The sequence below is a fragment of the Mucilaginibacter limnophilus genome (assembly GCF_004005815.1).
GTDB lineage: Bacteria > Bacteroidota > Bacteroidia > Sphingobacteriales > Sphingobacteriaceae > Mucilaginibacter > Mucilaginibacter limnophilus.
This window is the reverse complement of record NZ_SACK01000012.1, coordinates 1-57,671: the sequence shown is the minus strand read 5'-3', so window position 1 is coordinate 57,671 and position 57,671 is coordinate 1. Positions and strand designations below refer to the sequence as shown.

At 42.8% G+C, this 57,671-nt stretch carries 54 protein-coding genes and 1 riboswitch (1 of these 55 running past the window's edge); of the genes, 28 read left to right on the top strand and 26 right to left on the bottom strand.

The window, feature by feature from the left end:
* Positions 1-25, bottom strand: the 5' end (the start) of a protein-coding gene (locus EOD41_RS19185; protein ID WP_205780599.1) for a glycosyltransferase family 4 protein. Its footprint begins 1,271 nt before the window's first position; only the first 25 of its 1,296 coding nucleotides appear in the window; it begins with the start codon at positions 23-25; its stop codon lies off the left edge, out of view.
* A 10-nt stretch (positions 26-35) separates the two neighbouring features.
* Positions 36-992, bottom strand: a complete 957-nt coding sequence (locus EOD41_RS19180; protein ID WP_127708007.1) for a glycosyltransferase — start codon at positions 990-992, stop codon at positions 36-38.
* A 536-nt stretch (positions 993-1,528) separates the two neighbouring features.
* Between EOD41_RS19180 and EOD41_RS19175 the strand changes: the two genes are divergently transcribed.
* The 3 genes from EOD41_RS19175 (at position 1,529) to EOD41_RS19165 (ending at position 4,258) form a co-directional block, all read left to right on the top strand.
* On the top strand, positions 1,529-3,013 hold the full coding sequence (locus EOD41_RS19175; protein ID WP_127708005.1) for an MFS transporter: 1,485 nt from the start codon (positions 1,529-1,531) through the stop codon (positions 3,011-3,013).
* Positions 3,014-3,094: 81 nt separating this feature from the next.
* Positions 3,095-3,331, top strand: a complete 237-nt coding sequence (locus EOD41_RS19170) for a hypothetical protein (protein ID WP_127708003.1) — start codon at positions 3,095-3,097, stop codon at positions 3,329-3,331.
* A 48-nt stretch (positions 3,332-3,379) separates the two neighbouring features.
* The gene (locus EOD41_RS19165; RefSeq protein ID WP_127708001.1) at positions 3,380-4,258 is read left to right on the top strand and encodes a glutamate--tRNA ligase family protein; all 879 of its coding nucleotides are present in this window, start codon (positions 3,380-3,382) and stop codon (positions 4,256-4,258) included.
* Between the two features lie 81 nt (positions 4,259-4,339).
* Here EOD41_RS19165 and EOD41_RS19160 read toward each other — a convergent pair whose 3' ends face one another.
* Positions 4,340-4,603 carry a SemiSWEET transporter gene (locus EOD41_RS19160; RefSeq protein WP_127707999.1) on the bottom strand — a complete coding sequence of 88 codons (264 nt, stop codon included), beginning with the start codon at positions 4,601-4,603 and terminating at the stop codon, positions 4,340-4,342.
* Between the two features lie 124 nt (positions 4,604-4,727).
* On the opposite strand from EOD41_RS19160, the gene EOD41_RS19155 reads away from it, so the two are divergent.
* The gene (locus tag EOD41_RS19155) at positions 4,728-4,937 is read left to right on the top strand and encodes a hypothetical protein (protein ID WP_127707997.1); all 210 of its coding nucleotides are present in this window, start codon (positions 4,728-4,730) and stop codon (positions 4,935-4,937) included.
* 34 nt (positions 4,938-4,971) lie between these two features.
* Here EOD41_RS19155 and EOD41_RS19150 read toward each other — a convergent pair whose 3' ends face one another.
* From EOD41_RS19150 to EOD41_RS19140, 3 genes are all read right to left on the bottom strand, one after another.
* Positions 4,972-6,546 carry a M20/M25/M40 family metallo-hydrolase gene (locus EOD41_RS19150; RefSeq protein ID WP_127707995.1) on the bottom strand — a complete coding sequence of 525 codons (1,575 nt, stop codon included), beginning with the start codon at positions 6,544-6,546 and terminating at the stop codon, positions 4,972-4,974.
* Between the two features lie 449 nt (positions 6,547-6,995).
* On the bottom strand, positions 6,996-9,746 hold the full coding sequence (locus EOD41_RS19145) for a hybrid sensor histidine kinase/response regulator (protein ID WP_164849995.1): 2,751 nt from the start codon (positions 9,744-9,746) through the stop codon (positions 6,996-6,998).
* Between the two features lie 124 nt (positions 9,747-9,870).
* Positions 9,871-10,611, bottom strand: coding sequence for a membrane or secreted protein (locus EOD41_RS19140; protein ID WP_127707991.1), 741 nt, complete (start codon positions 10,609-10,611; stop codon positions 9,871-9,873).
* 75 nt (positions 10,612-10,686) lie between these two features.
* Between EOD41_RS19140 and EOD41_RS19135 the strand changes: the two genes are divergently transcribed.
* Complete coding sequence (locus EOD41_RS19135) at positions 10,687-11,490, top strand: SDR family oxidoreductase (protein WP_127707989.1); 804 nt, start codon at positions 10,687-10,689, stop codon at positions 11,488-11,490.
* Between the two features lie 61 nt (positions 11,491-11,551).
* Here the strand turns inward: EOD41_RS19135 and EOD41_RS19130 are convergent, their stop codons facing one another.
* The 6 genes from EOD41_RS19130 to EOD41_RS19105 form a co-directional block, all read right to left on the bottom strand.
* On the bottom strand, positions 11,552-12,250 hold the full coding sequence (locus tag EOD41_RS19130; RefSeq protein WP_127707987.1) for a hypothetical protein: 699 nt from the start codon (positions 12,248-12,250) through the stop codon (positions 11,552-11,554).
* A gap of 99 nt (positions 12,251-12,349) precedes the next feature.
* Positions 12,350-15,175: an FAD-binding and (Fe-S)-binding domain-containing protein gene (locus EOD41_RS19125; protein WP_127707985.1), complete on the bottom strand. Its 2,826-nt coding sequence runs from the start codon at positions 15,173-15,175 to the stop codon at positions 12,350-12,352.
* A gap of 109 nt (positions 15,176-15,284) precedes the next feature.
* Complete coding sequence (locus EOD41_RS19120; RefSeq protein WP_127707983.1) at positions 15,285-16,145, bottom strand: fumarylacetoacetate hydrolase family protein; 861 nt, start codon at positions 16,143-16,145, stop codon at positions 15,285-15,287.
* Positions 16,146-16,153: 8 nt separating this feature from the next.
* Positions 16,154-16,927 carry an SDR family NAD(P)-dependent oxidoreductase gene (locus tag EOD41_RS19115; RefSeq protein ID WP_127707981.1) on the bottom strand — a complete coding sequence of 258 codons (774 nt, stop codon included), beginning with the start codon at positions 16,925-16,927 and terminating at the stop codon, positions 16,154-16,156.
* 34 nt (positions 16,928-16,961) lie between these two features.
* Entirely contained in the window at positions 16,962-17,732 is a 771-nt protein-coding gene (locus EOD41_RS19110; protein ID WP_127707979.1) for an SDR family NAD(P)-dependent oxidoreductase, read from the bottom strand.
* 6 nt (positions 17,733-17,738) lie between these two features.
* Complete coding sequence (locus EOD41_RS19105; RefSeq protein ID WP_127707977.1) at positions 17,739-19,454, bottom strand: IlvD/Edd family dehydratase; 1,716 nt, start codon at positions 19,452-19,454, stop codon at positions 17,739-17,741.
* A gap of 137 nt (positions 19,455-19,591) precedes the next feature.
* On the opposite strand from EOD41_RS19105, the gene EOD41_RS19100 reads away from it, so the two are divergent.
* From EOD41_RS19100 to EOD41_RS19080, 5 genes are all read left to right on the top strand, one after another.
* Entirely contained in the window at positions 19,592-20,449 is an 858-nt protein-coding gene (locus tag EOD41_RS19100) for an AraC family transcriptional regulator (RefSeq protein WP_127707975.1), read from the top strand.
* Between the two features lie 272 nt (positions 20,450-20,721).
* Positions 20,722-21,246 carry a DUF4142 domain-containing protein gene (locus tag EOD41_RS19095; RefSeq protein ID WP_127707973.1) on the top strand — a complete coding sequence of 175 codons (525 nt, stop codon included), beginning with the start codon at positions 20,722-20,724 and terminating at the stop codon, positions 21,244-21,246.
* Between the two features lie 198 nt (positions 21,247-21,444).
* Positions 21,445-22,719, top strand: coding sequence for an OmpA family protein (locus EOD41_RS19090; RefSeq protein WP_127707971.1), 1,275 nt, complete (start codon positions 21,445-21,447; stop codon positions 22,717-22,719).
* A 24-nt stretch (positions 22,720-22,743) separates the two neighbouring features.
* The gene (locus EOD41_RS19085; protein WP_127707969.1) at positions 22,744-23,889 is read left to right on the top strand and encodes a hypothetical protein; all 1,146 of its coding nucleotides are present in this window, start codon (positions 22,744-22,746) and stop codon (positions 23,887-23,889) included.
* Positions 23,861-24,589, top strand: coding sequence for a hypothetical protein (locus tag EOD41_RS19080; protein WP_127707967.1), 729 nt, complete (start codon positions 23,861-23,863; stop codon positions 24,587-24,589). The genes EOD41_RS19085 and EOD41_RS19080 overlap by 29 nt, the downstream gene beginning before the upstream one ends.
* Positions 24,590-24,624: 35 nt before the next feature.
* Here EOD41_RS19080 and EOD41_RS19075 read toward each other — a convergent pair whose 3' ends face one another.
* Positions 24,625-26,253 (bottom strand): RICIN domain-containing protein, encoded by a 1,629-nt coding sequence (locus EOD41_RS19075; RefSeq protein WP_127707965.1) that lies wholly within the window; start codon positions 26,251-26,253, stop codon positions 24,625-24,627.
* A gap of 100 nt (positions 26,254-26,353) precedes the next feature.
* On the opposite strand from EOD41_RS19075, the gene EOD41_RS19070 reads away from it, so the two are divergent.
* The 7 genes from EOD41_RS19070 to EOD41_RS19040 all read left to right on the top strand — a co-directional run bounded on the left by EOD41_RS19070 (position 26,354) and on the right by EOD41_RS19040 (position 33,416).
* The gene (locus EOD41_RS19070) at positions 26,354-26,737 is read left to right on the top strand and encodes an acyl-CoA thioesterase (protein ID WP_127707963.1); all 384 of its coding nucleotides are present in this window, start codon (positions 26,354-26,356) and stop codon (positions 26,735-26,737) included.
* Between the two features lie 10 nt (positions 26,738-26,747).
* Positions 26,748-27,578: an MOSC domain-containing protein gene (locus EOD41_RS19065; protein ID WP_127707961.1), complete on the top strand. Its 831-nt coding sequence runs from the start codon at positions 26,748-26,750 to the stop codon at positions 27,576-27,578.
* Positions 27,579-27,654: 76 nt separating this feature from the next.
* A complete protein-coding gene (locus tag EOD41_RS19060) occupies positions 27,655-28,101 on the top strand; it encodes an RrF2 family transcriptional regulator (RefSeq protein ID WP_127707959.1) in 447 nt (148 codons plus the stop codon).
* A gap of 223 nt (positions 28,102-28,324) precedes the next feature.
* Positions 28,325-30,418 carry a HEPN domain-containing protein gene (locus tag EOD41_RS19055; RefSeq protein ID WP_127707957.1) on the top strand — a complete coding sequence of 698 codons (2,094 nt, stop codon included), beginning with the start codon at positions 28,325-28,327 and terminating at the stop codon, positions 30,416-30,418.
* Positions 30,418-31,200: a uroporphyrinogen-III C-methyltransferase gene (cobA, locus tag EOD41_RS19050; RefSeq protein WP_127707955.1), complete on the top strand. Its 783-nt coding sequence runs from the start codon at positions 30,418-30,420 to the stop codon at positions 31,198-31,200. Before EOD41_RS19055 ends, cobA begins: the two co-directional genes overlap by 1 nt.
* Positions 31,184-32,704 carry a TSUP family transporter gene (locus tag EOD41_RS19045; protein ID WP_127707953.1) on the top strand — a complete coding sequence of 507 codons (1,521 nt, stop codon included), beginning with the start codon at positions 31,184-31,186 and terminating at the stop codon, positions 32,702-32,704. Before cobA ends, EOD41_RS19045 begins: the two co-directional genes overlap by 17 nt.
* A 1-nt stretch (position 32,705) precedes the next feature.
* Positions 32,706-33,416 carry a phosphoadenylyl-sulfate reductase gene (locus EOD41_RS19040; RefSeq protein WP_127707951.1) on the top strand — a complete coding sequence of 237 codons (711 nt, stop codon included), beginning with the start codon at positions 32,706-32,708 and terminating at the stop codon, positions 33,414-33,416.
* 79 nt (positions 33,417-33,495) lie between these two features.
* Here EOD41_RS19040 and EOD41_RS19035 read toward each other — a convergent pair whose 3' ends face one another.
* The 6 genes from EOD41_RS19035 to EOD41_RS19010 form a co-directional block, all read right to left on the bottom strand.
* Positions 33,496-33,960: a hypothetical protein gene (locus EOD41_RS19035; RefSeq protein WP_127707948.1), complete on the bottom strand. Its 465-nt coding sequence runs from the start codon at positions 33,958-33,960 to the stop codon at positions 33,496-33,498.
* Positions 33,961-34,221: 261 nt separating this feature from the next.
* The gene (locus EOD41_RS19030; protein ID WP_127707946.1) at positions 34,222-34,965 is read right to left on the bottom strand and encodes a menaquinone biosynthetic enzyme MqnA/MqnD family protein; all 744 of its coding nucleotides are present in this window, start codon (positions 34,963-34,965) and stop codon (positions 34,222-34,224) included.
* Positions 34,966-35,595 (bottom strand): histidine phosphatase family protein, encoded by a 630-nt coding sequence (locus EOD41_RS19025; RefSeq protein ID WP_205780598.1) that lies wholly within the window; start codon positions 35,593-35,595, stop codon positions 34,966-34,968.
* A 57-nt stretch (positions 35,596-35,652) separates the two neighbouring features.
* Positions 35,653-36,846 carry an aminofutalosine synthase MqnE gene (gene mqnE, locus EOD41_RS19020; RefSeq protein ID WP_127707944.1) on the bottom strand — a complete coding sequence of 398 codons (1,194 nt, stop codon included), beginning with the start codon at positions 36,844-36,846 and terminating at the stop codon, positions 35,653-35,655.
* 59 nt (positions 36,847-36,905) lie between these two features.
* Complete coding sequence (locus tag EOD41_RS19015) at positions 36,906-37,316, bottom strand: hypothetical protein (RefSeq protein ID WP_127707942.1); 411 nt, start codon at positions 37,314-37,316, stop codon at positions 36,906-36,908.
* A complete protein-coding gene (locus EOD41_RS19010; RefSeq protein WP_127707940.1) occupies positions 37,317-37,838 on the bottom strand; it encodes a hypothetical protein in 522 nt (173 codons plus the stop codon).
* A gap of 92 nt (positions 37,839-37,930) precedes the next feature.
* Here EOD41_RS19010 and EOD41_RS19005 point away from each other — a divergent pair, with 92 nt between their 5' ends.
* From EOD41_RS19005 to EOD41_RS18990, 4 genes are all read left to right on the top strand, one after another.
* On the top strand, positions 37,931-39,052 hold the full coding sequence (locus EOD41_RS19005; protein ID WP_127707938.1) for a trans-sulfuration enzyme family protein: 1,122 nt from the start codon (positions 37,931-37,933) through the stop codon (positions 39,050-39,052).
* A gap of 114 nt (positions 39,053-39,166) precedes the next feature.
* A riboswitch (SAM riboswitch) is annotated at positions 39,167-39,279 on the top strand.
* A gap of 230 nt (positions 39,280-39,509) precedes the next feature.
* Positions 39,510-40,832: an O-acetylhomoserine aminocarboxypropyltransferase/cysteine synthase family protein gene (locus EOD41_RS19000; protein ID WP_127707936.1), complete on the top strand. Its 1,323-nt coding sequence runs from the start codon at positions 39,510-39,512 to the stop codon at positions 40,830-40,832.
* A 63-nt stretch (positions 40,833-40,895) separates the two neighbouring features.
* Positions 40,896-41,951 carry a homoserine O-acetyltransferase family protein gene (locus EOD41_RS18995; RefSeq protein WP_127707934.1) on the top strand — a complete coding sequence of 352 codons (1,056 nt, stop codon included), beginning with the start codon at positions 40,896-40,898 and terminating at the stop codon, positions 41,949-41,951.
* Positions 41,948-43,186: a homoserine dehydrogenase gene (locus EOD41_RS18990; RefSeq protein WP_127707932.1), complete on the top strand. Its 1,239-nt coding sequence runs from the start codon at positions 41,948-41,950 to the stop codon at positions 43,184-43,186. The genes EOD41_RS18995 and EOD41_RS18990 overlap by 4 nt, the downstream gene beginning before the upstream one ends.
* 98 nt (positions 43,187-43,284) lie before the next feature.
* On the opposite strand, the gene EOD41_RS18985 is transcribed toward EOD41_RS18990, so the two are convergent.
* Genes EOD41_RS18985 through EOD41_RS18975 form a run of 3 tightly spaced genes read right to left on the bottom strand, consistent with a single transcriptional unit; the run spans position 43,285 to position 48,914 of the window.
* Positions 43,285-44,793 carry a dihydrolipoamide acetyltransferase family protein gene (locus tag EOD41_RS18985; RefSeq protein ID WP_127707930.1) on the bottom strand — a complete coding sequence of 503 codons (1,509 nt, stop codon included), beginning with the start codon at positions 44,791-44,793 and terminating at the stop codon, positions 43,285-43,287.
* Positions 44,794-44,851: 58 nt separating this feature from the next.
* The gene (locus EOD41_RS18980; RefSeq protein ID WP_127707928.1) at positions 44,852-46,090 is read right to left on the bottom strand and encodes a competence/damage-inducible protein A; all 1,239 of its coding nucleotides are present in this window, start codon (positions 46,088-46,090) and stop codon (positions 44,852-44,854) included.
* 1 nt (position 46,091) lies between these two features.
* Positions 46,092-48,914: a putative LPS assembly protein LptD gene (locus tag EOD41_RS18975; protein WP_127707926.1), complete on the bottom strand. Its 2,823-nt coding sequence runs from the start codon at positions 48,912-48,914 to the stop codon at positions 46,092-46,094.
* A 161-nt stretch (positions 48,915-49,075) separates the two neighbouring features.
* Between EOD41_RS18975 and EOD41_RS18970 the strand changes: the two genes are divergently transcribed.
* The 4 genes from EOD41_RS18970 to EOD41_RS20815 are packed head-to-tail and all read left to right on the top strand — an operon-like array spanning position 49,076 to position 51,153.
* Positions 49,076-49,825 carry an N-acetylmuramoyl-L-alanine amidase family protein gene (locus tag EOD41_RS18970; RefSeq protein WP_164849994.1) on the top strand — a complete coding sequence of 250 codons (750 nt, stop codon included), beginning with the start codon at positions 49,076-49,078 and terminating at the stop codon, positions 49,823-49,825.
* Positions 49,826-49,849: 24 nt separating this feature from the next.
* Positions 49,850-50,791, top strand: a complete 942-nt coding sequence (locus EOD41_RS18965) for an MlaD family protein (protein WP_127707922.1) — start codon at positions 49,850-49,852, stop codon at positions 50,789-50,791.
* Positions 50,792-50,806: 15 nt separating this feature from the next.
* Positions 50,807-51,043: a DUF6984 family protein gene (locus EOD41_RS21295; protein ID WP_394342478.1), complete on the top strand. Its 237-nt coding sequence runs from the start codon at positions 50,807-50,809 to the stop codon at positions 51,041-51,043.
* Positions 50,989-51,153 carry a DUF6984 family protein gene (locus EOD41_RS20815; protein WP_164849993.1) on the top strand — a complete coding sequence of 55 codons (165 nt, stop codon included), beginning with the start codon at positions 50,989-50,991 and terminating at the stop codon, positions 51,151-51,153. The genes EOD41_RS21295 and EOD41_RS20815 overlap by 55 nt, the downstream gene beginning before the upstream one ends.
* A 42-nt stretch (positions 51,154-51,195) precedes the next feature.
* On the opposite strand, the gene EOD41_RS18960 is transcribed toward EOD41_RS20815, so the two are convergent.
* The 4 genes from EOD41_RS18960 to EOD41_RS18945 form a co-directional block, all read right to left on the bottom strand.
* Complete coding sequence (locus tag EOD41_RS18960; protein ID WP_127707920.1) at positions 51,196-52,107, bottom strand: ribonuclease Z; 912 nt, start codon at positions 52,105-52,107, stop codon at positions 51,196-51,198.
* A 22-nt stretch (positions 52,108-52,129) separates the two neighbouring features.
* Positions 52,130-52,507 (bottom strand): STAS domain-containing protein, encoded by a 378-nt coding sequence (locus EOD41_RS18955; protein WP_127707918.1) that lies wholly within the window; start codon positions 52,505-52,507, stop codon positions 52,130-52,132.
* A gap of 47 nt (positions 52,508-52,554) precedes the next feature.
* A complete protein-coding gene (locus tag EOD41_RS18950) occupies positions 52,555-53,502 on the bottom strand; it encodes a phosphoribosylaminoimidazolesuccinocarboxamide synthase (RefSeq protein WP_127707916.1) in 948 nt (315 codons plus the stop codon).
* A gap of 164 nt (positions 53,503-53,666) precedes the next feature.
* Positions 53,667-54,626: a PhoH family protein gene (locus tag EOD41_RS18945; protein WP_127707914.1), complete on the bottom strand. Its 960-nt coding sequence runs from the start codon at positions 54,624-54,626 to the stop codon at positions 53,667-53,669.
* Between the two features lie 100 nt (positions 54,627-54,726).
* Between EOD41_RS18945 and EOD41_RS18940 the strand changes: the two genes are divergently transcribed.
* The 3 genes from EOD41_RS18940 (at position 54,727) to EOD41_RS18930 (ending at position 57,528) form a co-directional block, all read left to right on the top strand.
* Positions 54,727-55,503 (top strand): SAM hydrolase/SAM-dependent halogenase family protein, encoded by a 777-nt coding sequence (locus EOD41_RS18940; protein WP_127707912.1) that lies wholly within the window; start codon positions 54,727-54,729, stop codon positions 55,501-55,503.
* Positions 55,504-55,509: 6 nt separating this feature from the next.
* Complete coding sequence (locus EOD41_RS18935) at positions 55,510-56,037, top strand: hypothetical protein (RefSeq protein ID WP_127707910.1); 528 nt, start codon at positions 55,510-55,512, stop codon at positions 56,035-56,037.
* An 87-nt stretch (positions 56,038-56,124) separates the two neighbouring features.
* Entirely contained in the window at positions 56,125-57,528 is a 1,404-nt protein-coding gene (locus EOD41_RS18930; protein ID WP_127707908.1) for an MBL fold metallo-hydrolase, read from the top strand.
* Positions 57,529-57,671: the final 143 nt, after the last annotated feature.

Genomic DNA, 57,671 nt, shown 5'->3' with positions numbered 1-57,671 from the left:
CTATCCTGTTATTCTGCATCTTCATAATATCACTGTTAAGCTGAAATTGAAATTGATTGCTTTTTTCCGGTCACTTCAGCAAAAAGTTGTTCCCAGTCTTGAGTGAAACGCACTATGTTGAAGCGCTGAAGCGCTACTTCACGTCCGTTGTTGCCAATCTCTTTCGCCAGCTCAGGGTCATCAATCAGCATTTTCATCTTCTCAACAAGGTAATTGATATCGGTATGTATAAATCCGGAATAACCATTATCTATAACCGCCGAAAGTTCGGTGGTTGCAAGTCCTACAACTGGTATACCCATCATCATGGCTTCACAAATGGCTAAGCCAAGACTGGTGTATCTTATCGGGTTAAAAAAGAAACGGTAGCGGCTTTGAAACTCGGGTAGTTGCGGGTGCAGCACCTCACCCAAGCCCCATGAACCTGTACCCATGCCTACCAGATCAAGCGGTACGCGCTGGCGTACATCCTGAAAAATGTCAAACCCCAACAAACGACCGCGTGCAGGCAGGTTGTTTATTACAACGATGCCTTTGCTTAAATGTCCGGAGTATGATATACCCGGATCAGTCACGCCATGCTCGATAACCCTTGTAGGTGTACCGTTGCTGTTCCACATTAAGTTATTAAAGTGAGTTACGTGCACCAGTGTAATTTCTGGATCATCAACCACGTGTCTTGTATCTGTAGGGTGCTGGCGCGGTGGGTCGTGCTCAATATATATTTTCGGTAGTTCGCGCTGCTCTTCAGATAATATTTCGTACTGATCCTTCAGATAATTTTGATTGGTCTGAAACAGTATGCAATCAAATTGATGATTCTTTACCTCATCGGCCGGTATTTCTATAACATTATCGCCAAAAGGGAATGTTTCTCCCCTGCCATAATAGCCTTCTGTTTTTTCTTCTTTTGTTGGGATGTAAATTGTGTAGTTACCTTGTGATAAGTAATACAAATAGCTGCCATGGATGTGCCAGGTGAATATTTTCATATAGGGTTGATGTTGTGATGCGTTTCGCCCTTTAACATCAATTTTGGCACCACATTTTTCATATAAGTATGAAAAACAATATCTATAATTAAAAAATATTCCGAATTTGAGTGCTTCTCATAAATAATAACTGATTTACAGTACAATATTGTAGTTATAATTAATATATAAGCATTATTTAAATATTTAAGAAAGTAATTTCAGAAATAATTAGACAAGACAATAGAATCGTTTCGGCTTGTTTTGTGGACGGTGGTTGTACCAAATAGTGGTTAAAACGATTGTGGAGTGACATTTGAGAAGCGTTCCTCATTTTGCGGAAATTATTTCAGCATCGTTTCTACACTTCTGTCAATATTTTTAATTTAACTATAAATTAAACAATTGATTTCCAACACATTGAAACATTTGTGTTGCAACGGATACTATGGCAATAATTTTGCAGTTATTATGGCGCAGGCGAAAGCCTGTCCCTATTGATTTTAAATTATTATTGATTAAATGCAAAACGGCACCGGTTGTTTTGGTGCTTTACTATGAAGTTACGTCCGTTCGAAAAAATTTCCTCAAACCAGTTAAATTCAGGTTTAAACTTAGTTATTGCCGATGGGTTATCTGCCGAAGCGATGGTAGTGTTTACAAGCGGTACCTTTTTAACCGCTATGGCAATTCATATGGGTGCTACTAACCTGCAATTGGGCATTCTGGCAGCGCTGCCAACGTTTACTACTATGTTTCAATTATTGGCTATATGGCTAGTACAGCGGTTTAACAACCGTAAAGTGGTGACAACAGTGTTCAACTTTTTAGCGCGATTACCCCTTATTGCTATAGGTATAATACCATTTATATTTACCGGCGGCACCACTGTACAGGTACTTATTATATTATTGTTCTTCCAGCATATTTTTGGTGACATAGGCGGTGCAGCATGGAACTCGTGGATGAAAGACCTGATACCAGGTGAGCGACTGGGCTCATTCTTTTCGCACCGCAGCCGTATGGCGCAAACGCTTAACGTTATGCTTAGCCTGGCAACCGCCATAGGTATCGATTATGTAAAAAGCCACTACCCGCAAAACGAGATACTTACTTATAACATTCTGTTTATGCTGGGCGGCATATTGGGTATGGTTAGCGTAGGCTTGCTGCTTCGTACTCCTGAGCCTAAAGCCCAAGCCATTAATGATAAGCTGTTTACGCTGTTTGGCAAGCCATTAAAAAACAAAAACTTCCGCAGCCTGCTTATCTTTAATTCATTCTGGGCTTTCGCACTTAATCTGGCCACGCCGTTTTTCGCTGTATATATGATGAAAACGCTGGGCCTGCCTGTTGCATACATTATCGGCCTTGGTATTGCCGGTCAGCTAAGCAGTATTATTTCTATTAAGCTTTGGGGCAGATATTCTGACAAATTCAGCAACAAAAATATCGTTAGCATATGCGGACCGCTTTATGTTGCCTGCATAATTGCTTATGCCATAGTACCGGCAAACAATGTAACTACTGCGCTTACACTACTCGCTATTATTCATATTTTAAGTGGTATTGCTACAGCAGGCATCAACCTGGCATTATCGAATATCGGCATAAAGCTGGCGCCTAACAGCGAGGCTATTGCTTATATTTCAACAAAAAACATGCTGGTTGCCTTTACTTCAACCATAGCGCCTATGATAGGCGGCTTGCTTGCGGACTTTTTCGCAAGCCACCCGCTTAACTGGTCGGTGCAATGGCATGGTATGCACCTGCAGTTGCTTAACCTGCAAGGCTGGAGCTACTTTTTTGTTATAGGCGGATTGCTTGCCTTATTGTCGCTAAGGTTATTAAATAAAGTAAAAGAACAGGGCGAAATTAACCAGTACCGCATGGTGGCACAAATGCGTGTAAAACTTCGCAGCAAGCTGCGTGCAAACCTTGGCCGCCGCGTAACCGACGGTTTATATTATCCTTCAGTTGTTGTGAAGCGCAATGTAGTGCGGGTATTAAACGCTGAAAGGTCTTTGCGCAGATCTGCATAAATGTTAATTACATTGCCGTTGTTGAAAAGTACAACGGCAGCTTTCAAACTAATATATTACAGAACTTGTTGAACCTTTTGTATGGAAACGATTAAAATTTCAGTAGCAAAGGATAAGCAGGTGTATGAGTTTGAGGTGCATGATTTTGCCCACCATGAAGGCGAACGCTGCAAATTTGAGGTGTATGATCAGGGTACTTTCATAGCTGCTTTTGAACCGGACGACCACGAGTACCTGCGCATTTGCAAAAATCCGGGAAAAGTTGACCAGGAAGTACTGCATTTGATTGCTGATAAGCTGGAATCGATGCATTTGTAATTAAGCGCACACTTTGCATACGTTCAGAAAATAATTCAATTTTACGGGGTGTACAACAAAACGCGTATAGCCCCAACCCCAAGCGGATACCTGCATATAGGAAACATATTGTCGTTTGCTATCACAGCGGCACTTGCCCGCCGGAACGGCGCCAAAATACTGCTGCGGATTGACGACATGGACCGTGCCCGTGCAGACAAGCGTTATGTTGACGATATTTTTGAAACATTGAACTTTCTTGATATCCCCTGGGATGAAGGGCCGCGAAATGCTGACGATTTTGAAAGCAATTGGTCGCAAACCCGGCGGCTTGATTTATATAACGAGGCCTTGCAACAACTCTGGGATACCGGTAAAGTTTTTGCCTGCACCTGTTCGCGGGCGCAAATAGAAGCAGCAGGTACAAACGGTGTTTATCCGGGCACATGCCGCAATAAACGCCTGCCGCCTGATACGCCAAGTGCTGCCTGGCGTTTGGAAACTTCTGCAAGTGATGAGATTGTGGTTAAAACCTTATCAGGCGTTATAAAAACTATTTTGCCTGAAGATATGCATGATTTCATCGTCCGTAAAAAAGATGGTTACCCAGCCTATCAGCTTACTTCAGTAATCGACGATCTGTATTTTGGTATCAACCTGATAGTTCGTGGGCAGGATCTGTGGGCCTCTACCCTTGCGCAACACTATCTGGCTTCAGCGCTTAACCGTTCTGAATTTAGCCCGATCACTTTCTATCATCATCCACTGATCACTCAAGCTGATGGTCAAAAGTTATCAAAATCGGCAGGAGCTACTTCTGTTAAATATCTCCGTGAAGAAGGGAAAAGCCCGGCTGATATCTATGCTGAAATAGCCGGGATGCTTGGAGCGTCCCGGCCAGTCAGTCACTGGAATGAGCTCATTAAACTTGTGAATGAGTTGCGATAGCTGATGCACCGTCAGCTTTTTTAATATCATGCGGTAATAAGCGCAAATATCAAACCTACGTCTACACCAAAAAATAAATATTTATGATTTATTACGGTATTTCATTTTCAGGATAAACATGGTGATATCCATTATTACCGAAAAGGCATTGGTTACAATAATTGGCCATTCATTAAGCATAACACCATACCATACCCAAAGGCTATTACCAAAAAACAGAACTACAAATACGAAAGAAGATACCCCTTCAACCCGTTTTTCCTTTATGGTTTTAAGAAACTGCGGCACAAGCGAAACAGCCGTACAAATCCCCGCGGCAATGCCGACAAATTCTTTATCTATCATTAAAGTCAATTAATTTACTTAAAATGACAGCTGCCGCCTGCTTTTGTTTGGGTGATTCAGGTTATAAAAACAATTTGCCAGTAAACCACATTTAATATTTATTTCAGCTATTAACCTTTATAATATGAACCGTACAGTAGGAATAATATTAATTGTAATAGGTGCCGCCATGCTTGTATGGACAGGCTTTACCTACACAAAAAAAGAAAAAGTAATTGACGCCGGCCCGATAGAGGTATCGGCAGATAAAGAAAAAACCGTAAGCTGGCCCCCTTATCTCGGCGGAGTATTGCTGATAGGCGGTATCGTAGTTGTTGCTACAGCAAAGAAATAACAAAAGGCGCAGATTAATCTGCGCATTTTGTTTATTAGTCTAATCCTCCTCTGCGGGTTGGTTTAACCATATCAGGCCATTTGGTTTGTTCGCCGGTTTTCGGATTAACAGGCATAACGCTTTTGTCGCGCTGCGTTTTAGCCGGATCTTCACAAGCCATATAAACCAATATAGCCGTTAATATCGCGTTACTACGTACATCATCGAAAACTATCTTATCATACGTATCGCGGTTGGTGTGCCAGGTGTATGTACCGTACGACCAGTTTAACGAGCTAAGTGAAAACGCGGGCGCACCGGCAGCTACAAAAGAGGCAAAATCTGACCCACCCCTGCCCGGTGCACCCGGGAACGAGGTTTCAATTTGCGTGCGGATACTGTCAGGCACCTTACTCAGCCATCTGCCTAAATAATCATAAGCGTGCAAAAAGCCTTGTCCGCTTAGGTTAACCACGCGGCCTGTGCCGTTATCCTGGTTAAATACAGCCTGAACGTTTTGTACTATTTCAGGGTGATCTTCAACAAATGCGCGCGAACCGTTTAATCCCTGCTCTTCACTGCCCCAATGGCCAACCAAAATGGTACGCTTTGGATTAGGATAAACTTTTTTGAGGATGCGCATGGCTTCCATCATGGTAAGGGTGCCTGTACCGTTATCAGTAGCGCCCGTACCACCATCCCACGAGTCGAAATGCGCTGACAGTATCACATACTCATTAGGCTTTTCGCTTCCTTTTATCTCAGCAAGCGTATTAAAGGTTGGCTGTACGCCGGTTTCTTTTGCTTCAGTGTGTACCCGTATTTTAGGATTATGACCTGATTCCACTAACCTGTAGAGCATGCCGTAATCTTCAAGCGCTATATCGATAGTTGGTATCTTTTTGGTATAAGCACCAAATATTTTATCCACTCCAAAACCTGCCGACCAGTTATTGATCACCACACCTGCAGCTCCTGCTTTTTCAAGTGCCGGGGGCAATGTACGGTTGGTATAGCCGGTATTTTTTATGCGGTTTTGCCATGCATCGGTTTGTGTAGTTCGGTCCTTCTTCATTTTTTCAAATGATTCAGGCGTTGCAAATTCCTTCCAATTATAATCAGGACGGCCGGTCGGCTGCATCATTGATATCATTACAAATTTACCTTTAACCGAAGGCAGCCATTTCTTGAAAGCGTTTGAATCGGCTACCTCAGGTAAAATGATCAGTTCGGCAGTTACACTTTTCTTCATGCCCGGGCTCCAGGCAAGTTGTGTAGCCTCAAGCGTACGCACTCGTGGCGATAGCATGTCGATGTGCGAAATACCTCTTTCCCATCCTCGCCATTCACCCCACTTTTCATTTCGGGCAGCAATACCCCATATTTTATACTTTTCAACCGCCCAGTTGTGCGCCTGTTGCATTTGGGGCGTACCTACCAAGCGCGGACCAATTACATCAAGCAACTCGTGCGCGAGAGGCTTTAATTGAGAATTGGTGTTGGCTTCTTTAATAATGTTATTGATAACAGGATCGGCACCGCTTTGGGCCGAGGCGTACCGGTAGGATATGCCCGTGAGTAATAATGCGGCAATATGCCCGGTGAACCTTACTTTTAAAGAGGTTTTCATGCAGATGAATTTGATGGTCAGTTATTATTGTAAAGCAGTTGCGGTACAAGATAAAAAAAATGCCCCAAAAGGGGCATTTACAATTAAAAATCGAATATAGAACCTTAATTTATAGAACTCGTGACAGCTATTACTTCTCTCCTACGCTTTTATAAAACTTTTTAAAACACTTTTCGCATTTAAAGTGCTTAGTGCTTTCCGGAAAAATCATTTTAACAATGTTACTCCGCGGGATACGTTCACATTGTGTGTTTCCGCATCGCGGGCATGCAATTTTTGCTTGTGGCTTAGGGGTAGTTGCCATAATTGGTAAAAATATCTTGGGTTTGTTAACTAAAAGTTTCATTAGGAAAAAATTAATACTTCAAAATTCAACTATTACGTACAAACAAAACTGCCATTTAACCCTATAAAACTGCCATTGATATATACAAAACGTATACGAACAGCTATAAAAGACTATTTACATCTCTGCTATAATGTTCTTTGAATAACTTACTGAAATAAGCCGGTGTTTCGAAACCTGCAGTATAAGCAATTTCGGCAACGGTACGATATTTCCCGCTTTCAATAGCCTCACGCGCTATCTGCAGGCGTATAGTACGTATATATTTGTTGGGTGTTAAACCGGTTATACTTTTTATACGGCGGTTAAGCTGGCGTTCGCTTATGGCCATATCATAGCTTAGCATACTTAAGTTTAGATCTGTTTTACCAATATTATTGCGTACAAACTTTTCTACCTCGTTAAGCCATAACAAATCAGCGGGAGATTGCTGAATTTCTTCAACCGGCTCAATGGCTGTAAACTCAGCTTCAGACTGAAACCTTTGTGCTGCATTCTTTATCAGGTTATTTACACGTGCCAGTAATTCTTCGCCCAAAAATGGCTTCGTGATATAATCGTCGACACCGGTACTAAGCGCAAGTAATTTATTGTTTGCATCAGCAAGCGCTGTAAGCATTACCACCGGTATACGGTAATACTTTTCATGCTGTTTTAGATGTTTAAGCAGCGTGAACCCATCCATTTCAGGCATCATCACATCCGAAACTATCAACTCAGGCAGTTTTTCCATTTCCTGTAGTTTCTGCAGCGCTTCTATACCGTTAGCAGTACGGATAATCTTGTAATAACCATTTAAAACAGAGCTAATGTAAGCCGCCATCTCCGGATGGTCTTCTACTATCATTATTTCGCCTTCCTTACCATTAGGCACAGGTATAAGTTGAATTTCTTCAACAATCCCACTCGCCTTTTCTTCGGCCATTGCTTCTTCACTTCCTACGGTATAGGGTATGTTTATCTTAAACACTGTCCCCCGGCTATAATCATTCTCGATTTCTATGGAGCCTTGAAGTAATTCGGTAAACTCTTTTGCCAGTGCAAGCCCGATGCCTGTCCCGCCTTCGGCAATTGCCCCTTCCCTGTTACCCTGGTAATATCGTTCAAAAATATGCTGCAAATCGTCCGGGTGTATACCTGTACCGCTGTTGGCTACGCTTATATTAAGTACTCCATTTTCGGCAGATGCATTAACATATACTGCCCCTTGTGCTGGTGTAAATTTTACAGCGTTGCCCAGCAGGTTATTTATTATTTTTTCAAGTTTGTCTTTATCAATAAGAGCTGTTAGATCATCAGGGATGTTGCTGATAATGGAGTATCGTACATTTTTATATTCTGCTGCAGATGCATACGCCTGGTAAAGCGTCATGATAAAAGATGCGAGGTTTACCGACGAGTTTTTTACCGGCATCTTACCTGCTTCAATCTTACCCAAATCCAGCAATTCGTTAACCATAGCGAGCAGCTTTTTACTGTTTCGCCAAACTGTTTTCAGGTGCTTTTTCTTTTCTTCGCTGTTTAACTGATCATTGTTGATTACCTGGTCAAGCGGACCCATAATCAGTGTTAAAGGCGTACGAAGTTCGTGACTGATGTTGGCGAAGAATTTGGTTTTCATACTGTCAAGCCTCTCCAGCTGTTTGTGCTCACGTACCAGCATATCGGCTTCTTTTTTCTTGCGGTACGTTATCCATCTGTAAAGAGCAAACAAGCCTACAACAATTATTACAGCTATCGCAATACTGAAATTCCGTTGCTGGCGGGCAATCTTTGTGCGTGCCTGGGTTTCAACCAGTCGTTTATCCAGTTTGTATTTTTCTGACAGTTCGGCGGCCTCTCGTGCCTTATCCTGGGCAAGAATGCTATCATTAAGCGCGGTGGCTTTTTCGGCATATTCAAATGCCATTTCGTAATTTTTTAAACCTGCGTATGCCCTGCGTAACTGCCGATAAATGTTTCGCTGATTAATACGGCTGCTTTGCGCGTCTGCCTGTACAGCCAGGGCTTCATGGGCATACTTAATTGCTTCGCGATATTTACCCTGATCTATTTTTACTGTAGTAAGCTCGTTAAGCGCGTGTTTTTCAATAGCCGGGTATTTTCCTTTCCTACATATATCGATAGCTTCAAGTAATACCTTTTCGGCTTTTTCAAGCTTGTTCAATATCTCATACAACCGTCCAAGATTACTCAGGTATCTTGCCCGCTCAAAAATGCTTAGTTTATCAGCATAAGGTTTATTAAGAATAACCTCCATGTACCCTATTGCCTTGTTGAGATTGACCGGCGTATCCATCCCCCTGTTAGAGTATAAGTTTGACAACGTACTCAAAGCAAAAATGTACATCCCCGTATCGCGTACGCTTAAAACATCCCTGGCAGCCTGTTCGGCATACGGCAAAGCCTGCTGTGGCTTATCAATAGTACGATACAAATCTGCAATACATAAGCGGCAATCGGCAGATAAGCTTTTCCAGCCATGTGCATCGGCCTTTTTTAAGATATCGAAAGCTGTTTTTAGCGCTTCAATATCATTACCACGGCGACTTAGCATATAAGCCGTCATGGTGGCTGATTTTACGTAGGTAAATGAATCGGCAGGCGTAGTTAGTGTATGCGCTTTACGCGCCAGTTCAAGTGCCTGCAGTTCGTCGCCGTTGGTATAAACTTTAAAAGCACGATAATTTAATACCTGCGCTTCAAATGCTTTATCGTTATGCTCATGGGCAAGTTTGAGTAACTGATCAGCGTAAACGCGTGATGAATCAGCATCCTTAATTTTTTGAAGCTTTTTTAAAAGATCCTTACTGCCGGGAGTTTGCGCACAGGCAATATGCCACCCAAAAGCCATAAGGAAGGCTATGAGAATACTTAAAAGGTTATAGGGGGTTAACCTGGGATAAGCAGCCATTAGTGGCTACTAAAATAGTAGTCTTTTTTGATAGTTAGTTACTTATAAATAAACTTTTTAACTATTACTTTTCCAGGCTTTCGCGACGCACCCAACATTCATCTACGACGCCACCGGTTGAACTTTTGCCCTTATGGCGCCAGTTATCGCCATCAAAAGTATATTCAAACTCAAGCCTGCGACCTACGCCTTCCGGCGATTTAGTGAAAAACTCAATACTTTCGCCATACATTCCGTTGGATGTTTCATAAGTTCCGCCGCCGGAGTTTAGTAGCTTCTTACTATCGATATCATAAGCGATCCACTGAAAACGCGTACCCGACAATATCTTCATGGTTCGGCGCGACTTAAATATCACCGGTGACTTTTGCAAAACATCATTTTTATAATTACCGATGATAATCCATGCACCGGCCAGTTCACCCGGTCTGCCGTTATCTAATCTGGCAAACTGCTCCTTACCGGCAGTAAGTTTATCGCCTGATAACCCTATCGACACCCTTATTTCTTTCCCTACTTCATCCGGATTTGCTGAGTTGAACTCGATCTTCCTGACCATAGTATTCCCATCAAGCCGCCAGCTGCCACCATACGAACTGATAAACTTCTTACCCGGCAAATTGTAAGTAGTAACAGCAAAGGCAGTAGCCGAATTGATTAATACTGTTTGATTGGACGGCGTGCCATATTTCCATGCACCTATAAGTTCCTGCACAGATGGCTGTTTACTTTTTAATGACGACAGCGAAAGGAATACAACAATGCTACACAGGAAAATGGCGGTGATACTAAGTTTAGTTTTCATAATTTAGCGGCTTACATTGGTAAATAAAGTTAACTAAATATCCGGAGGTTAATCAAACAAGAGATTAACATTTTAATGGACGATATTAAAACAATAAGCATTTTAGGCTGCGGCTGGTACGGGCTGCCACTGGCAAAACTGTTAGTTAGCAGTGGCTACATCGTAAAAGGCTCTGTAACATCTACAGAAAAACTGGAAGTATTAACGCAATACGGCATACAGCCATATTTGGTAAACTTCACACAAGAAGAGGAAAGCTACAATGCCGTTTTTTTTGATTGCGACGTACTGTGGATTGCCATACCGCCTAAAACCCGATCAGGTGAAGGCGACAGTTATGTAAATAAGATAGACCGCATAGCAGATGCCGCCGGGAAGTTCGGTATAAAAAAAGTAATTTACATAAGCTCCACAGGTGTTTACGGCGACCATAACCGTGAGGTAGATGAAAACACTTCTCCAGAACCTATATCGCAATCAGGTAAAATATTGTGGCAGGCAGAAGAAGTTTTACGGAAGGCTACAGCGTTTAAAAGTACTATCATCCGCTTCGGTGGATTGATTGGTCCCGGCCGCGATCCGGGAAGGTTTTTCGCCGGAAAAAAGAACTTACCTAATGGCAAAGCACCTGTTAACCTCATTCATCTTGACGATTGCCTGGGTATAAGTAATGCTATCCTCCGAAAAAATTTCTTTGGTTATACGCTCAATGCCTGCTCACCGCAGCATCCGGAAAAAGCGTTGTTCTATATTAGGGCTGCTGAATCATCAAAGCTCGAAAAGCCTGAGTTCATCGATCAGCTTTCAGAATGGAAAATAGTAAACAGCATTTATATTGAAAATGCATTAGGTTACCGGTTCACTGTCCCGCTAATATAAAAAAAGAGAAGCGGGCTAAAGCCCGCTTCCCCTCACTAAACATAATCACCCTACGAAAAACTTATCCTTGTGTTTTATCAGCTCTTTTATTTTTGAAATGCTTTTTGTGTTCGGCCTTCCAGTCGGCATACGCTTTTTGTTGGTCGGCGTTTAAAACGGCGTTCAATTGCGCGTCAGTATCTTTAAATATACCTTTGAAAGCACCACGATTCTGTTTCTTATCTGCGCTGGAATTAGCAGTCCTGATGCTGTCAACCTTTGAAGCCCGGGCCAGCAGTATGCTATTCACTTTTGTGGTTTGATCGGCGCTAAGATTTAGCTTTTCTTTCAGTTTGCCGGTAAGCATTTCAGCGCGTTGCTGAGGTGTTTTCTTTGCATGAGCTTTAAAGTTCCCTTTACCATCTTTAAAACGTTTTTTACCATCAGCTTTTAATTGTGCATAGGCTTTTTGCTGATCGGCCGTTAGTACTGTATTTAAACGGTTATCAGTATTCTGCATAATGTTTCTTACTGCAGCACGCTTGTCACCTTTTTCGGTTGACTTGATCGTCCTCAAACTATCCAAACTATTTGCCTGAGCAAGCAATATCGCGTTTACTTTGGCAGACTGATCGGCTGTCAGCTTCAATTCACCGGCAAGCTTTTTACTTCTTATTTCAGCACGTTGTTGTGGTGCAATATGCTTGCGCTCTTTTGTTTGCGCACTGGCTAATGATCCTAAACCGATCACTAAAGCCATACTAAAAATCAATTTCTTCATGTTTCTCAATTTGTAATGTCTGACAACATGCAGAAACGAAAGTTTAATACTTATTTGTTAAGAAATGTTAAATGAAAAGCATAGGATCAAAGTAATTGATTAGCTCACAGCTTCATCAAGCAGGTATAATATCGACTCGTAATTTTCATTAACCGCTGCCGACATGGCCATTTCGCATGTTTTGGTAGAGGAATAATATCCGTCATATTTATGCTGCTTTACCTCGAGCGCCTCAGGCATGGTAGCTGAGGTAGTTAATTCAGGGAATAAAAAACCACGATCACCGGCCATACCGCAGCAACCTGCATGTACGGGTACGGTAACCTGTTCAGCATAGTGGCGGGCTAAATGCACAAACTTATCCTGCGTGTTCATTTTTTGCAGCGAACATACCGGGTGCACTACTATCGAGCCTTTTTTCTGTACCGATTGCTGCTTAGGCATAACCATATCGTGCAGGTAATCAACACAGTCAAGTATTTTCAACCTATCGAAACGGTCTTGATTTTCTTCGCTCAAATGATGCCGCATATTTTTGATAGAATAAGCGCACGAGCTTACATCAATCACTATACGCAATGTTCCGCGTTTGCTCGCCTGCCACATCCGTTCGATAAAAACGTTAGCCATATACTTATTGGCGTCATTATAACCTTTCGATGAAAATATCTGACTGCAGCAGCTTCCGAACACATTTTCCGGCACTTCAACCTCAATCCCGGCTTTTTCTGAAACGCTGAGAAATGTTTCCATCAGGTTCTTTTTACCGTTTACACCACTGCCCAGCATACGTGAGATACAGCTTGGATAATAGATAATCTTTTCAGTCGAGCTAATATTTGTTTTTCTTTTAATTGGAAGCAAACTTGGCGGCGAGGCTATCTGATCTGTCCATAACGGCATTACAGGTATGATCTTTTTAATCCCGCTGGTAATGCCGGTCATAGCTTTTTTGCCAAATAGGCTGTTTACAACAGCACCGGCCTTCAGCGCAAACCGTGCCGTCCAAACCATCACACCAAAGTTTTTGGCCACCCACAAAGCGGTTTTGTTTGCGAACGGCGAATGGTTTTCACGGCGCAGACGCTTTATGAGCTCACCTGTGTTAATATCAACGGGACATGCTGTAGCACACAAACCATCAACCGCGCAGGTGTCCATGCCATCGTATTGATATTGGTTAAGCAGTATTTTATGATTTTCCTTGTCGCCGCGTATCTCCATTTTTTTCAGCTCACGACGGATAACAATGCGTCGGCGGGGCGTAGTGGTTAGGTTACGGCTGGGGCACTTGTGCTCGCAGTAACCACACTCGATACACTTATCCACTTCATGCTCAACCGTAGGCAATGGTTTAATATCCTTGATATGAACATTCTTATCATCATTAATGATAACACCGGGATTAAGCAAATTTTTAGGGTCGACGGCTTGCTTAACCTGCTTCATCAACTCGTAAATCTCACCACCCCATTCAGTTTCAACAAACGGCGCCATGTTGCGGCCGGTACCATGTTCGGCCTTTAAAGCTCCATCATATTTTTTTACCACCATATCAACCACGTCCTTCATAAACAGATCGTAACGTGTTACTTCGGATGGCGAATTGAATTCAGGTGTTATCAAAAAATGGATATTGCCATCGCGCGCGTGACCGAAAATGATGGCATTAATGTATTCGTATCTTTTAAACAACTGCTGCAGGTCGACTATAGCGTCACCCAGTTTTGCTACCGGAAAAGCAACGTCTTCCAGTATTACCGTAGAGCCGCTCTTGCGTACTGCTCCAACCGAAGGAAAGAGGCCTTTTCGTACTTTCCAAAAATATTCCTGCTCTTTTGGGTTCGAGGTAAATACCGGCGCATGCAGCAGCGAAAGCTGCGCTACATCCCGCAGAAAGTAATTAACCCTATCCTCTAACTTTTCATAGTTATCTTCCTGAAATTCAACCAGCAAAGCAGATGCATTTTCAGGCAACTCTCTTATTACCGCAGGCAGGTCGGGCATGTTTTCAATAGCATGCAGCGAAGCCCTGTCCATCAGTTCGACAGCCCTCGCACCGGCATTATTTAACGGAACCAGAGCCTGGCAGGCTGTAAAAATATCAGGGAAGTAGAGCATTGCTGTCGACTTGAACTGGTAATCAGGTACAGTATTCATCACCGTTTCGGCAATAAATGCCAGCGTACCTTCCGCGCCGACCAGCAAGTGCGCCATAATATCCAGCGGGTGCTGAAAATCGATAAACGCGTTTACTGAGTAGCCGACTGTATTCTTTATCTGATATTTATTCCGGATGCGGTTATTAAGTACTGTATCGGCTGCAAGTTTGTCTCGTATTGAGGAAAGTAAATTAAATAGTACGGGACATTCTTTAGCAAAACGGTCGTAATCGGTTGGATCTTCCGTATTAAAACTTTTGCCATCAGGTAAAATAAACCTGATATATTTTACGGTATGGTATGAGTTTAAACTCACACCGCAGCACATTCCGCTTGAGTTATTTGACAGGATACCGCCCATCATGGCCGAATTAATACTTGCAGGGTCGGGGCCGATCTTACGTTTATATTTTTTCAGGTAAGTGTTTACCATACCGCCGGTAATACCGGGCTGTACACGCACCGTATCGCCGTCATTTTCAATCTGAAGTTTATCCCAATACTGACTTAGGTCGACCAAAATACCATCGGTTATCGACTGCCCCGAAAGGCTTGTGCCGCCCGTGCGAAACACCATAGGAATACACTGCTCGTTAGAGAATTGAAACAGCCTGATTATCTCCTGCTCGTTAACAGGCTGCACTACCGCTTTTGGAATAAGGCTGTAAAAACCAGCATCGGCAGCGTACGACAATAAGTCGATAAGTCGCGTTTTAATTCGTGCCGGCGGTAAAATATGTTCTAACTGCTTTTGTATATCCAAGATGGAAAAATGCTAAGTACTAAGTGTAAAATTATAAACTGTAAATTCTAAAATCTAATCCTGTCCTCTACGCTACCCTTAGTATCTTTTAATCACTAATCTTAAAACACTATCCTTTGCTCCAGGCAACCAAATTTTGCTTTGAGCTACCTAAACCCTCAATACCTAATTCAACCACATCACCGGCTTTTAGATAAACAGGTTCGGGCTTTATGCCTAATCCTACACCTGCAGGGGTTCCGGTAGAAATCACATCACCGGGAAGTAAGGTCATAAACTGACTTAAATAACTTATCAGGAAAGGGATTTTAAATATCAGGTTAGCGCTTGTACCGTCCTGATAAGTTTTACCATTAACAGTAAGCCACATTTTCAGGTTGTTTACATCGGCAATCTCGTCCTGCGTAGCTAAAAACGGACCAAGCGGCGCAAAAGTATCGCAGCTTTTTCCTTTTACCCATTGTCCGCCACGCTCAAGTTGGTACTCGCGTTCGCTATAATCGTTATGCAGTACATAACCTGCAACGTAGTCCAGGGCTTCTGCCTCTTCAACATAGCTGGCTTTTTTGCTTATAACAACGGCAAGCTCTACTTCCCAGTCGGTTTTTGTACTGCCACGTGGAATAATCACATCATCATTAGGACCAACAAGTGACGAGGTTGCTTTGAAGAACACAACCGGTTCTTTTGGCACCTGCGCGCCCGATTCCGCGGCGTGGTCGGCGAAGTTTAAACCTATGCAAATAATTTTTGAAGGTCGCGCAACGGCAGAACCTAAACGCACTTCATCACTGATTTCTTCAAGCTTCTCTTTATTTACACTGATGTAGGTTGACAAACGCTCTAAACCTCCATCGGCGAAAAATGCTTCGTTATAATCGTATTCAAAACCAGGCAAAGCATAGCGTTTGCCATCTATTATTACACCGGGTTTCTCTTTTCCGGCTTCGCCGTATCGTATTAGTTTCATATTTAAGATTAACTGTTTAAGGTAATAAATCCGCCATCAATAGGATAATCACAACCTGTGATAAAGCTTGCTTCGTCTGAACAAAGGTAAAGTGCCAGCCACGCAATTTCTACCGGTTTCGCCATGCGACCGATGGGTTGAGTCGCCGAAAGCTTGTCGAACATTTCTTTTTCTCTACCTGGATAATTTTTTGAAATAAAGCCATCCACAAAAGGTGTATGTACCCGTGCCGGAGAAATTGAGTTACAGCGGATGCCATAGCTCAGATAATCTTTAGCGATTGATAGTGTGATGCCATTAACCGCCGCCTTGGTAACACTGTAGCCAAACCTGTCGGCCAGGCCAACCGAAGCGGCTATTGACGCCATGTTCAGTACCACTCCGCCCTGCTTTTTAAGATGCTGTATAGCAGCCAGCAAAACGTGATGCATCCCTTTTACGTTAACATTCAGCAGCCTTTCAAAAGCTTCAGTAGAAGTATTTTCGAGATTACCAACATGTGCTATACCGGCATTGTTAACCAATATGTTGATGGAGCCTGCCTCGGCGGCTATTGTGTTGATTATCTCTTCCACTTCTGTTGCCGAAGTTATGTCGCACTTTTTAAATGCTGCTTCCGCACCTTCTGAGCTGATATCAGCGAGTGTTTCGCCTGCGCCTTTTTCGTCAACATCTAAAATGTAAACTTTTGCGCCCTGTTGCGCGAACACCGTTGATATGGCCCGGCCGATGCCGCTACCCCCTCCGGTTATAACGGTAACTTTGTTATCCAGTCTGAACATTTTTGTTTTAATATTTATGGTTGATTGATTGCTTTTAATATGGGGAAACGCTGACCGCAGTCCAGCCACCATCTACAATTAAGTTCTGCCCGGTTATATGTTCCGACTCCGGTGATACTAAAAACAGCACCGCATTGGCTACATCTTCTACCCTGCCAGCTCGGCCCATAGGTGTAATACGCGCCCAGGTACTTTTATAGTCTTCATCTTCCAGCGTGCGTTCGGTAAGCGTTGCGCCGGGCGCTACAGTATTTACTGTTATTCCATATTGTGACAGTTCGATAACGAGGTTTTTAGCCAGCATTTCAAGCGCGGCCTTTGTCATGCCATAGGCGGCGAGGTCTTTATGTGCCTGATGGCCTGTAACCGACGACATGAATAATATTCTACCGCCTGCTTGTTGACTGATCATTTGCTTTGCAGCGCGCTGTGCCAGGAAAAAGCTTCCCTGCAGGTTAACAGTCAGCACTTCCTGAAAAGGTTCCTTACCGTATTCAAGGAAATCTCCAAAAAGTGTGATACCTGCGCTGGCAATTGCAATATTCAACCTGCCAAATTGCGCAACGGCCTCATCAACCAATTTTTGTATGATATTAATATCACCCGCATCACCTGCTAACGGGTATGTTTTACCGCCATCAAGTGCATTAAGTTTAGCAGATGCCTTTTGTATCAACTCCGGGTCGCGGTCGTTAACAATTACATTGGCTCCTTGTAAAGCCAGTTGCCTGGCTACTTCATAGCCGATGCCTTTGCCAGCCCCCGTTACTATGGCAACCTGTCCTTTAAATTTTTGTTCTGCCATAAAATTTTAATGCGAATCCCTGGTTACTTTACTTCCCGATCCGCCTTTTAAAAAGTCCATATCGGCGCCAAGATGCGCCTGCTCAACGTGCGTTTGGTACAAATGCACATATCCTCGACTGCTCACTGTATGTCGCGGCTGCCATTTGCTCTTACGTTCAGCAATTTCCTCGTCGGTCAAATCAACATTCAAGGTACCTGCAAGCACATCAAGCTTGATTATATCGCCGTTTTGGATAATTGCAAGTGTACCGCCAATTGCTGCTTCAGGTGAAACGTGTAAAACCACTGTTCCAAAACCTGTACCGCTCATGCGCCCGTCGGAAATACGTACCATATCGTGAATGCCTTTTTCGAGCAGTTTTGTTGGTATAGCCATATTGCCTACCTCGGGCATGCCGGGATAGCCCTTTGGCCCGCAGTTTTTAAGCACGAGCACACTGTTCCCGTCAACATCAAGCTCCGGATCGTCGATTTTGGCTTTGTAATCTTCAATATCCTCAAACACAACAGCCCTGCCGGTATGTACCATCAATTCTGGTGTCGCAGCAGATGGTTTTAGTACGGCACCGTTCTCACATATATTTCCCCGTAAAACGGTAATGCCTGCTATCTGGTTAAACGGCTTTTCTATGGTACCAATAACATCGCTATTGTAACATATACTGTTTTCGTAATTTTTGTCAATCGGCTTACCGCTTACGGTTATCGTATCATTATGTAAAAACTGCTGCAACTCTTTCATCAACACCGGTAAGCCCCCGGCATAGTAAAAATCTTCCATAAAGTACTTTCCTGATGGCTGCAGATTAGCAAGCAGCGGAATACCTTTTAAAGAAGTATCAAAATCATTCATGTTTAAATCAACACCAATACGTGCTGCAATAGCCAGTAAATGAATAATGAAGTTGGTTGAGCCGCCAATAGCAGCGTTTACCATAATGGCATTCTCAAAAGCCTGACGGGTAAGTACATCAGATAGTTTCAGATCTTCCCTAACCATTTCAACAATGCGGCTGCCTGACATATGCGCAAGTGCTTTGCGGCGCGAATCGGCAGCAGGAATGGCGGCATTTTCAGCCAGTGATAATCCTAAAGATTCAACCATACAGGCCATTGTAGATGCCGTACCCATTACCGCGCAATGCCCCCGGCTGCGTGCCATACAGGCTTCTGCTACCAAGAACTCTTCATCGCTCATGATACCCATACGGTTGTCTTCCGAAAAGCGCCAAACATCAGATGTACCAATATCTTTTCCGCGGAACTTACCCGTAAGCATTGGTCCGCCGGATACGACGATGGTAGGAATATTTACACTTGCCGCGCCCATAACCAGTGAAGGTGTAGTTTTATCACATCCGCAAAGCAGCACCACGCCATCAATCGGATTCGCCCTAATTGATTCCTCCACATCCATGCTGGCAAGATTTCGGTATAGCATGGCGGTCGGCTTGATAAGCGTTTCACCTAATGACATTACCGGAAACTCAACCGGGAAACCACCGGCTTCGTAAATGCCATGTTTCACCGATTCGGCCAGTTCACGAAAGTGCGCGTTACATGGCGTAAGTTCTGACCATGTATTGCATATGCCGATAACAGGTTTACCTGCCAACTCATGTCCCGGGATGCCCTGGTTTTTCATCCAGGCACGGTAAATAAACCCGTCTTTACCCCTTTTACCAAACCAACCCTGGCTTCTTAATTTTTGATTATCCATCAGGTTTATAAATGATAGTCAAACTTATTGGATAATTAAAAGCATAAGTAACACCATATTTGCAATTTTTAATACAATATTTACATTTGGCAGCATCATTATATAGAAGCACTCATATTTAAGTATCAATAGGCAATATGAAAGTTACTTACCAGGAACTGGAAACAGCAGCAAGCTCAAGCTTCGCCATTAAGTGGCATGACCTGCCGAAGTTTACTGCTCCGTTCCATTTTCATCATGCGTATGAACTGCTGTGGATTATAAAGAGCTCGGGTAAATTATATGCGGGCAACCGTGTAATGAACTTCAACGAGGGTGATATGTACTTCTTTGGGCCGGGTTTGTCACATTTTTTCCATAACGGTCCAAGTAATAGCGATGAGAACGCACAGGCTATCGTAGTACAGTTTGCTGAGAACTTCATGGGGAAAGATTTTTTTGATCGGCCCGAAATGCGCAAAATCAAAAAACTGATGCACGATGCTCATTCCGGTATTAAACTTACTGTTCCTGATGAAAAGCTGCAGGATATTTTCAGGCAATTTGTTTCGGGGCAGGAAACAAAAAATTTCATCACGCTGATGCAGTTGCTTGAGCGGTGGTCGGCGCAGCCAAAAGAAAACTTGTCGCCGGTATTATCATCACCCCAAAAGAACATTTTTAAGGAGAACGACCCATCTAAAATAGAACTGGTGTTTAAGTATGTACTGGATAATTTCAAAGGGGATATAAACAGCCGGGATGCGGCCTCGCTTGCCTGCCTGAACGACGCGGCATTTTGCCGCTACTTTAAGCGTCGTACCCAAAAAACATTTTCTCAGTTTGTAAACGAAGTAAGAGTTGCACATGCCACAGGCCTTCTGCTCGAAGACAATTTCAATATTAACCAGATCTGTTTTGAAAGCGGCTATAATAATATCTCTTACTTTAACCGACAGTTTAAAGAGATTATGAAGAAAACGCCTTTGGAATACCGAAAAGATTTTAATAGCTAAATGTAAATAAAAAGAAAATTTATTTCTTTTTGGATAATAATTAATACATTGTGTTTAATAATAAGAACAATCCTATTAGTATCACTTACCCATTCCAAAAATAGTTGTAGGAAATTATATAGTATCCATTATCCGACTACTTCAGATATTTCTTACTAAAAGCCCATACTGAAAACTAATTTTCTTGAAGGTTTATTTGAATGCACTATGGTAGCGTCCTATGCTTATGGAACATGTTTTGGCTATATAAATAAACTACTAAAAAAAACTTTATGAAAAAGGCAAAACTACTACTCATCATGCTTACAGGAAGCATGTTTGCATTCCAATCGTGTAAAGACGATAACAAAGAAGACGAAATGGTAATGGCAAAACAGGAATTTGTAACCGAAGCTGCCAGCAGTAACATGCTTGAAGTACAGGCGGGCGCTATGGCACAGCAAAAAGCCGATAATGAGGCTGTTGAACATTACGGCGAACATATGGTTACCGACCATACAAAAGCCACTGTTGAACTTGCTGCAATTGTGAACAACAAAGATTTGAACATGCCCACACAGCTAATGGAAAAACACCAGCAAATGCTTAATTCAATAGCCAACCTAACGGGCGCTGCATTTGATAAAGCGTTTATGAACATGATGGTTACCTCTCATGAACAAACTGTAGCTTTGTTTGAAAAAGCTTCAATACAAGTAAATGATAACGAATTAAGAGCTTTTGCTAAAGCTAAGCTGCCAACTTTAAAGGCACACCTTGAAGAAGCAAAAGAACTTAACGCTACTGTAAATCCGTAAGTTGCGATTACATAGGTAGATAAACACCCTGCAGAAATTGCAGGGTATTTTTTTTATGCGTTTGGTCATAACACCAAAAGATCAAAAATGGCTCACCAATCAACTACCAGTTAAAAATATTTTTTACCATGTGTAGCGTTCACACAAAGGGTTTCGTCAATGGCTATATAAAAGCTAAAAGCTTAACCATCACAATTTATGAAACGTTACATCCTACCTGTTGTCGTGCTGGTATGTTTCAGTACACAAACATCAAACGCTCAGTTTTTAAATAAGCTGAAGAAAAAAGCTGAGGCTGCGGTTAATAAAGCCATTGACGAACAAACCGTTCCACCTAAAAAGCAACCGAAACAAGCCGAACAACCTGCACCCGCCAATACACCGTCTGCTGAACAAAAAACAACTGAGGCTGCGGCACAAAGCACTCCATTACAGTCATACGAGAAATACGATTTTATACCGGGACAAAATCTTATTTATACCGATAGCTTTAAAGGTGAATCAATTGGCGAACTGCCTGCCGGCTGGAACTCGAACGGGAATGGCGCTGTAACCAAGCTTAATAATTTTGAAGGCAACTGGATGCGCCTTGATCAGAACGGTGTCTATCTTCCTGGCAAAGCCCTTGCATCAACTGATAACTTTACGTTGGAGTTTGATGTGATATTCGACCTAAAATCAAACGGCTACGGATTCCCTGAATTTTTCTTTGGGATGATCGCCGCAGGCAAAAAACCGGTTGCCGACAATTCGTTTTTAAACGACCAGGTGGGCTCCCGTTCATTCAAAATAGAAGTATCAAACGGTACCGATCGCTCAAATATCCGTATCGGGAGTTATAATGGCTATTCCTCTTATTTCCGTAGTCCGGTAAAATCTAATGACGACATTCCGAAGAAATTTGGAAAGATTGTACATGTATCTCTTCAGGCGCAAAAAGAACGCTTGCGTTTATGGATAGAGGGTGACAAGATAATTGATGCCCCAAAAGCACTCCCTGCTGGCACCGATATATTTAACCAATTGTTTTTCCAGCTTGGCAGCAGTAACTATACCAACCAACAGATCGGCATCTATGTAAGCAACATCAAAGTGGCGCAAGGTGCTGCAGATATGCGGAACAAATTAGTTAACGAAGGCCGTTTCAGCACCTCCGGAATTCTGTTCGATGTAAATGCGGCTACAATTAAGCCCGAGTCAAACGGCATACTTACTGAACTTGCCGCTGTACTTAAAGATAATCCTTCAATAAACATCAATATAATTGGCCATACCGACAGCGATGGCAACGCTGCTGCAAATCAAAAGCTTAGTCTTGCCCGTGCCGAAAGCGTTAAAAACACCCTTGTAAATGCCGGCATTGACGCGGCACGCCTAAAGGTAGCAGGCAAAGGTGCAAGCCAACCGCTGGCCAGTAACACTACCGAAACCGGAAAGGCTCAAAACCGCCGGGTTGAATTTATAAAACTTTAATCACCAAATAATATAACTTAACACATGAAACCTATTACAATAATAAGTACGGCATTGCTGTTAGCTGTTGCCGGCACATCACAAGCCCAGTTTTTAAATAAACTTAAGAAGAAAGCCGAAAGGGCTGTAACCAAAGCTGTTGTAGGTAGCTCATCATCTGATAATAACGAAAACCCCGACAATGCCAGCGAAGGCGGTGATGTTCAGGGTAATTCACCTTCATCAACCGTCCCTGCATCTGCCGCTATCGAAAAATATGGGAAACAATTGTTTACCCTTCAGGATAAAGAATACCTGGTTTACGGTGAGGTAAGCCTGAGCCTGAAAACCGACGGGGCACACGTAAAAACTGTTACGCATAAAGACAGGGATTACTACCTGTATGATAACGGCACACGCCAGGGGCCGTTCAATAAACCGCCCGTGCATTTACTTGACGACTGGAACCGCAGCTATGACGCGCATTCGCAAAACGAAGACTTTGAAGAAGTAAGCGGCACATCCTATGTATCAGCGGGCGTTTTCGAGGTTGACGGTAAAAGCTACGGCAAGGTGACAACTGTAGGCACCATGCGTCATAATAAAAAAGCCAAGAAGTTTTATGCCCTTGTTATTAAAATGGAGCCAAACACTAATAAAATAACCACCTTCCTTTACACCGAAAAAGGTACACGTAAATTGCCGGGCATGGCTACCACGCTCATCATATCAGATAATGGACAAACAGGCGGTGTTATTATCCCTGCAACTCAATATAATGCCAAAACCGATCAGGACGCTTATAACTTTGTGCTGAACGATGATGTTTACATTGCGTTAGCAGATGGAACAACCTTAGGGCCGTATAAATATGTTGAAGCAAGCGACAGTTACCTTGATAACCATGGCAACTATGTACAAATTGCTACTTCTACAAAAAACGCGATTTATGTAAACGGTAAGCCGGTTATTACTTTTACTGATAAAGACGTTGAAAGCTACGGTGCTTTCTTAACCAATACAAAAGGTACTTCGGGAGCTTGGTTTGATCGTGGTACGCTATACTTTAGCGACGGTACAAAGATTAAGAACGCTGTACAGCCTGTAACCGCTGTTGAAGGCGGTAAGGACGTTATTTACTGGGTTGCAATACACAAAAGCAATGTTTACCTGTGTAAAAAAGAAATATAGTCTTTTAATTCTGCTTGTGCTGTGTCAGCAATGCTTTGCCTTTAATTACAGGGAAGTATTTGGTGGCCGGTACATTCAGGCTGAAAAGAAGATTGCCGACCTGCGACCGCTGATACAACAGTATGCCAGAGAATATAACGAAGACAGCAGACTGATTGAGGCTGTTATTTTTCCGGAAGTGATGCGTTATAACAGTATTTACAACGCCGTTGAAACCGGATCACTAATGGGATTATACAGCCGCTTTGGGGCCGATTATGCCGATTTTTCAATAGGACTATTGCAAATGAAACCAACTTTTGCCGAAGCGATTGAAAAAGAAGTGCAAAAACATTCAAGCGAGAAATGGGTATCTGCTCTTGGCTTTGATCATCTTGATTTGAAAGATAATTACGATAGCCGTATGGCAAGAATAACACGCTTAACAAAACCCGAATGGCAGGTTAAATACTTTATTGCCATGCTGAAATGTATAAATTTAAAGCACAAGATTTCAGCATTAAAAGAAGACGAACGCCTGCTGTTTATTGCCGCGGCTTATAACTGCGGATGGAATAAAAGCGCTGCGGTTATACGCACATACATCCCCAAAAAGTTCTATCACCTGGGCAATTGGGATAGCGGCGAAAGATATGCTTTTGCCGATGTTGCCATGTACCGGTATAATGAACTTAAAAGAGAAACAGGCCGCCTTTTGTAGAAGCGGCCTGTTTAATTTTAAGCTATATAATCCTTTTACAATCCTATCAGCGAGTAAGGTATCCTCACCCCCTTTGGCCTGTAATCGTTAGGGTCTTTTGAACCATCTGCGTTAGAGCAATCAGTTAAACAAGTTGCGCCTGTACCATCGTTTTTCGAGTAAAAATTAACGCAGTAGTTTACAAGCAACTCGTTATCGCCGTTATCAAATTCAGCATGTATAGTTGGGTTGTAAAACACAGGTTTGTGGCCTTGTTTTATGTCAGGCAGGGTATAAACTTTCCTTTTGTTGGTGAACGGACCGGTTGGGCTGGTACTAATAGAAGTATACATGTCGCGCGGTTCAACATCACAGGTAAACCCAAAGCTCATATCAACTATCACAAATTTTCCTTTTACAAACCCTACAGTGTTATTGTTCACACTTCCTGAATACACACGCGCTGCTGAAGCTGTAGTAGGCGTGGTAGCCCAGGTGCTGCCATTCCAGAACGTCCATGTTAACGGTGCGCTTTCAGCAAAACGTGCTACATATACGCCTGCACCTATAAAGCCACCCGCGCCATAAACATACACATAACCATCGCCAGGCTTAACCATACCAATTGAATAAATAATATCGGTTTGGCCGGTCATACCCGGTATGCTATGATTGATAACCTGTGGTATTGAAGTTGTACCGTTCGACCTCATTTCGCTCAGGTACTGGTTAACGGTGTTCAGGTTATTACGTGGCACCTCAATATTATGCACGTATACTTTTGATCCAACCTGTATGCCTGCACCGGGCCACAAAAGGTTTTTGTTATCGGTAGTGCGGAATATCTCGTTACCGTAAGGCGAAGTGATGTTAACCGTTTGTGCCGGATCCCAGCTTTTGCTGGCCGGCTGTACCAACGCGGTATTGCGGTACGGAAAAATTGTATTGCAATTAAAGTTTCCGGTAGAATTTATCTGGTTGTAGAAAGCATCATTAGTTAGCCAAAGCACTTGCCCGGTAGAAAGCGGCACAGACGAGCCACCATCAAAAGCGGTTGAACCCGATGTGCGTTGAAAGAAACCGACAACGGCATCATCACGGTAGCTATCAACCGGTAATATCTGCATTGACCATTGCTGATATGGCGAGTTTTGATAAGCCGCTAACCCGACAGGAGATCCGTTCAAATCGCTTTGTGCTACACTTAGCACCAGGCCATTTGCTTTATTTATAATTTTATAGCCACCCGTAACGGCTTCAATACTCCAAAGTTGTTTATCAGTGATAGCGGCACGTTTTTGTATCACCTGCTGGTTAGCATTCATACCTTCAAGGTATTTACCGCTACCAAGGTTCATTACTGTATAATAACCACTGCCTACATTGCGCACCTTCCATTTTTGATAGTTATTATTACTGGCCGGCGCGTTATTCAAAAATGTGTTTTGCTTGGCCATAGCATTATCCTGCAAATTATAGCCGCCAATTTCAAGCGCTTTTTTACTGCCCAGATTAATAGCTTTGATAATTAAAAATTCCCCGGGGTCTTCGGCGTTACGCAAGGTTTTTGTAGTATCGGTTTTCACAGCAGTTGCAGCTGCCGGAGCATTTTTTTTTGTGCAGCTTTGCTGAGTTAGCATCACAGCAGCAGCCGGCAATAAAGACATAAGTAATCTTAATCTCATAATGGTGCTTTTAATAATTAAGTACAGTTAATTGGTAAAATGTGGTGGTATATTTGTTTTACTGCGCTAATATATCGATTTAGTAAACAAATTTGCACACATGAATATTGAAGAAAGAATAAAACAGGCAGAGACCCGCATATTTAAAGCTGTATTCCCTAACACCACAAATCACTACGACACACTATTTGGTGGCATGGCCATGCACTTGATGGATGAAGTAGCTTTTATAGCCGCTACACGTTTCAGCCGTAAAAGGGTAGTTACCGTATCGTCAGACAGGATAGACTTTAACAAACCCATACCGTCGGGAACTATTATTGAACTGGTTGCCAATGTTATACATGTAGGTAACACCAGCTTAAAAGTTGGGGTTGAGATATTTATTGAAGAAATGTATTCAGAGAACAGGCAATCGGCTATTACCGGGAGCTTTACTTTTGTAGCTATTGACGAGCATAAAAATCCGGTGAAAGTGCTGTAACTTAGCCGTTATGATAACTATCAGCGAACTGTACGTTTATCCTATCAAGTCGTTAGGCGGGATTTCACTAACAACCGCCGAAGTTACAGACCGGGGCCTTAAGCATGATCGTCGCTGGATGCTGGTTGATGAGAATAACCGTTTCCTTTCTCAGCGTGAGTACCCGGTGATGGCCCTATTAAGGGTGGAAATTACAGATGAAGGTCTTCGTGTTTCACATAAACAAATCAACGAAAGCATAATTGTTCCGTTTGTTCCTGTAAATGGTCAGCCCTGTCGGGTTACTGTTTGGGATGATACCTGCGGCGCTGTTTATGTAAGCGACGAGGCCGATGCATGGTTTAACCGAATGCTGAGTTTGAATTGCCGCCTGGTTTACATGCCCGAGGATAGTCACCGGCACACCGATACAAAATATACATCGGGTGAGGAGATCACTTCTTTTTCAGACGCTTATCCGCTTCTACTCATCAGCAAAGCGTCACTTGACGATTTGAATAGCCGCATGGCCGAACCTTTACCAATGGAACGTTTCAGGCCGAATATGGTAATTGACGGCACGGAGCCTTACCTGGAAGATATTATGCAGGGATTTGAAATAAACGGAATTTTATTTAAAGGCGTTAAGCTGTGCGCACGATGCGTGATGACCACCATTGATCAACAAACGGCCGTCAAAGGGAAAGAACCACTTAAAACCCTCGCCAGCTATCGTTTAAAAAACAACAAGATCATGTTCGGGCAGAATATCATTTATATTGGCCGGGGTATAATTTCCGTTGGCGATGAGGCAAATAATATTCAATTTCATACCAGTGAAAGGTTCATGGTATCAGCATAAAATTTTGTTATACAATACTCTACTAAATAGGTATTGTATATCTAATAAACACTATCTTTGAAGATTATATTAACTGATGCTTTCCAAAAAAACCAAGTATGCCATTAAGGCCTTAGTTGCCTTGGGTAAAAATACCGACCAGCCGCCCATGCAAATCTCAAGAATTGCCGAGCTGGAACGTATTCCAAAAAAATTTCTTGAGCAAATACTGCTCGACCTTCGCAACGCTGGCTTCCTTTACAGTAAAAAGGGTGCAGGCGGCGGGTATAGTCTTAACAAAGACCCAAAGGATATTTTTCTGGTAAGCATTATGCGTATAACCGATGGCCCTATTGCCATGGTACCCTGCGCCAGTATGAATTTTTATCACAAGTGCGACGAATGTCACCAGGAAACCACTTGCGGGATACGCGATGTGTTTGTTGAAGTGCGCGATGCTACGCTGAAAATCTTGTCAGAAACCAGCATTGCCGATATTATTGCCCGTGAGGGTAAGCTTAGTTTACCAACACTGTCTTTGTAATCTCATTAAACTGTAAAACCGGCGCTTATTTTTTAAAGTAAATCTACTAAGTCGGTATAGAATATATATATTTGTGCATATTAATGAAGCCGCTGTTTACATATTGCATGATATGTTGCCGTAAATCCGGTAACTGATGGCTTTTTGGCAATAAAATATTATACATGCCTCTTCGAGCCAAAAGCTGAAGAGGTTTTTTTTTAACTGTTTATTTATTCTTTGTATGCAAAGCTTCAGAACCGAACTGGAGAACCCCATAGTTGAAAAAGACATTATCGACCTTGAGCGGAAGATCCGCCTTTTCAGGGAAGGTAAAATACATGATGAAAAGTTCAGGAGCCTTCGTCTGGCCCGCGGTGTATACGGGCAGCGTCAACCCGGCGTGCAAATGGTACGTATCAAGCTTCCGTTTGGAAAGGTAACTTTTAAACAGATACTAAAAATTGCCGATATAGCCGATGAATACGGCAGCGGCAATCTACATTTAACTACCCGCCAGGATATACAGATTCACTATGTAAGTCTTGACCGTACGCCCGAACTTTGGTCGCGTCTGGCTGAAGATGATATTACCCTGCGTGAAGCCTGCGGAAACACTGTACGTAACGTAACATCATCCCCTACCGCAGGTATCGACCCAAAAGAACCGTTTGATGTATCACCATATGCGCATGCTACTTTTGAGTATTTTCTGCGTAACCCGATATGCCAGGAAATGGGCCGAAAATTCAAGATATCATTTTCATCAAGTGATGATGATACGGCATTTAGCTACATACATGATGTTGGCCTGATTCCGAAGATAAACGAACAAGGTGAGCGTGGCTTTAAAGTAATGCTTGCAGGCGGACTCGGCGCACAGCCATTTCTTGCTGCCATTACCGAAGAATTTTTACCGGAGGACCAGCTGATACCATACATCGAGTCGGTTATACGGGTGTTCGACCGCTACGGCGAGCGAAACAACCGTAACAAGGCCCGTTTAAAATACCTGGTACAAAAAATAGGTTTAGAAGAAACGTTGCGTTTGGTTGCCGAAGAACGCACTGCCAATAAATCGAAATCATACAAAATTAACCGCGATGCGCTTACTGAGCCGGTTGTACCCGGAACAGCAAGCTATCCGGATGTTGAAATAAGCAACCCGTTACGCTACGAGCAGTGGCTTGCTACCAACGTGTTCGAGCAAAAGCAAAAGGGTTTTTACGGCGTGTATATAAAAGTGCCTGTTGGGGATATTGACACTACACGTGCCCGCAAACTGGTTGACGTATTGCAGCCATTAGTTGCCGATGAACTTCGCATCACACAAAACCAGGGACTGTTATTAAAATACGTTCGTAAAGAAGCGCTTCCTGCATTGTATGAAGGCTTGACTGCGCTCGACTTTTCTGCGCCGGGCTTTGACAGCGTAGCCGACGTGACAACCTGCCCTGGTACTGATACCTGTAATCTGGGTATATCCAACAGCATGACCATGGCCAAAGTACTTGAAGATATCATCTTTAAAGAGTACGAAGAGCTGATATACAATCGTGAGATCAAGATAAAAATAAGCGGCTGTATGAACTCATGCGGACAGCATGGCCTTGCACACATTGGTTTGCACGGCAGTTCGCTTAAAGCAGGCACGCGTGTACTGCCATCAGTACAGGTAATGCTTGGCGGCGGAACAGTGGGCAACGGCGTTGGTCGTGCGGCCGAGCGTGTGGTAAAAGTTCCTGCTAAAAGGGCTACTCATGTAATAAGAGCTGTGCTTGACGATTACAAAGCCAACTCTATTGAAGGTGAAACTTACCATAATTATTATGACCGTCAGGGTAAAGACTATTTTTATCGCCTCCTTAAGCCGCTTGCCGATCTGACAACACTTACCGAAGATGAGTTTGTTGACTGGGGTCATGAGGAAACTTTTGCTACTGCCATTGGCGTTGGTGAATGCGCCGGTGTGGTAATCGATCTTGTAGCGACTTTGCTATATGAATCAGACGAAAAACTGAGCTGGGCGAATGATGCTTATGCCGACGGGCGCTGGGCCGATGCCATTTATCATGCATACAGTGTTTTTGTAAGCTCGGCTAAGGCGTTATTGCTTGATAAAGGCATTAACAGCAGCACACACATTGGTATCATCAAAGAATTTGATGCGCAATACGTTTCTACCGGCGAGTATAGCCTTAACGGCAACACTTTTAACGACCTGGTATTGCAGATCAACAAAAACGAACCGTCAGAAGAGTTTGCAACAGCTTACCTGGCAGCGGCATCTGAATTTTTAAGTAACAGCAAAGAGAAAAGAGAGGCATTGGTAAAATAATGATACAGAATAACAGAAACACTCCCGCGCAGCCACGCATCACGTTAGTTGGTGCCGGCCCGGGCGATGCCGAACTTATTACCATAAAAGGACTGAAAGCCCTGCAAGCAGCTGACGTTATTTTGTACGATGCATTGGTGAACGACGAATTGCTTGACTTTACATCTGAACATGCTGTTAAAGTATATGTAGGCAAACGCTCAGGAGACCATAGCTTTTCGCAAACCGCTGTTAACCAGTTAATGGTTGATTACGCTATAAACTATGGCCACGTGGTGCGTTTAAAAGGTGGTGATCCGTTTGTGTTTGGTCGTGGGTTTGAGGAAATTGAATTCGCGGCAGCGCATAATATAAAAGCAGAGGTAATTCCCGGTGTATCAAGCTCGATAAGCGTACCGGGTCTGCAGCAAATTCCGGTTACCCACCGCGGGCTTAGCGAAAGCTTTTGGGTAGTTACCGGCACTACCGCTAATGGCAATATTTCTGAAGACCTCATCGCGGCAGCAAAATATAAAGCTACGGTAGTTGTGCTGATGGGTATACATAAACTTGCCGAGATAACAGCTGTTTTTCAGGCTGAAGGTAAAGATAAGCTGCCTGTCGCAGTGATACAAAGCGGCACCACTGTCAATGAAAAAATAGTGGTTGGTACCGTTGAAACTATAGTACAAACAACCCGCGACAACGGCATTACCTCGCCGGCGCTTATTGTATTTGGCGAAGTAGTTTCTTTGCATCCCGATTTTAAAGCCGTTAAAGCATTATATGACGCTATTGCCTAACGATAACAAAGTAACTCCTGCCGAACAAAGCAAGGGCACCGGAAACGAGTTGTTTCCGGTATTTATTAAACTGCACCAGCTGCATACAGTGGTTATTGGCGCCGGTAAAGTAGGTTTAGAAAAACTTACCGCTGTGCTTACCAACAGCCCTCAAGCCAGGGTTACTGTTATTGCCAGGGAAATATTGCCTGAAATACACGCACTTGCAGCAAATAATAAAAACGTAACTGTTATAAACAAAGCCTTTGCCGAGTACGACCTTGATAAAGCCGATCTGGTTATTGCAGGTACAAATGACAACAATCTGAATGAATACATTGTTCAGGCTGCGCACGACCGTAAGCTGTTGGTAAATATTGCAGATAAACCTGAGCTATGCGACTTTTACCTAAGTTCGATAGTGCATAAAGGCAATCTTAAAATAGCTATTTCTACCAACGGCAAATCGCCAACGATTGCCAAACGCATTAAAGAATTTTTAAACCGCGAAATACCCGACGAGATTGACGATACGCTTGAGCATATGAGCGCACTGCGCGATAATCTTAAGGGAGATTTTGCTTACAAAGTAAAAAAGCTGAATGAAGCTACCGCGATATTAAGCGCGGCACCACGTAAAGCAGCACCAAATCATAAAATGCTGTTGCGTTGGGGCATATGGCTTACCTCAATTGCGTGTATTGTTATAAGTCTGGTATCGCTTTGGTATAAAGAGCCCGATTTTCAGGCTTACGTAAGAGACATCGACCCAATGTTTTATTACTTTTTAGGTGCGGGCTTCGTTTTTGCCATGATAGACGGGGCCATCGGCATGTCCTATGGGGTAACCTCAACCACATTTTCGTTATCAATGGGGGTACCGCCGGCATCGGCCAGTATGGCTGTCCACCTGTCAGAAGTGTTAAGTAACGGCATTGCCGGATGGATGCACTACCGTATGGGAAATGTAAATTGGAAGCTCTTTAAACTGCTGCTTATTCCGGGTATCATTGGTGCCGTAACCGGTGCCTATCTGTTATCATCATTAGAACATTACAGTCAGTACACCCGCCCGTTTGTATCTGCTTATACGCTAATATTAGGTATAGTTATTTTATCAAAAGCATTTAACCGCAAGCCAAAAAAATCGGCCGATAAAATAAAAAAGATTTCGCTGCTGGGCTTAGGCGGTGGATTTATTGATGCTGTGGGCGGCGGTGGCTGGGGTTCTATCGTGTTATCTACCCTGATAGCAGGCGGCAGGCACGCGCGTTTTTCATTAGGTACGGTAAAATTGTCGCGCTTCTTTATTGCACTAATGAGTTCGCTTACCTTTGTAACCATGCTGAAAAGCGCGCATTGGGATGCCGTGGCCGGGCTTATTATTGGCAGCGCGCTGGCATCACCAATCGCGGCAAAAATATCTAACCGCATATCATCAAAAGTAATTATGGTGGCAGTAGGTATCATTGTTGTGCTGATAAGCATCCGCAGTATTGCTAACTTTGTAATAAAAGTGTTGTAAGATGAGTGAGATATCTGAATACGTAAAAAAGGAAATTGCCGGACTTGAACCTGTTGAAGCATTGCGTACGCTTGCTGCTCAGTTTCCGGGTGAGATAGTTTTTTCTACCAGTTTTGGCTGGGAAGACCAGGTTATTACACACATGATATTTTCAAATGACCTGCCTATAAAAGTTTTTACACTTGAAACAGGCAGGCTATTTCCGGAGACATATTATGTATGGAACCGTACTATGGAAATTTACGGTAAACCGGTACATTCCTACTACCCTAACCATGAGCTGGTTGAGGCCATGGTAAATGCCAAAGGCCCCAATAGTTTTTACAATTCGGTTGAAGACCGTAAGGAATGTTGCGCCATACGTAAGATAGAACCCTTAAGACGTGCACTTACAGGCAACAAGTGCTGGATAACCGGCATACGTGCCGAGCAGTCGGCCAACCGCCAGTATATGGATAATGTGGAATGGGACGAGGTGAACAACATTGTTAAATACCATCCTATTTACAGTTGGACGCTGGATGAGGTTAAGGCTTATATTAAAGAAAATAATATCCCCTATAATTCACTGCATGATCGCGGCTTTCCAAGTATTGGCTGTATGCCTTGTACACGCGCTGTGCAGGAAGGCGAAGATTTTCGTGCCGGCCGTTGGTGGTGGGAAGATCAGTCGAAGAAAGAATGTGGTTTACATGCCGTAAAACAGCATTGAACTTAGAAAATTGCTCATAAAAAAAGCGCCTGTTTATTACAAACAGGCGCTTTGCATATATATGAGGTTGTTGTGTTTTTTACTTTACTTGTTGAAAAAATGATACTGTTGAAGTTGGTGATACACGTACCAATACTTCTTCCTTATCGTTTTTCAGGTCAACAAATAATTGAGTAGATTCTGTAGTTTGAAGTTTGATTACATCACCTACTGCATAACCTTTATATTTTGCTGCGATCTCTTTCTGAGCCCTTTCTGAAACAGCAGAGTAAGCAACGCGTTCAGTTGTGCCCATAAAATCACCTGAAAAATTGTAGAAAGCGGTGGTTTTTACACCGTTCAATATAAACTCAGCTTTTTGGCAGTTGTCGGTTATTGTCCAGGTTACATTTTTAGCGTCCCTGAAATCAGCTTTAAACTGGTTGATTACTGAATATGATACACGGCTACCGTCGTCGTCTTTTACATTTTTAACTGCAGCATTTGCATAAAGACCTGTGCTTAACAAACCTGCGATTACCGGAATTATGAATAATTTTTTCATTGTGTCTTAAATTTAAATCCATAACAAAAGTAAGTTATAAATATTAATTTGATAAATTAATTTTAATTTTTATAAAAATATCATAACAAATTGGCATATATTTTAAATTTTTTAAAATTACACTAAGTTATTATCCGGAATTTTGAAATATCGTAAAAAAACAACCCTTGCCTTAGTGTTAAAATTACACTAAGACAAGGGTGTGGTCAGTAAAATCTGAGGAAAAACGTCTGAATATATTTCAGCTTTACTGTTTTAGCATTATAGCTCCTTAATATATTTCAGGAAAAGGTGCAGCGCTTGTTTTTTGTCTTCAGTAACATTAAAGTCTATCTTATTCAGCAGGTAATCATGAATATCAAAATCAGGGCGTTTAGGTAATTCCCTGAATAGTTCTTCACGGTGATCAAGGCCAAATTTCAATGCTTTATTGAATTCTGCAATGAAGTCATTGCTGATGGGTTTGTTAGCTATCCAGGCGGCAAAAAGAAATGGCAGGCTGGTAAATCTTTTCCACTCTTCGGCAAGGTCATAAGCATAAGCGTAGTTATCCTTTTTGCCAAATGTTCTGTCCCCTATTTGTACAAACGCTGTTTCAGGGTCGGTTGATGCTGAATAATCCTCAGCACCGACAACAAATTCAGGTGCTAACTTCCAGTAATTTTTAAGAAGTACCTTTGCCAGGTTATTTGAGGTACGCGACTGCGGATCGAGCTGTAATCTTTTTACGTTACGTATCTCAGTGTTGCTGAATATAAATACTGAGTTAACCGCACCGTTCGCTCCAATGCCATAATCGGCTACTATATGCCACTCAGGTAAGTTTAAGGTAGCGGCCACAGGTATCAAACCAATGTCGGCTTTATCATCTATCAGTTTCTGGGCGCAATCAGCCGGAATGTCAAGGCTAAGTTCTATATCATTTAAAATGCCTGAATGTTGCAGGCCATATATAAACGGTTTAGTATTGGTATAACTAACCGCCGAAATTCTAATCTTTTCCACTTATCGTTCAGAAGCTGTTTTTAAATGCAGGGCGTTATTGAAATCAACTATCTCAAATTTTTCGCCGTCATAAGTTACTTTATATAATACAAGGTTTTGGTGCGGAAAGCTGTCCATATCGGTAAGCGGCCGGTTAGTGAGCAGGCACATCAGCAGGCGCATGGCACGGCCATGCATACATATCAGCACAGTTTTTTCTTCCGGATGGCTCATGATGGTATTAAGCGCTTCTTCCTGCCTTAGCTTAACTTCGTTAGGGCTTTCACCGCCTTCAAACTTAACATCCAGGTTACCGTCGAGCCAGTTGCGCATCAAATCCATAAAAGCGGCCTTACTTTCGGGTGTACTTGGCTGCCCCTCGAATACACCCCATGCCAACTCATCAAGTCCTGAAAGCTTTTCGTATGGAATACCTTTATCTATAAACCCCTGTATGCTTTGTTGTGTACGTTTAAGGGTAGATATATATATCTTGTTAAAAGGGACATCTTTATAAGCGGCGTAAAATTGCTCAGCCTGCGCGTGCCCTTCTTCATTCAGATCGGTGTTCATTCCCCTGCCCTGCACAATACCGCGTTTGTTTAAGTCGGTTTGCCCATGGCGGACAATGTATAGTGTTTTTTCTATCATTCTTTATACGAGTGGAAAGTTAAACAGAGTGCTTTGCGCTCGCGGTTCTACTCTCCGCTAATTAACCACCGGAAGCTTATAAAACTGTGGCTTCTTTTCTTCGGCAAACTCAACGTTACTGTAATCTGTAACCACATTATATAAGGTATCGCGTTCAACCGGTTTACGGCCTACGTGTTTTATCAGTTCTACAAGCTCTTTGGTGCTCATGGCCGGGTGCTGCTCTTCGGCGCCTGCCATTGAGTATATTTTGGTGGTATCGTCAAGCGTACCGTCAATATCGTCAACACCAAAGTTCAGCGACAACTGCGCCGTATTTCTGCTGATCATAGCCCAGTAAGCTTTAATATGATCAAAATTATCAAGGTAGATACGCGCTATCGCATAATTACGCAAATCTTCTATTACGCTTGCTTCAGCAACATTCGACATCTGGTTGTCTTTATTACGGAATTTTAGCGGAATAAACGTCTGGAAGCCGCCTGTCTTGTCCTGTAACTGGCGAAGGCGTTCCATATGGTCAATCCGGTGCCAGTATTTCTCGATATGGCCATATAGCATTGTAGCGTTTGAGCGCATGCCCAGTTTGTGCCATTCTTCATGTATCTGCAGCCACTGGTTGGCAGTACATTTATCTTTGGCTATGTGGTCGCGTATTTCTTCATGAAAAATCTCCGCGCCCCCACCCGGCATCGATTCCAATCCGGCATCTTTCATCAAGGCCATGCCTGTAGCGTAGTCGATCTTCGCCTTTTTAAATATATAGTGGTACTCAACCGGTGTAAGCGCTTTAACATGCAGGTTTGGCCTGTGTGCCTTAATGCGGCGGAAGAGTTCGGCATAAAAAGGCACATCATACTGCGGTAACACACCGCCAACAATATGCACTTCGGTAACCGGCTCACCATCGTATTTTTTTACGATGTCAAGCATCTCGTCCATAGTATATTCCCAACCGTCGGCACGCTGTTTTATCAGGCGCGAGTACGAGCAGAACTTACAATCGTAAACACAAAGATTGGTTGGTTCGATATGGAAATTACGGTTGAAATAAGTGGTATCACCGTGTTTTTTCTCGCGGATGTAATTGGCCAGTACGCCTAAAAAGCCGAGTTCGGCTTCTTCATACAACAATACGCCTTCATCAAAAGTAATGCGTTCGCCGTTATGTACTTTCAGTGCTATCTGCCTCAGGGTGGCGGGTAGGCTGGCGTCGTGTAATAATATCTGTAAACTATCTTCAGCCGGCATCTAAATTCCTTTGCTGCAAAAATACGCAATTACAACATCAGAATATCACAAACATGTCACTATTTATCCCGTACGTAAACGGAAGTATAGCCATCGTTAACATTATCAGCCAGTACCAGTGTATCAGCAGTAACAGAAACTATTACCTGGTTGATGTGACCGGCATTGTACTGAATAATGTTAACCGAATCGGGCGAGATGATGCTTTTACCTCTTGATATAGTGTATTGGTCGCGATCTTTTATACTGTCGTTTCTCAGCATATAAACACTATCAGCAGCAAACCTAATACCCATTGTATAGCGTAATGTTTCCTGTGTTATGGTTTGTCCGGCAAAACCGCCGGTGGATCTTCTCCAGTTCCATTTGCCGTCAAGTTGTCCGTTATAAACCGAACTGTTGGAATTAAGTATTTGCTTGCTGCAGGCTACTATCACAAAAAGTATCAGTATAAGAATCAGATTTTTCATTTAGAACGTGTTAACTTCTTCTATTGAAGCAATTGAAATGCCATTAAAGCAATCGTCCATGCAGCCTTTTGGTACGTATCCGCACAGCGATATCATGCCGTTATTTTTGGCCTCGAAATAAATTTCGTTATCCTTTTCATTCACTTTCAGCCATTCTTTTTTGGCTTTTGTATAAACTTCATCGAGTGTTAAGCCGGCTGCTCCTCTTTCATGAATATTGATTTGCGCAGGGCCTTCAATCCATTCTTCCTTTAAAACCAATTTATTGCTGCCGTTTTGAGCCCGTACATAATATCTATAATTACGATTAATAACGATACCATTACTTACCGTTATGGTTGTACTATCAACCGTACCAATCCACGAGCCGTTGGTTACTACGTAAACGTAATTGTTGCCGCTTGACTTTTTAAATGATTGCCAGGCATCGTAGCTTTTATCAAAATCAGATTCAACTTTATCTTTTTTACATGAAGTAAAGCCTATGGCCAGTACAAAAAGCAGAGGAAAAAATACTTTCATAAAACAGGTTTTATGACCTTACGGTAAATTATAATAAAACGCTACAATTTAAAATGTAAACTTATTACTTTGCGGCCATTCAAAACAACACTATGAAGATTGAGACTATCGCCATACATGCGGGCAACCATACCGACGAACAAAGCAAAGCCGTAGTACAGCCAATTATATTATCTACAACTTTTGAGCGCGGTGCCGACGGTGGTTATCCCGGCGGTTATATGTACGGCCGTGCAGGCAACCCTAACCGTAAGGCTTTGGAGCAGGTTTTGGCTCAATTGGAAGGTGGTGTTGAAGCGGCTTCCTTTTCATCGGGTAACGCGGCAGGTATGGCAATATTTCAATCGCTGCAGCCGGGCACACATATCATTTTACCTGACGACATGTATCACGGGTTACGGAACCAGGTTAAGCAATTGTTTACCGGGATATTGGAGTTCGATTTTATTGATGTGAACGACAAAGCGCTTTTGCAACAGCGCATCAAATCAAACACAGGTTTAATATGGGTTGAAACACCTTCAAACCCTTTATTAAAAATTACAGACGTTAGAAAAGTATCTGCTATCGCGAAGCAGCATAATATTAAACTGGTTTGCGATAACACCTTTGCGACGCCAATTTGCCAGCAGCCTCTTGAGTTGGGCGCCGATGTGGTGATGCATTCGGCTACCAAATACTTCGGCGGGCACAGCGACCTAATGGGCGGCGCCCTCATCACGAAAGAAAAAACTGAATGGTGGGAAAAGATCCGGCAGGTGCAGGAAAGCGGCGGCGCTATCCCTTCGCCTATGGATTGCTATTACCTGGTTCGCAGCATCAAAACATTGCCTTACCGTGTTCGCGGACATATACAAAACGCACAGCTACTTGCAGAACACCTGGAAAAACATCCTAAGGTTGAAAAGGTGATCTACCCTGGCCTGGCATCGCATCCGCAGTATGAGGTAGCCAAAAGCCAAATGAAATCGTTTGGCGGTATGCTTTCGTTCACCATAAAAGGCAGTGAAGATGATGTACGAAAAGTGGCCAACTCTATACAATTGTTTACACAGGCTACCAGTTTGGGCGGCGTGGAAAGTTTAATTGAACACCGCGCATCAGTTGAAGGGCCAGATACCAAAACGCCGCGCAACCTGTTACGTGTTTCAGTAGGACTTGAACACATAGACGACCTGATAGCCGACATTGACCGGGCGCTCAGTTTTATATGAAAAATTACAATTACAAATTAAATTTGGTTATTAGATTTTTATAGGCATATATTTGCAACAATATTTGGCGACAGATATAAAATTTAAGATCAAAATACCCTTCACAAGGCATTTGATTTATAAAGAAGCGGCGAGAGATCAGGCTCAATAACCCGCTGGCAACCCTTCATGGGATGAAGAAGGTGCCAATTCCTGTCCCGGAGAATGGATCCCGGGGGATATAAATTAACAACCATGAAAAAATTAGTTAGCGTAAAAAACGAATTACAGGTTATATCAACGAGCTATCCCCCAGCTTGCTGTATTTGTTGTATGTGTTGCTGTTGTTAAACAACTGTAGCGCAGTCCCCTATTTTTTCGTCTAATAGGAAACACGTGTAAATCAACGGAGTGCACATGCTGTGCATAACCCGCATCTAACTAACAAAATTCAAAAACAAATTAATCTTAAACAATCATGTCTGCAAACCTAAAATTCGAAACATTACAATTACATGCCGGCCAGGAGGTCGAACCAACTACAGGCGCACGCGCCGTGCCTTTATACCAAACAACATCTTACGTATTTAACAGTGCCGAGCATGGCGCAAACCTGTTCGCCCTGAAAGAATTCGGTAATATTTATACCCGCCTGATGAACCCAACTACCGACGTTTTTGAAAAACGCGTAGCGGCATTAGAAGGTGGTGTGGCGGCTTTAGCAACTGCATCGGGCCAGGCGGCACAATTCATCGCGCTGAATAATATCTTGCAGGCAGGCGATAATTTTGTAACCTCACCATTTCTGTATGGCGGAACTTACAACCAGTTTAAAGTAGCCTTTAAACGTATTGGCATTGAAGTGCGTTTTGCAAAAGACGACAGTCCCGAAAGCATTGAAGCACTTATTGATGGTAACACCAAAGCTATTTACGCAGAAACCATTGGCAACCCGGGCTACAACATTCCTGATTTTGAAAAAATATCAGCGATAGCTAATAAACACGATCTTCCATTTATAGTTGACAACACCTTTGGCGCTGCAGGTTACCTGTTCCGTCCTATTGAGCACGGTGCGCATGTGGTGGTACAATCGGCTACCAAATGGATAGGCGGCCACGGTACCAGCATTGGCGGTGTTATTGTTGACGCCGGTACTTATAACTGGGGTAACGGAAAATTCAAACAATTTACTGAACCATCTGAAGGTTATCATGGTCTTGTATTTAATGATGTGTTTGGCATTGGCGGCCCGTTCGGTAATATTCAGTACATCATTCGTGCACGCGTTGAAGGTTTGAGAGATTTCGGCCCGTCGCAATCGCCATTTAATTCATGGCTGTTGCTTCAGGGGCTTGAAACATTATCGCTTCGGGTACAGCGCCATGTTGATAATGCGCTTGAACTGGCCAAATGGCTTGAGCAGCATCCGCAGGTTGAAAATGTATCTTACCCCGGCCTTACATCATCACCTCACCATGAGCTTGCCAAAAAATATCTGAAAAACGGCTTTGGTTCAGTGCTTTCATTTGAAGTAAAAGGTGGAAAAGAAAACGCGACAAAGATTATTGACAGCGTTCAGCTTGCCAGCCACCTTGCAAACGTAGGCGATGCAAAAACGCTTATCATCCAGCCATCGGCAACTACACACCAGCAATTAAGCGACGAAGAACAACTATCAGCAGGTGTAAAACCAAATCAGTTGCGCGTATCTGTTGGTATTGAGCATATTGATGATATAAAAGCCGATTTTGAACAGGCTTTAAGCAAAATTAAACAAGAAGAGCTTGACCTTGCTTAAAGGTTATATTGATTAGTAGGTAAGAACCATCCTGCTTAGCGCAGGATGGTTTATTTGAAATTGATGAACACAGAAGTATTTAAATACACAAAAACATTCAGGCTCGAATCGGGCGCGCAATTGCAGCATCTCGAGATAGGCTTTCACACCTATGGCAAGTTAAACGCCAACCGTGATAACGTTATTTGGGTTTGCCATGCGCTTACAGCCAATTCGGATGTTTTTGACTGGTGGAAAGGCCTTTTTGGTGATAAGGAATTTTTTAATCCGGATGAACACTTTATCGTTTGTGCTAATATCCTGAGTTCACCTTATGGTACCACCAGCCCGTTAAGTATTAACCCGGTTACGGGTCAGCCATACTATCTGTCATTTCCGCAGGTAACCGTAAGGGATATTGTGGAGGCACATAAACTGCTTGCTGATCATTTGAACGTGCAGGATATCCACCTGCTTATAGGCGGATCACTTGGCGGGCAGCAGGCAATGGAATGGGCTATTTCCGAACCTGAGCGTATTAAAAATGCTGTGCTAATCGCCACCAACGCGAAGCATTCGGCATGGGGCATCGCCTTTAATGAATCACAGCGCCTTGCCTTAACTGCCGACCGAACCTTTTACAGCAACACACCTGATGGCGGCGCCAAAGGACTTAAAGCAGCACGCAGCATAGCTCTTCTATCCTACCGTGGTTACAAAACTTATAACGTTACCCAGCAGGAAGATACTGATAACATCACCGACGGTTTTAAATCCTCAAGCTATCAAAATTACCAGGGCCAGAAGTTAGTCAACCGTTTTAATGCTTACAGCTACTGGTACCTGAGCAAGGTAATGGATTCACACAACGTGGGCCGTAGCCGTGGCGGTGTTGAAAAAGCGCTAAGCCTTATAAAAGCAAAAACATTAGTGATAGGTATAAAATCAGACGTATTGTTCCCTGTTGAAGAGCAGCAATATCTTTTTCAGCATATACCCAAAGCGTCGTTTGCCGAGTTCGACTCATTTTATGGACACGACGGCTTTTTAATTGAAACTGAAGCATTAACTAACATAATAAAGTCATTCCTGAAAACGGATGTTAAAGGAAAGATTATTGAACTACAACGCACAGCATGAGTAAAAAACTTACTATAGGATTATTTGGTTTCGGCGTGGTTGGCCAGGGTTTGTATGATATCATTAAAACCAAAAACCTCAACCTCGAAATTGTAAAGATCGCCATAAAAGATCCTACAAAAAAAAGGACATTACCTGCCGAACTGTTCACTACTGACAGGGACGAAATACTGAATAACCCGGAGATTAATACGATAATCGAGTTGATAAATGATACTGAAGCGGCTTATCATATCGTTTCTACAGCCTTAAAATCGGGCAAAAATGTTGTGTCGGCCAGTAAAAAAATGCTTGCTCTTCATTTGGAAGAACTTATCAATATTCAGCATGAGTATGGTACATCCCTATTGTATGAAGGCGCGGTTTGCGGCAGTATTCCTATTATCCGTAACCTTGAAGAGTACTATGACAATGAATTACTGCACAGTATAAGCGGCATCTTCAATGGTTCATCAAACTATATTCTGTCGAAAGGATTTTTAGAAAATCTTGATTACGCCAGCGCGTTAAAACAAGCACAAGACCTTGGCTTTGCAGAGACCGACCCTACTATGGACGTTGGTGGATACGACGCCAAGTTTAAACTTGTAATTGCAGCGGCTCATGCTTATGGCGTAGTAGTTAACCCGGATGATGTGCTGAATATCGGTATACAAAACCTGTCGCCGTACGACTTGCAGTACACCCGCGAAAAGAACCTGAAAATTAAGCTGGTACCTGTTGCCAAAGAGCTTGACGATAAACATGTTGCATTATTTGTTCTGCCAAAGCTGGTTAACGAGCATGAGTTTTTGTACAATGTTGAATATGAGTACAACGGCGTAATTGTTCAGGCGGCATTTGCCGATCAGCAGTTCTTTTTTGGTAAAGGTGCAGGCGGACATCCAACCGGCGCGGCGGTACTTTCAGACGTTGCGGCGTTGCGCTACGATTACCAATACGAGTACAAAAAAGCTAAACAAAAAGGCAGTTTACAATTCACGAATGATATTGAATTAACCGTTTACCTGCGTTATACAGATGACAGCCTGGTGGAAGACCTTGGCTTTGAGCATATTTTTGAACGCTACATTTCTGACAGTTATAAATTTGTTATCGGAAAAATCAATTTGCAAAATCTGATCGATAATAAATACCGTATATCAGATAACAAGGCATTTATAGCCTTTGCCGATCAGCTAACAGGGGTCAGCTTAGCTACGGCGAAACAAACAGCCGAACTTTACCAAAGTTAAATTATGAGGTTGTTACAAAGAAAAAGCTCCGATTTCCGGAGCTTTTTCTTTTTTGTATCTTCTGTAAATCGTGAGCGAAGCCCGGCACTTATAACAAATTATATTTCTCTTTTACTATCCCATTCCTCCAGGTAATGAGCGATACGGCTCAGGAAGGTCCCCCCCAGTGCACCGTCAATAACACGGTGGTCATATGACAGCGACAGGAACATCATGTGCCTGATGGCAATAACATCCCCTTCAGGAGTTTCAATTACTGCCGGCTTCTTCTTTATCGCGCCAACAGCCAGTATAGCTGCTTGTGGCTGATTGATAATTGGCGTACCCATTACATTACCAAACGAACCTACATTGGTAATGGTAAAGGTGCCTTCCTTTATATCATCAGGATTAAGCTTATTTGCACGTGCACGGTTAGCCAGATCATTAACCTGTTTGGTTAGCCCCAACAGGTTCAATTGATCAGCACGTTTTATAACAGGCACTATCAGGTTACCGCTTGGCAACGCCGCGGCCATACCAATATTGATATCTCTTTTTTTGATGATCTGTGTTCCGTTAACAGATACATTGATTAGCGGGAAATCTTTAATGGCTTTTACAACCGCCTCGATAAATATCGGCGTAAAGGTTATCTTTTCACCTTCACGTTTTTCAAAAGTGCTTTTTACCTTATCGCGCCATTGCACCAGGCTGGTTACATCAGCCTCAACAAACGAGGTAACATGCGGAGATACCTGCTTGCTCATTACCATATGCTCGGCAATGAGTTTGCGCATCCTGTCCATCTCGATAATCTCGTCGCCACCAGAAACTGATACTGTTTTAGGAGCCTCAAAAGCAGGTGCTGCGGATTGCGGCTTAGCAGCCTGAGGCTGGGCAACAGATTGTGAAGTTTGTTGTTGTAGTGCGGCCGCAGGCTTAAAGGCAGGTTTACCTTTGTTTTCAATATAAGCCAGCAGGTCATCCTTTGTAAGGCGTCCTTCAGCACCGGTACCCGGAATATTGTCCAGTTCTTCGTTGCCGATTCCTTCCGCATTGGCAATGTTTCTTACCAACGGCGAATAAAATCTGATGGATGACGATTTTACCTGAGCAGCAGGCGCAGGATCGGGCTGTTGCTGTAATTGCTGTGTATAGGGTACATCGGCGGCTAAAAGTTCGGGCTCGGCATCGTCCTGAGCGGTTTCATCAGCTGCCTGAAAAGTTTCGACTTCCGGCTCTATCGGGTCTTGCTCGGTTGCAGGTCTGGCAGTGTGTTGTGCTTGCACTTCTGGTTGAGGTAGCGGGGCTGTTTCAGCAGCTGTTTCTTTAACCTCAACCTTATTTTGGGCAGGTGTTTGTACGGGCGGTTCTTCGTCGGGACCATCGGTTTCAATAATGGCTATTACACTGCCAACTTCAACGGTGTCATTTTCGGCAAACAATTGCTCAAGCAGACGGCCGCTTACAGGTGAGGGCACTTCAGAATCAACCTTATCTGTAGCGATCTCCACAACCGAGTCATCAGCGTCAATGCGGTCACCCGGTTTTTTTACCCAGTTAGTAATAGTTGCTTCGGCAACACTCTCTCCCATTTTTGGTAACAACAGCTGATATTTAGCCATAGAATAGAAATTGTACAGTTGGTCGGCTCAAAAATAAACAATGAAAAGGGGAACTTGATTACGCTTTTAATAAATTATTCAACATTGTAAACGCCGAAATAGCACTCCGTTCGATGTTTTGCAGGCGCTTGCCAACATATGTGAATTTCTTTATTTGGCGGTTATTTGCCGAAACTACTGCTATCCAAACAGTTCCGACAGGCTTATCTGGCGTACCACCGTCGGGCCCTGCAATACCGGTTACCGCTACGGCGTAATCCGACTTGAAATTTTTAAGGGCGCCTTCAGCCATTTCTACAGCAGTTTGCTCGCTTACTGCGCCAAATTGCTGTAAAGTTTCATGCTTCACATCCAAAATATCTTCTTTCAAGTCATTTGAATATGACACCGCACCGCCTAAAAATACCTTTGACGAGCCCAGATGCTGCGTAAGCATATGTGAGATTAAACCGCCGGTGCAGCTTTCAGCCGTTGAAAGTGTCAGCCCGCGCTGCTCCATTTGGTTAAGTATGGCTTTCTCTATTGGCAGATCTTCTTCTGCAACTACCACATGCTTTACGCGTTCAATAATTTGTGATGCATAATGCTCAACCTCTTTCTCCAAAGCTCGTGCATCATCTCCAAACCCGCTAAGCCTAAGTCTTACTTGTCCTAATTTAGGCAGATAAGCCAGCTTAATATGCGGCGGTAAACTGTCTTCTATATCTGCAATAGTTTCAGCTAAAAATGATTCACCTTCTCCGGCTGTTAAAATCGTTTTGTGTACAATAACAGGTAACTCAATGGTGGCTTGCAGTTTTGGCAACACCTGCCCTTCCATCATGTACATCATCTCGAAAGGTACACCCGGCATCGACATATAGATTTTTCCGTGATGATTAAACCACATGCCCGGCGCGGTACCGTTCTCGTTCAGTATCACCTCACAATTTTCGGGCACCAAAGCTTGTTGTTTATTTACTTCAAGTAATGGCCGGTTGTATCTTTTAAATATCCGCTCAACATTGTCCAGCGCATCCTGATTTTCCATCAAGCCAACATTAAAATATTCAGCGAGTGTCTTTTTTGTAATATCATCTTTGGTGGGGCCAAGGCCACCGGTTATCAATATAACATCTGCGCGTTTTGACGCCTCGGCAAGGGCATTCAAGATATGCTCCCTGTCATCAGACACTGATGATATTTGTTTTACTTTTATACCGATTTTGTTGAGCTGCTGCCCCATCCATGCCGAATTGGTATCAACAATTTGCCCTATAAGTATCTCGTCGCCAATGGTAATTATCTCTGCCAGCATGTTAAAACCCGCCTCCGTAATATTGGTTACTGGTATAATCGCTACGTTTTGTCAGTTTCAAATCCTGAAGAATTGACGATTTCACCTTAATGGTTACATTATATGACTTGTAATAACCAAACGGCAGCCATTGCACTGAAAGATCCCAACAATGCAGGTCGCGGTATATGGCGAAAGATGTAGCACTGCTTATCTGCCGCACTTTTAAATCGACGTTTGTAGAGTATTGCACTTTCCACTTAGGTGTTATGCTTACATCGCCGCTTATCATCAACGTATTGGTTGTATTTTTTGACACCACGTTATTGCTGTAAGTAAAGTTATAGCTAAAGGACACATTCCACGGTACATTAAAATCAATGTAAGCGCCAGGGTCACTATTAAGCAAGGCAAGCTTGCTTGATTGCTCGGGCGTCATGTTATTAAGGGTATTTGGCTGATTTTGTTTTTTAGGGTTGAACGACGTTGAGTTTAGACTACCACTCATTGATACGTTAAACGACGTAAGACGAGGAAGCTTTCCATCCTGCCAGGTAAAACGCGACAGTGGCCTTGCAAAGCGTATTACACGGCCGTTTGAAATAGAATCGAGCGACTGGGTAACATACGGGTTAAGTGAGCCGTTGAAACTGATATTGATCTTTTGTCCGAACAACCCGGTGTGACCCGAAAAATTGATTGGCGATAATTTTATAGAATCGGCCGCGAAATTGTAAAACGTCGAAAACGTAAGGCCCTGTAGTATGGATATCTTTTTTTCGGTATTTGATGTATCTGTACTGCTTGGACGCAGTTTAGCGTCGATTGTGTTATCAATATTGATACCTATACCTGCCGAACGGCCTGCTGAAGGCCCACCATAAACCGCCTGCTCAAATATCGAATAGGTTTGCGCAGTGTAACCATAAGGTATTGAAGCATCGCTTACAATAGTGCGGTAATAGCCATAGCTCGGATCAGAAAAATCGGGCCTGTAGTTAAAGCTTACCGATGGTGTCATTACATGGCGTAAGGCACGCAATTTTCCTTTAAAGTTAGCAATACTATAAACTTTGGTTGACATACCGGCACTCAGGCTGTACTCACCCGCACGCGCGAAACCGCCAACCGTATCGGTAACCGGAGTACCAGGTGACACATCCGGATCATCACGATCATAACGTTTGCGTATGGTTTGGAGGTACCAGCGCTCGGTATAGTTGGCTGAAGTGTTAAACTGGAAATACTTCAATACATTCAAGCTTAATCCGATAGGTATTTGGTGCTGCATGCCGTTTTTCATACGCCTCGTTAGTGTTTCGGATTTAAACAGCTGCGATTCGGGTATATTATCAAGCCGGTTTTGCGCCTGCATGCTATAGCCTACAGTTATTTTTTGATACCATTTTTGCTCACCAACACGGTTCTTGCTGTCAAACGGACTTAGCGTCGACATGTTGAACGATACGGTAGGCAGATCAAGTGTTACCCTTTTTTGTGTAATGTCCTGGCTATGGCCTAAGCTCACGTTTAAGTTGAATGGCGTACCTGCCCAGGTTTTACCGTATGATATACTCGAACGCAAGTTGTTTTGCGTTAACTGTGTAAGACTATAGTTTTGACCTGCCGGCGAGTTTTGATAAAAGCTTGAAGTACCGGCATTAACCGAGGCGCTGAAAGTAGTACCCGGGTTAGCATTAGGGTCCTGGCTATGTGTCCATGATATATTGAAGTCTTTACGCGGCGGGTCTCCGGGCAGGCCATAATTGTGTGAGCCATAGCTCAGCGTCATGTTACCCTGATACTTATAACGTTTCAGATAACGCGCGGCCGTACTCAACTCATAAGAACCTTTTGAGTATATCGACGCGTTATTTGTAAAGTCAATATTATCATTAAGCGCGATATAGTAACCAAGGTTCCGCATAAAGAAACCAAGCTTGTTATCCTCACCAAATGTCGGCAGTATTACACCCGATGTACGGGAGTCGGGCTTTGGAAAAAAGCCAAAAGGTATAGCTAATGGTAGTGGCACGTTCAATATTTCGAGATATGCCGGGCCAGATATTATTCGCTTCTTCTCTCCTATACCTTTTGTGATAACAATACCAAAGTGGGTATCAGGAAATGGCTCGTTACAGGTACTAAAAATCACATTCCGATAGGCCACTTCTGTTTCGTTCAACTTTTTTGCCTGCCCACCGGATATAAAATTACCGTCCTGCTCGGTTGCAGGGTTAAATATTTTACCTTTTTTGGTATCGTAATCAAATAATAACGAGTCGGCATAGGCCGGTTTATCATTGCCTTGTTTAAATATAGGGCGACCGATATACCTGCCTGTTTTTGGGCTTTTTGCGCCGCTTGCAAATATCAGGTGATTTTTACGGTCGACACGGATGTATTCAGCATCAAGTTCCACATCCTGATAACTTACACGAGCCTTGCCATACAGGTACATCATGTCGTGTACGTTATCAACTATAATAGAATCTTCTGCATAAGGGTGTACAATATCGTCTAAACCTCCGGCGCTTTTTTGAGTCGTATCGTTTGCAGAAAGGCGGAGGCTTGTATCGGCAATTGTAGTATCACGCTGCCCGGGTACGGTATCGCGCTGTCCGGGGATGGTATCGATACGCGACGCACCTGCCGGTGTAACCGGATCGGTAGCCTTCCCGAACGGGCCGTTAAGCAGCCTGCGGTCTTTAGCTTTACTGCTATCGAGCTGAATGATGGTATCGCGAAGCGGTTTAATTGTAATATTTCCGCTTTTGTATGCGCCGGCAACCACATTCACCGTTAGTACAATAGCAAGCAGAAAAAATAGCCTTACGAATTTCAAAATTGATTATGAATAGTATTTTTGCAGATATAGTTATCAAACAGCCCTCAAAACTAATGAAAATAAAAACACTGAAAAGATTGATTTATTGTTTCCCCGCATTGTTAGTTTCATTTTCTTTTTTTTCATTAAAATCATACGCAACCCCGGTTGAACACATTTTGCCCGATTCATCTCAAACACCGGGCTTTAAAGTAAAAACAGTAATAGTAGATGCCGGTCACGGTGGCTTCAGGGCCGGCGCGTCAGGCGCTTATTCTGTCGAAAAAAATGTAACGCTGCAAATAGCCTTTAAATTACAAAAGGCTATAGAAAAAGAGTTAAATGATGTTAAAGTAGTGATGACACGCACTACCGATGAGGATATACTATGGCAAAAACGCGCAACTATAGCTAATGAAAACAAAGGTGACCTATTCGTTTCTATACACTGTAACTCACTGGCTGATAGGGTAACAACCGTAAAAGGCAAGAGGGTACGTGTACCTAACCGCTCGGGTAAAGGTGTGCTTTTACTTGTTTACGGATTTCATCGTACCAAAGAAGAAGAAAAAGCCATTAAAGAAACCCGGTTTGAAGATGACGACGAGATGAACGCCGCATTTGACCCGAATGACCCGGCAGCTTTAATTTTACTTAACGAGTATAAACGTAAATACCGTAAACAAAGCATACGTTTCGCAAATCTTTTATCGGATGAATTTAGTAACGATGGCCGCCGTATTGAAGGCATTCGTGAGCAGGGTGTACTGGTATTATGCCGCAGCGCTATGCCGGCTGTGCTGGTTGAAACCGGCTATATTAATAATCCTGATGAAGAAGAATACTTAAATTCTGAAGCCGGGCAAAACGAAATCGTTGCTTCTATTGTTAAAGCTATACGAAACTTTAAAAAAGAAGTTGAAAATTAATGGTTAAACATAAACTTATTTACCTTGAAAGTATCTAACGAAACCAAAGTTGGCGCCTTTACCGCCATAGGCATAGCCGCACTTTTGCTTACCTATAGTTATTTAAGCGGAAACGATGTTTTCTCGGGATCAAATAAGTTTTATGCCATTTATAAAAGCGTTGAAGGCTTATCGGTATCAAAACCGGTATTGGTAAATGGTTATCAGGTTGGCCGTGTTTCAAAAATGGAACTGCAGCCTGACGGACGCACTATAGTGGAATTTAAGGTTGATAAAAAGTACGATATACCATCAAATACCCTTGCGCAGCTGCAAAGTACCGACCTTCTTGGTGGCAAAGCCATCATTTTTGAATTAGGCAACAGCCCTGAGCCTGCCCAGGATGAAGACACCCTGCGTGCTGATATTCAGGGTAGTTTAGCCGAAAGTCTGCAGCCTATACAAAAGAAAGTTGAAGCGCTGATGACTAAAATGGATTCGTCGCTGGCTTCTATTAACCGCATTATGAACCCTGAGTTCGAACGTAATGTCGATCGTAGCTTTGCCAGCATTGCCAACTCGTTGCAAACACTTGAGGGTACTACTAAAAAGATTGACGCGCTTGTAGGTACTCAATCAACCAACATAAATACCATTATGGGTAACGCGGCTACTGTATCCAGTAATTTAAAGGCTACATCAATCCATTTTGAAGGCATAGCAACAAACTTGCAAAAGTTTAGTAACGACCTTGCTTCAACCAACATACAGCAAACTATGGCCAATGCCGACAAGGCTGTAGCTAACTTGCAGGCAACAACAGCTAAAATAAACAGTCGTGAAGGTTCGCTTGGCTTGCTTTTGAACGACACCAGCATGTACCATAATTTGAGCGACGCGTCTTACAATCTTAACCAGTTATTTATCGACCTGAAAGCACATCCAAAACGCTACGTAAGCTTTTCGATTTTCGGCGGGAAAGATTGAGTACTTAAGACATTTATGCCACCGAGAGCCTTAAGAGAAAAAGAAGTAAATTTGCTATCATCTTTGTTGGAGGGTAAACCAAACTATGAAACGTTGATTTCTCAACTTGCCGGAAAAGTCGAGGAAATGAATGATGGAGGAATGGGGAGTTTGAGGTTTATTGACAGAAAAAAGAACCACAACACTATGGAAGCACTGTGGCAGAAGCAGAAACATTCGATGAAGATGACGTGCTTATATCTATTACTGTAAATCTGGATAAAGGCGGTGACTTATATGAACTGGATATCTGGAAAGTAGACTTTTCTGCTGTTAAGCGATTTCCGTCAATAGACAATGATGTGTTTATATTAATCAGATAACGTACATGCAACCTAAAGATGAAGCTCTATGATGTATGTTATTTATACCACGTAAGTTTTACCTTCCACCGCTAAATCAGTATTCGGAAAAACGGATTGCGCTTCTTCCAATAATTCCGTCAGGCTTTTATAACGTGCCGAAAAATGCCCGATAAGCAAATGTTTGGCACCTGTAGTTACGGCTATTTCAGCGGCTTGCTGTGCGGTGGTATGGAAAGTTTCGCGTGCCCTGTCGAGCATATCATGCAAAAAAGTAGCCTCATGGTACAGCATTGTAGCGCCTTTTATTTGCTCGAAATATTGCGGGTTGTAAACCGTGTCTGAACAATAAGCATAACATTTAGGGTCGTCGGGGTCGGTGGTAAGTTCTGTATTCTTATGAACCGTACCATCGGGGGTGGTATAATCTGCACCTTTTTTTATGGATGGAAAATATGGTACAGGTATATTTAACTGCTCTACTTTTTCCTTTATCAGCTTGCGTGAGCGCCTTTTTTCTTTAAAGAAGAAGCCTGTACACGGTATGCGGTGATCAAGCGGGATGGTTTCTACTGTAATGTCCTGATTCTCGAAAATAAGTTCCGGAGCATCAGGGTTGGTCGCTTTAAATTCGAGCGGATAATGAAGCGTAGTTTCAGAGTACTTAAGCTGCAGTTCAATAATTTCGATTAAGGGCGCAGGACCGAAAAGCTTCATCGGCTTTTTACGCCCGTTTAAATGCAGCGACGATAGCAAACCTACAAGACCCAGGTAATGATCGCCGTGCAAATGGCTGATGAAAATGCAATTGATTTTTGCGGCCTTTATATCAAAGCGCAGCATTTGCTGCTGAGTACCTTCGCCGCAATCAATTAAATACCAGTGATCGTTAATGTTTAACGCCTGCGCAGTTGGGTTTCGGTTGTATATAGGAGTTGCTGAGCTGCTTCCAAGTATAGTAACTTCAAACTTCATACCCGGATAAACAGCCGTAAGGCTATTTTAGTTCCCTTTTTAATTCTTTTTCTATCTCTTCCATAAAAATAAGATCGATAGCTTCTTCAGAGGTAGGAACTATTGAAAGCACATTATCCAACTGAGAGATGGTAACCAGGCGCGCAACAGCATCATTTATACCTGCAAGAATAAATAATCCGTCGGCATTTTTACATAACCTGTGACCAACTAAAAGGCTGCTAAGGCCAGATGAATCGGCAAACTTAACCTGTGAAAGATCAAGGATGATATTACGCTGGCCTTCAGTGTTCATCAATATCAATTCCGATTTTAATTGCGGAGTAACCAATGAATTTAACTTTGATTCATTCAGCTTCACCAATATATACTTCTCGTGTTTGTCAACAGTAAATTTCATTGCTTGATATTTTAAAGGCTAAGATATAATATTTTTGGTTGTATTACCTAATTAAGTTGCTGCAGGGCATGTGTTATGTTACCTTCTACACGCTTTAGCACATCATCTGTTTCCGACTTGATAAACGGCTCGCCGGTTATCTTTTCATACAATTCAATGTATCTTTCTGATATCGACTGTATTTTTTCGTCTGTCATCTCGGGCACTGTCTCACCTACTCTGCCCTGAAAGCCGTTTTCAATTAACCACCTTCTAACAAACTCTTTCGATAACTGTTTTTGCTGTTCGCCGGCTTGCTGGCGTTCTTCGTAACCTTCGCTGTAAAAATACCTTGAGGAATCAGGCGTGTGTATCTCATCAATCAAGTATATCTGTCCATCGGTTTTGCCAAATTCATACTTGGTATCAACCAGTATCAGTCCCTGCTGTGCGGCTATTTCGGTACCACGCTGAAATAAAGCACGGGTATAATTTTCCAGTTGAATATAGTCTTCTTCATTTACTATACCTAGTTCCAGTATTTTCTCCCGTGAAATATCCTCATCATGGCCAACAGCGGCTTTAGTGGTGGGCGTAATAATTGGTTCCGGAAGTTTATCGTTTTCCTTTAAACCCTCAGGTAAGGCAACACCGCATATTTCCCTTTTTCCAAGCGCATATTCACGTGCCGCATGGCCGGCAAGGTAACCGCGTATCACCATTTCAACTTTGAACGGCGCACAAATACGACCGATAGTAACGCTTGGATCAGGTACGCTAACCACCCAGTTAGGCACAATATCGGCCGTAGCTTCTAAAAACTTAGCCGCAATTTGGTTAAGCACTTGTCCTTTGTATGGTATAGGTTTGGGCAGCACCACGTCAAACGCCGAAATACGGTCGGTAACCACCATGGCCAGATACTGATTTTTTATGGTGTAAACATCGCGTACCTTGCCTTTATAAAAAGCCGTTTGTCCCGGCAAATTGAAATGAGTTTCTTTTATTGCGTCCATTTATTCGAGAGTCAAGAATTAAGAATCAGGAATTAAGATGTAGCTCCATAGTTCTTATTCTATGTCTAAATTATTTGTATTTGGAGTAAAAATTAAGAACAAAGTTAATTTATAGCTTCTTGGTTCCTGGCTCTTGACTCCTAATTCTAATAGCTAACTTATAACTACTGTATATCCCCGTAAGCCTCTAATATGCGTTTTACCAGTTTGTGCCTTACCACGTCTTCGCCGCTCAGGTAAATTATCTCGATACCTTTGATATCAGTTAAAATTCTTAGTGCGGTATGCAAACCCGATTGTTGTTTTTTTGGAAGGTCAATCTGCGTTACGTCACCGGTCACAATAAATTTAGCGCTTGGCCCCATACGTGTTAAAAACATCTTTAGCTGCATGTCGGTAGCGTTTTGCGCCTCGTCTAATATCACAAAACAGTTATCAAGGGTACGCCCGCGCATAAAGGCCAGCGGAGCTATCTCTATGGTACGGTTCTCCAGATATACTTTCAGCTTTTCAGCAGGTATCATATCATCCAGCGCGTCGTAGAGCGGGCGCAGGTATGGGTCGATCTTTTCTTTCAGATCACCCGGCAAAAAGCCCAGGTTTTCACCAGCCTCAACCGCCGGACGGGTAAGTATAATTCGCTTGATCTCTTTATTTTTTAACGCTCTAACAGCAAGCGCTACCGCCGTATATGTTTTACCGGTACCCGCAGGGCCTATGGCAAATAATATGTCACTTTTGTTTATGCTGTCAACCATGCGGCGCTGGTTAGCCGTACGGGCTTTAACCATTATACCGTTAGGACCGAAAACGATCACCTCGCCGGTTGTAGATTTATCAGCAGGAGCGTCAGCAGCAGATGACACTGATACTTTTGAACCAATAATGCGTTCAATATCAGTGATACTTAAGTTTTCGTACTTTTCTACATGCTGCAGCAACAGGTTAAATTTCTCACTAAAGCTGTTCAGTTCCTGATCATCGCCCAGCACCTTAACTTCACTTCCGCGGGCAACAATTTTTAGTTTGGGATATTGCTTTTTAATGATCTCAAAATGATCATTATTAGGTCCCCACAAAACAGCCGGATTAATGTTTTCGATAGATAATTTTAGTTCGTTCAATACAAATTGATTTTTGGTTGCTGATTTTTATGAATTAAAAATTGAATATTTGCAGCGTCTATCGCTTGTACAAGATTAGCAATAAATATTTAAAAAATTAATGGCAATAATAACTTTAACTACTGATTTGGGCGACAAGGATATTTACCTTGCAGCCTTAAAAGGTAGCATATTAAAACTATTGCCCGAGGTTAATATTGTTGATATTACCAACAGTGTTTCGGCGTTTAACGTACAGCAGGCGGCCTTTATTTTAAAGAACAGCTACTACTATTTTCCGGATAATACGGTTCACCTGATAGGCATTGATACTGTTTATAATACATTTACAAAATACCTGGCCATCCGGTACAACAACCATTATTTTGTGGGTGCTGATAATGGCATTTTCTCGCTGATGTTTGATGACGAGCCGAAAGATATTTTCGAGATCAACATTATGCAGGATCTTAAATTTCTGCATTTTCCGCTGGCTGACATTTTTGTAAAGGCAGCCTGTCATTTAGCTAAAGGCGGCGACATCGAAGAGATCGGCCTACCGGTTGCGGGCATTGAAAAGAAAATGAACCTTGCCCCTGTTGTTGAGAAAAACCTGATAAAGGGTGCGGTGATCTATATCGACTCATTCCAGAATGTGATCACCAATATCAAAAAAGATTTTTTCAACACAGTTCAACAAGGGCGTCGTTTCACACTCTACTTCAAACGAAATGAAACCATTAGCCATTTAAGCTGGCATTACAACGAAGTACCCGAGGGCGAAAAGCTTTGTCTTTTCGGTATAAGCGACCATTTGGAAATAGCCATAAACAAAGGCAACGCCAGCGGGTTATTAGGTTTAAACCTTGGTGACAGCGTCATCATTGAGTTTGAATAACCTGTTATGTTCAAAAAGCTATCTGTTTTGTTATTGGTGCTGATAATGACACAACCTGCACTTGCGCAGCGTGACGCCGATTCGCTGGCGTATGAACTGCAACGAAAAAAGATCAATAGTCTGCTTAATCAGCGTCGCGCTAAGTTTGGGCAGTACGATGTAAGTCTTACTAAACATACCGGTATTTTCGGGCTGCAAACTAAGAAGGATATCCGGCGCTCAAACGATATCCTGATGGATATTGTACAAACAGACAACAACATTTTCAAAGAGCTGAAGATATTACTCGATTACCGCACCTCGTTACAGGAACGTGCCCAAGCACAAACTGTTGAACGCGAGAACGACCGTATGTCATTCATTAATACCATTAACCGCCTGCGCAGACAACAGGAAGAATTACAAACCAAACTAAAAGAGCAGGAAAAAGCATCAGCACATACCGAACGCAATTATACCATAGCAATTGCCGTTATACTTGTTCTTTCTGTAACTTTTATCTTATTAGCTATAAAAAGAAAAGCTAAGCCTTAACTTTGCAATTGATGTTATGAACTGCCGACTATTAATTTAGTCAATAATAAAGGGGTGGTTTACCCGACCATTTACACAAAAAGATTAATGAAATTAACTATACACGGGGCTGCCCGGCAGGTTACCGGAAGCATGCATTTGCTTGAGGTTAACCAATATAAAATATTGATTGATTGCGGATTGGATTATGAAAAGGACCGCAGCATACAAAGCAACGAAAACCTGCCCTTTAACCCGGCAGATATTGACGTAATTATACTTACCCATGCACACATTGATCACTCGGGTAACCTGCCTACACTGGTACGTTTAGGTTACGAAGGACAGATATTGTGTACTGCACCAACTGCTGATCTTACAGAACTGCTGCTGCTTGATTCGGTAAGCATATTTATAAACAAAGCGGCTAAGCAAGGAAAATTTCATAAACGCAAAGGAAAGTTTAATAGCGGTGGCGGCCCACAGCCCCTTTACCTGCAAAAGCATGTGATGGATACCGTTGAGCGCTTTGTTACTATTGGTTACAATAAACCTTTCAGGTTAAATGGCGATGTAGAATTGACTTTTATACCTGCCGGACATTTATTGGGTGCCGCCGCAGCTGTTCTTAAAATTAACGATAACGGCGAGGAAAAAACCATTGCTTTTACCGGTGATATCGGCCGCAAAAACTACCCGGTTTTGAATGACCCTGAACCACTGCCTCCTGTTGATTACCTAGTAACCGAAGCTACTTACGGCGGACGCTATCACACCAAAGATAAAACTGTTGAACAGGTACTGGTTGATACCATTGATAAAGCCTGTATAAAAGAACAGGGGCGGTTGATTATTCCCGCATTCAGTATAGGGCGTACACAGTCGTTGGTATATTCGCTTAACAAGATATTCAGCAGCGGGCTGCTGCCGCCTGTCAAGGTATTTGTTGATAGCCCCATGGCGGTTATGGCAACAGGCGTTTTCAGGAAGTACCACTACCTGGTTAATGCCGAGGCACAAGAATTCTATAATAAGAAAGGCGATGAGTTTGAGTTCGACAACCTTACCTATGTGGAAACTTTGAAAGACAGTCGGCAGGTATCAAACTATTTTGAGCCGTGCATCATCATCTCATCGGCAGGTATGCTTGAGGGCGGCCGCATACAGGATCATTTGTTTTATAACATACAGAATTATTATTGCACCATCTTGTTCATTGGCTATTGTGCAAAAGGCACTTTGGGCCACCGCCTGCTGCGCGGCGACCCTATTGTTCATATAAAAGACCGAGACCTGGCCGTATATGCCACCATTAAACAAACCGACGTGCTAAGTGCCCATGGCGACCATAACGACCTGCTGAACAACATTAAATCGCAGGATAAGGCCAAATTGAAGAACATTTTCCTGGTGCATGGCGAAACATCAAGTATGGAAATATTTGCCGATGCGTTGACTGCGGAAGGTTACACTGCTACTATACCTGAAAAAGGTGTGAGTTATAATCTGTAGGTGTTGACGTCAACGCCGTCAACACCGTCAACACCGTCAACACCGTCAACACCGTCAACACCGTCAACACCGTCAACACCGTCAACACCGTCAACACCGTCAACACCGTCAACACCGTCAACACCGTCAACACCGTGCTTCAG

Coding starts and splice junctions, on each gene's coding strand:
- EOD41_RS19045 (WP_127707953.1), top strand. CDS start 31,184: ATGACGCTATTGCCTAACGATAACAAAGTAACTCCTGCCGAACAAAGC.
- EOD41_RS19135 (WP_127707989.1), top strand. CDS start 10,687: ATGGACGATATTAAAACAATAAGCATTTTAGGCTGCGGCTGGTACGGG.
- EOD41_RS19060 (WP_127707959.1), top strand. CDS start 27,655: ATGCTTTCCAAAAAAACCAAGTATGCCATTAAGGCCTTAGTTGCCTTG.
- EOD41_RS19090 (WP_127707971.1), top strand. CDS start 21,445: ATGAAACGTTACATCCTACCTGTTGTCGTGCTGGTATGTTTCAGTACA.
- EOD41_RS19115 (WP_127707981.1), bottom strand. CDS start 16,927: ATGTTCAGACTGGATAACAAAGTTACCGTTATAACCGGAGGGGGTAGC.
- EOD41_RS19130 (WP_127707987.1), bottom strand. CDS start 12,250: ATGAAGAAATTGATTTTTAGTATGGCTTTAGTGATCGGTTTAGGATCA.
- EOD41_RS18955 (WP_127707918.1), bottom strand. CDS start 52,507: ATGAAATTTACTGTTGACAAACACGAGAAGTATATATTGGTGAAGCTG.
- EOD41_RS19010 (WP_127707940.1), bottom strand. CDS start 37,838: ATGAAAGTATTTTTTCCTCTGCTTTTTGTACTGGCCATAGGCTTTACT.
- EOD41_RS18930 (WP_127707908.1), top strand. CDS start 56,125: ATGAAATTAACTATACACGGGGCTGCCCGGCAGGTTACCGGAAGCATG.
- EOD41_RS19155 (WP_127707997.1), top strand. CDS start 4,728: ATGAACCGTACAGTAGGAATAATATTAATTGTAATAGGTGCCGCCATG.
- EOD41_RS18990 (WP_127707932.1), top strand. CDS start 41,948: ATGAGTAAAAAACTTACTATAGGATTATTTGGTTTCGGCGTGGTTGGC.
- EOD41_RS21295 (WP_394342478.1), top strand. CDS start 50,807: ATGCCACCGAGAGCCTTAAGAGAAAAAGAAGTAAATTTGCTATCATCT.
- EOD41_RS18985 (WP_127707930.1), bottom strand. CDS start 44,793: ATGGCTAAATATCAGCTGTTGTTACCAAAAATGGGAGAGAGTGTTGCC.
- EOD41_RS19180 (WP_127708007.1), bottom strand. CDS start 992: ATGAAAATATTCACCTGGCACATCCATGGCAGCTATTTGTATTACTTA.
- EOD41_RS19100 (WP_127707975.1), top strand. CDS start 19,592: ATGAAAGTTACTTACCAGGAACTGGAAACAGCAGCAAGCTCAAGCTTC.
- EOD41_RS19120 (WP_127707983.1), bottom strand. CDS start 16,145: ATGAAACTAATACGATACGGCGAAGCCGGAAAAGAGAAACCCGGTGTA.
- EOD41_RS18995 (WP_127707934.1), top strand. CDS start 40,896: ATGAACACAGAAGTATTTAAATACACAAAAACATTCAGGCTCGAATCG.
- EOD41_RS19085 (WP_127707969.1), top strand. CDS start 22,744: ATGAAACCTATTACAATAATAAGTACGGCATTGCTGTTAGCTGTTGCC.
- EOD41_RS19025 (WP_205780598.1), bottom strand. CDS start 35,595: ATGATAGAAAAAACACTATACATTGTCCGCCATGGGCAAACCGACTTA.
- EOD41_RS18940 (WP_127707912.1), top strand. CDS start 54,727: ATGGCAATAATAACTTTAACTACTGATTTGGGCGACAAGGATATTTAC.
- EOD41_RS19065 (WP_127707961.1), top strand. CDS start 26,748: ATGATAACTATCAGCGAACTGTACGTTTATCCTATCAAGTCGTTAGGC.
- EOD41_RS19035 (WP_127707948.1), bottom strand. CDS start 33,960: ATGAAAAAATTATTCATAATTCCGGTAATCGCAGGTTTGTTAAGCACA.
- EOD41_RS19000 (WP_127707936.1), top strand. CDS start 39,510: ATGTCTGCAAACCTAAAATTCGAAACATTACAATTACATGCCGGCCAG.
- EOD41_RS19040 (WP_127707951.1), top strand. CDS start 32,706: ATGAGTGAGATATCTGAATACGTAAAAAAGGAAATTGCCGGACTTGAA.
- EOD41_RS19080 (WP_127707967.1), top strand. CDS start 23,861: ATGTTTACCTGTGTAAAAAAGAAATATAGTCTTTTAATTCTGCTTGTG.
- EOD41_RS19175 (WP_127708005.1), top strand. CDS start 1,529: ATGAAGTTACGTCCGTTCGAAAAAATTTCCTCAAACCAGTTAAATTCA.
- EOD41_RS19105 (WP_127707977.1), bottom strand. CDS start 19,454: ATGGATAATCAAAAATTAAGAAGCCAGGGTTGGTTTGGTAAAAGGGGT.
- EOD41_RS19075 (WP_127707965.1), bottom strand. CDS start 26,253: ATGAGATTAAGATTACTTATGTCTTTATTGCCGGCTGCTGCTGTGATG.
- EOD41_RS19015 (WP_127707942.1), bottom strand. CDS start 37,316: ATGAAAAATCTGATTCTTATACTGATACTTTTTGTGATAGTAGCCTGC.
- EOD41_RS19005 (WP_127707938.1), top strand. CDS start 37,931: ATGAAGATTGAGACTATCGCCATACATGCGGGCAACCATACCGACGAA.
- cobA (WP_127707955.1), top strand. CDS start 30,418: ATGATACAGAATAACAGAAACACTCCCGCGCAGCCACGCATCACGTTA.
- EOD41_RS19070 (WP_127707963.1), top strand. CDS start 26,354: ATGAATATTGAAGAAAGAATAAAACAGGCAGAGACCCGCATATTTAAA.
- EOD41_RS19170 (WP_127708003.1), top strand. CDS start 3,095: ATGGAAACGATTAAAATTTCAGTAGCAAAGGATAAGCAGGTGTATGAG.
- EOD41_RS18980 (WP_127707928.1), bottom strand. CDS start 46,090: ATGCTGGCAGAGATAATTACCATTGGCGACGAGATACTTATAGGGCAA.
- EOD41_RS19145 (WP_164849995.1), bottom strand. CDS start 9,746: ATGGCTTTTGGGTGGCATATTGCCTGTGCGCAAACTCCCGGCAGTAAG.
- mqnE (WP_127707944.1), bottom strand. CDS start 36,846: ATGCCGGCTGAAGATAGTTTACAGATATTATTACACGACGCCAGCCTA.
- EOD41_RS19095 (WP_127707973.1), top strand. CDS start 20,722: ATGAAAAAGGCAAAACTACTACTCATCATGCTTACAGGAAGCATGTTT.
- EOD41_RS18960 (WP_127707920.1), bottom strand. CDS start 52,107: ATGAAGTTTGAAGTTACTATACTTGGAAGCAGCTCAGCAACTCCTATA.
- EOD41_RS19160 (WP_127707999.1), bottom strand. CDS start 4,603: ATGATAGATAAAGAATTTGTCGGCATTGCCGCGGGGATTTGTACGGCT.
- EOD41_RS19150 (WP_127707995.1), bottom strand. CDS start 6,546: ATGAAAACCTCTTTAAAAGTAAGGTTCACCGGGCATATTGCCGCATTA.
- EOD41_RS19110 (WP_127707979.1), bottom strand. CDS start 17,732: ATGGCAGAACAAAAATTTAAAGGACAGGTTGCCATAGTAACGGGGGCT.
- EOD41_RS19140 (WP_127707991.1), bottom strand. CDS start 10,611: ATGAAAACTAAACTTAGTATCACCGCCATTTTCCTGTGTAGCATTGTT.
- EOD41_RS18935 (WP_127707910.1), top strand. CDS start 55,510: ATGTTCAAAAAGCTATCTGTTTTGTTATTGGTGCTGATAATGACACAA.
- EOD41_RS18950 (WP_127707916.1), bottom strand. CDS start 53,502: ATGGACGCAATAAAAGAAACTCATTTCAATTTGCCGGGACAAACGGCT.
- EOD41_RS19055 (WP_127707957.1), top strand. CDS start 28,325: ATGCAAAGCTTCAGAACCGAACTGGAGAACCCCATAGTTGAAAAAGAC.